Source organism: Kitasatospora sp. MMS16-BH015, assembly GCF_002943525.1.
Classification (GTDB): domain Bacteria; phylum Actinomycetota; class Actinomycetes; order Streptomycetales; family Streptomycetaceae; genus Kitasatospora.
Window position 1 is genome coordinate 6669733 of sequence record NZ_CP025394.1, and the last position, 57671, is coordinate 6727403.

Here is a 57671-nt window from a genome sequence, read left to right on the forward strand (position 1 = left end):
GCGCGGGCGGCCGCAGTACTGCTTCGCCACCCACAACGCCAAGCAGCCGATGACGCTGCTGGACGGCACGCCGCTCTCGCCGGCGCTCGGCATCGGGGCCTTCGCCGACAAGACGCTGGTCGCGGCCGGCCAGTGCACCAAGGTCGACCCGGCGGCCTCGCCGGCCGCGGCCGGGCTGCTCGGCTGCGGGGTGATGGCCGGGCTCGGCGCCGCCGTCAACACCGGCGGGGTCGGGCGGGGTGACAGCGTCGCGGTGATCGGCTGCGGCGGGGTCGGCAACGCGGCGGTGCTGGGCTCCCGGCTGGCCGGGGCGGCGAAGATCATCGCGGTGGACATCGACGACCGCAAGCTCGCCACCGCGCAGCGGCTGGGCGCCACCCACACCGTCAACTCGTCCCGGGAGGATGCCGTGGAGGCGATCCGCGCGCTGACCGAGGGCAATGGCGCCGACGTGGTGGTCGAGGCGGTGGGCCGGCCGGAGACGTACAAGCAGGCGTTCTACGCCCGTGACCTGGCGGGTACTGTCGTCCTGGTGGGTGTGCCGACGCCCGAGATGAAGCTGGAGCTGCCGCTGCTCGACGTCTTCGGTCGCGGCGGTGCGCTCAAGTCCTCGTGGTACGGCGACTGCCTGCCCTCGCGGGACTTCCCGATGCTCATCGATCTCTATCTGCAAGGACGGCTCGACTTGGACGCCTTCGTCAGCGAAACCATCGCCCTCGACCAGGTCGAGGAGGCCTTCGCCCGGATGCACGGCGGCGACGTGCTGCGTTCCGTGGTGGTGTTCTGATGCGGCAGCTGCCCCCGGAGCCCGAGATCGAGCAGCTGGTCACGGCCGGCACCTTCTCGCTGGACGGCGGGACGTGGGAGGTGGAGAACAACGTCTGGATCATCGCCAACGAGTACGACGCCGTGGTGATCGACCCGGCGCACGACGCGGAGGCGATCGCTGCCCGAATCGGCGACCGCAACGTGGTGGCGATCATCTGCACCCACGCGCACGACGACCACGTCTCGGCCGCCCCGGCGCTCGCCGCGCTGACCGGCGCGCCGATCCACCTGCACCCCGACGACCTGCCGCTCTGGAAGCAGACCCACCCGGGCGACAGCCCGGACGAGGAGCTGCGGGACGGCCAGCGGATCGTGGTCGGCGGGCTCTACCTGCACATCCGCCACACCCCCGGGCACACCCCGGGCGGCGTGAGCGTCTACGTGCCGGCCCTGGAGGCCGTCTTCACCGGCGACACCCTCTTCCAGGGCGGGCCGGGCGCCACCGACAAGTCCTTCTCGGACTTCCCGACGATCATCCGCTCGATCGAGGAGCGGCTGCTCACCCTCCCGCCGGAGACCGTGGTGCACACCGGGCACGGCCCGACCACGACGATCGGTGCGGAGGCTCCGCAGCTGGGCGAGTGGGTGGCCCGGGGCCACTGAGGTCGCGGGTGCCTGCAGTTGCGGCTGCGGCTGTGGGTGTGGGTGTGGGTGTGGGTGTGGGTGTCTGAGGTTGCGGGTGCCCGGGGTCGCGGGGTGCCTGCTTGCGGCGGCGGGTGGCTTCGTTGCTCGGGCAGCTGCCGGCGGGTGATTGGTGCGGCGGCTCCACCGGCTCCTCCGTGGAGCTTCGGGTGGGGCCGCCGCCCTGCGGTTCCGGGCTCCGTTCCGGCTGCGGCGGGGGAGTGCCGCCGGGTCGTCTAACCTTGGTGTAGTCGCCCCGTGGTCTGCCTTCGGCATGCCCGCCGGCCACCCGCCCACAGAACGCATGCAGAAAGGTTCGCCCCGTGGACACTGCCGACCGAGCCCACGCCCCGGTCGTCGTCGCCATCGACGGACCCTCCGGCTCCGGCAAGTCGACCGTCTCGCGGGCCGTGGCCGCGCGACTCGGTCTGAGCTTCCTGGACACCGGCGCGATGTACCGGGCGATGACCTGGTGGATGCTGGCCAACGAGGTCGACGTCACCGACGCCGAGGCCGTGGCCGTGGCTTGCGGGAAGCCGGTCATCGTCTCCGGCGTGGACGCCGCCGGGCCGACCATCACGGTGGACGGCCAGGACGTCTCCGGGCCGATCCGCGGGCCGGAGGTCACCGCGCAGGTGAGTGCCGTCTCGGCGGTGCCGCAGGTGCGGACGCGGCTGGTCGAGCTGCAGCGCGGCTGCGCGGAGCTCGCCGAGCGCGGGATCGTGGCCGAGGGCCGGGACATGGGCACCGTGGTCTTCCCGACCGCCACCGTCAAGGTCTTCCTGACCGCCTCGCAGAACGCCCGCGCCGAGCGGCGGGCCGCCGAGCTCCGGGCCAAGGGCGTGGACGAGGCGACCATCACCGCGATGGCGGCCGACCTGGCCCGCCGCGACGCCGCCGACTCCTCCCGCGACACCTCGCCGTTGACCCAGGCGGCGGACGCCGTCCTGGTTGACACCAGCGAGCTGACCCTGGAGCAGGTGATCGAGACGATCACCGCCCTGGTCGAGCAGAAGGCCGGCCTGACGGCCGTATGACGGCCGTCAGCCGGGCTGTCTTATGGCCGCCTGACGCAAACTTAGGCTCGTGCGAGTGTTGCCATCGCACGAACTTTGACCCCGTACGAACTTTAGTTCCGCGCGAACTTTAGCCTCGTAGGAACGTTGGCATCGCACTGATTTTGCAGTCATGCGAACTTTGCCATCGTACGAATTTTGACCTGCACCACCCCGCGCTGCCCCTTGTCGGGCAGGTACGCACGGCGCACCCCTGGGAAGGGCTGGGCCGGGAAACGGAACACGCATGAGCAACGAGACCACCGCCGGTACCTACGGCGACCTCGACCCCACCGAGTACGCCGAGTTCATGGCGCTGGCCGCCGAGGAGGGCTTTGACCCCGAGGACCTGGCCGGCCTGGACGCCCCGCAGGGCCCGCTGCCGGTGCTGGCCGTGGTCGGCCGCCCGAACGTCGGCAAGTCGACCCTGGTCAACCGCATCATCGGCCGCCGCGAGGCCGTCGTCGAGGACAAGCCGGGCGTCACCCGCGACCGCGTCCAGTACGAGGCGATGTGGAACGGCCGTCGCTTCAAGCTGCTGGACACCGGCGGCTGGGAGATCGACGTGCTCGGCATCGACGCCATGGTGGCGGCGCAGGCCGAGCTCGGCATCCAGGAAGCCGACGCCGTGCTCTTCGTGGTGGACGCCACCGTCGGCGCCACCGACACCGACGAGGCGCTCATCAAGATCATCCGCCGGGCCGGCAAGCCCGTGGTGCTCTGCGCCAACAAGGTGGACGGCCCGTCCACCGAGGCCGAGGCCGCCTACCTCTGGTCGCTCGGGCTCGGCGAGCCGTACCCCGTCTCGGCCCTGCACGGCCGTGGCTCCGGCGACCTGCTGGACGCCGTGCTGGCCGCGATGCCCGAGGCGCCGCCGCAGACCTTCGGCAACGGCGTCGAGGGCGGCCCGCGCCGCGTCGCGCTGATCGGCCGGCCGAACGTCGGCAAGTCGAGCCTGCTCAACAAGGTGGCCGGCGAGGACCGCGTGGTCGTCAACGAGCTGGCCGGCACCACCCGTGACCCGGTCGACGAGATGATCACGCTCGGCGGCAAGACCTGGAAGTTCGTCGACACCGCCGGCATCCGCCGCCGGGTGCACCTCACCGCCGGCGCCGACTTCTACGCCTCGCTGCGCACCTCCGCCGCCCTGGAGAAGGCCGAGGTCGCCGTCGTCCTGATCGACGCCAGCGAGACCCTGGCCGAGCAGGACACCCGGATCATCAGCATGGCCGTCGAGGCCGGCCGCGCGGTCGTCATCGCGTACAACAAGTGGGACCAGCTGGACGAGGAGCGCCGCTACTACCTGGAGCGCGAGATCGAGCAGGATCTCGTCCAGGTGCAGTGGGCCCCCCGGGTCAACGTCTCCGCGCTGACCGGCCGCCACATGGAGAAGCTCGTCCCGGCGATCGAGACCGCGCTGGCCGGCTGGGAGACCCGCATCACCACCGCCCGCCTGAACGCCTTCCTCGGCGAGCTGGTGGCCTCCCACCCGCACCCCGTCCGCGGTGGCAAGCAGCCGCGCATCCTGTTCGGCACCCAGGCCGGCACCAAGCCGCCGCGCTTCGTGCTGTTCGCCTCCGGCTTCCTCGAGGCGGGCTACCGCCGTTACGTCGAGCGCCGTCTGCGCGAGGAGTTCGGCTTCGTCGGGACGCCGATCTCGATCTCGGTGCGGGTGCGGGAGAAGCGCAGCCGCAAGAAGTGAGCTGAGCCTCTGAGAGGCGTGAGCGCATGAGAGAGGGGCGCGGGGAACTGGGTGGTTTCTAGCGGTCGTTGCAACACGTGGTTGGTTGTCTAGGCCGTGTGGAGTTTATGCAGGCGCTCGGCTGGGGTGTCCCAGTCGAGCGTTTTGCGTGGGCGGCCGTTGAGTTGGGCGGCGACGGCGGCCAGGTGTTCGGGGCTGTGGACGGACAGGTCGGTGCCCTTGGGGAAGTACTGGCGGAGCAGGCCGTTGGTGTTCTCGTTGGAGCCGCGCTGCCAGGGGCTGGCGGGGTCGCAGAAGTAGACCGGGACGTCGGTGGCGATCGTGAAGTCGGCGTGCCGGGCCATCTCGGCGCCCTGGTCCCAGGCCAGGGACCGCCTGAGGTGGGCGGGCAGGGTCTGGACGGTCGCCACGAGGGCGTCGCGGACCTGTTCGGCGCCGCGGCCGGCCGGGAGGTGCAGGAGCATGACGTAGCGGGTGGCGCGCTCGACCAGGGTGCCGATCGCCGAGGCGCCGTCCTTGCCGATGATCAGGTCGCCCTCCCAGTGGCCGGGGACGGCCCGGTCGTCCGCCTCCGCGGGGCGTTCGCTGATCATGACCATGGGGTGGGCGAAGCGGGGGCGGCGGGTGGCGGCCTGCCGGTGCGGGATCCGCCGGGCCCGGCCGGTGCGCAGGGCGGCGGCGACCTCGCGGCGCAACTCGCCCCGGCCCTGGAGGTAGAGGGTCTGGTAGACGGTTTCGACAGCCACGTGCATCTCCGGCCGGTCGGGGAAGGTTTCCCGTAGAGCCTGGCAGATCTGCTCCGGGCTCCACCTCAGGTCCAGGAGGTGCTGGATGAAGTCCCGCAGCTCGGGAGTCTGCCCGATCTTGCGCGGTTTGGGGCGGGGCCGGCGGGCGTTCGCGCGGGCCTGGGCCGCGTGCGGGCGGTAGGCGCCGCTGACCGGGTGGGCGTTGCGGGTGATCTCCCGGCTGACGGTGGACGGGCTGCGGCCGAGTTCCGCGGCGATTGCCCGGACGGTGGCCTTCTCCCGCAGCCGGTCGGCGATGTGGATCCGTTCCGCCTCGGTCAGGAACCGTGACCGCCCTGCCGGCCCGGTCGGCGGCGCCGGCTTCCCGTCGAGGTCGAGGGGAGCCGGCGCCGTGCGCTGGGTGCCGGTCGGCTTGCGCCCGTTACGCCACTTCTGGCCGGTCCTGCGGTCGACGCCGACGATCCGGCATGCCTCGGTGTTGCTCACGCCCTGCTGCACGAGCCGGGAGTATGCCGCCCGCTCCCGCAGCAGCTTCCGCCGACCCTGCGGTCTGCGGTTGCCACGGATCTCGAAGTCCATCGCATCCCCTGAACTGGGGTGTTGCAACGACTCCTAGAACCCAAGCAGTTCCCCGCGCCCCTCTCGCATGTCCGCTCATGTCCGCAGCGGTCAGCGGACCACGTCGTAGACCTGCTTCTGCAGACCGTTGCTGTACACCGCCTGCTCGACCAGCTTGAGGTGCTGGGTGTCCTTGTCCGTGGTGCTGAACAGCCGCTTGCCGGCGCCGAGCAGCAGCGGGAAGACCAGCAGGTGGTACCGGTCGATCAGGCCCGCGTCCGAGAGGCCGTGGTTGAGGGTGGCGCTGCCGTGGACGATGATCGGGCCGCCCTCGGTCCGCTTGAGCGCGGCCACCTCCTCCAGCGAGCGCAGGATGGTGGTCTCGCCCCAGTTGGAGACGAGGTCGCCCTCGGTGAGCGTGGTTGAGACCACGTACTTCGGCAGGGTCTTGTAGTGGCCGAACTCGGCCATGTCCGGCCAGACCTGGCTGAACGCCTGGTAGCTGGTGCGGCCGAGCAGCATGGCGGTGGACTCCTCCTGCTCCCGTCCCTTGAGCTCGAACGCCTCGGGGACGAACTCGATGTCCTTGAAGGTCCAGCCGGCGTTGCGGTAGCCGGCCTCGCCGCCGGGGGCCTCCACGACGCCGTCGAGCGAGACGAACGCGGTGCTGATCAGAGTGCGCATGGTGGGTTCCTCGGGTGGGGGCGGGAGTGGTCAGGAGCTGAGGAGGTCCGCGAGCCAGCGCTGCCACGCGGACTCGGGCGAGGCTTCGGGTGACGCCTCGGCAGCGGCCTCGGCGGGGCCGTACAGGTGGTGGAAGAGCAGAGCGACGCCCGGGCCGTGGTGGAAGGTGTAGAGGCCGTCGGCGGTGCGGACCGCGAACCGCTCCTGGTCGGCCCAGATCACCGTGCCGTCCAGCGGCGGCAGCCCGGCCGGGGTGCCCTGGGCGCGGTCGCCGACGGCCACCGGGGAGGGCAGGGCCAGCGCGCCGGCCAGTGCGGCCCGGGTCTCGCGTGGTGTCCGGTCCGGGGTGGGGGCGACGGCGAAGACCGGGACGGCCGGGCGGCCGGCGAAGTGGGCCAGGTACTCGCGCAGCGTGTGCAGGTGGAAGGGCCAGCCCCGGCGCAGCGCGTCGTACTCGTCCTGCCAGTCGTCGCCCAGCAGTCCGCTGTGGACCACGCGGAGCACGGTGCTGCCGCCCTCGCGCCCCTCGATCAGGTACTCGAAGGCCATGAACCGCCCGTCCGGCCCGGGGCTGGTGCGAGTGGCGAAATGCTTGCCGGGCTCGTAGGCGGTGATCACCGCCTCCTCCCGGTGCCCGCCGGTCTCCATCGCGGCGGTGCCGCCCTCCCGCGGTTCGACCGTGTTGCGGCCCATGAACCAGGCGTCGATGCCCGGGCCGGTGGCGATGGCCTCCCAGACCTGCGCCGGACTGGCCGGAAGCACGATCTCCTGCTCGATCTCGAAGGGGTGCGTCATCGCTGGGGCTCCTCGGCGGAGTGGGCAGGGGCAGGGGCGGAGGGGGCGGCAGAGCCAGGGGAGGCGGCGGCCGGGATCTGGTGCAGGCCGATCACCAGGCGGTGGCTGCGGCCCGCCGGGGCGGCCTCGTCGTGGTAGCGGCCGATCAGGGCGGTGACGGCCTGGGTCAGCTCCTCGGCGAAGGCGGCCCGGTCGGCGGCCGAGGCGAACCGGATCTCGGTGTCGAGACCGAAGGTGGCCACCCGGCGGCCGGCCCGGGCGGCGCCCGTGAGCAGCGCCCCGACCTCCTGCACCAGCCGGGCGCCCAGCGCCAGCAGCCATTGAGCGGAGAGCTGGTCGGGGGAGCGGTCCGGATCCGGGCCGACGGCCGCCAGGGCGGCCGGGGAGATCACGTAGGAGGCGGCGGTGGCGCGGTAGACCCGCTCGGTCACATTGCCCTTGCGGCGCTCCTCGGCGAGTTCGACCAGACCGTGCCGCTCCAGCTCCTTCAGGTGGTAGTTGACCTTCTGCCGGGGCAGGTCGAGCCGCCCGGCCAGCATCGCGGCCGAGCCCGGCTCGGCCAGCGCGGCGAGGATCCGGGACCGGATCGGGTCCAGCGCCGCCTCCGCCGCAGCGGCCTCTTCGATCACGGCAACGTCGAGCACGGTGCACCGTCCTTCCTGGTTCCTGACGCGTTCCAGTCTCGTACCGACAGGAAAAGTTGTCAAGGAAAGGAAAGTGTTCGGAGAGCGGTGGGGCGGCGTCAGCCCTGGGTGGCGGAGCGGCCGGCCGGGAGGGAGAGCATGCCGCCCCGGTGACGGCCGGCGGTCGGGGCCGGGTGGGTGGCCGGGGCGAGGTAGCCGGTGGCGACCCAGCCCTGACCGTTGGCGGGCTGGCCGTTGGCGGGCTGGCCGTGCACCGGCTGGGGCATCGGGGCGGCGGGCTGCGGCGCGGGGCCGGCCTGCTGCTGGGTCGGCATGAACTGCGGGGTGCCGTGAGCGTGGCCCGGATAGGTGTGGAAGGCCTGGTGCTGCGGGTAGCCCGCGGCGGCCGGTTGGTCCCGGGTCAGGTACGGCTCGGGGGCGGGCGCGAAGGCAGCCGGGAAGCCGCCGCCGAAACCGCCGTTGCCGAGGCTGCCGTTGCCGGGGCCGCTGCCGGTGAAGGCGTGGCCGCCGAACGTGCCGCCCTGGGGGGAGTGCGCGCCGCTGAACGCCTCGCGCGGGGCGTACTGCTCCAGCGCGTACGGCGGCTCTTGGGGCTCGCGCGCCTCGCGTGGCTCGCGGTGCGGCTCTCGATGGGCCTCGCGGTGATGGTCGCGGTGGTGCTCGCGGACGGCGAAGCCGGTGAAGCGGAGGTCCTCCTCGCCGGTGCGGTCGCCGGGGAGGGCGCGGAAGAGGCGGCGGTACTCGGAGTACAGGTTGTCGTAGATCGGGGTCGGCGAGGAGGGGTGCTCCGCGTCGTACGACGGGCGCATGCCGGGGATGGCCCGGCTGATGGCGGACGGGCGGTGGGCTGCGGCGACGTCGTAGCTGTACACGTAGGAGCCAACGAGCGAGACGGGCCGGGGATGCGGGCCCGGGGCGGGGCGGCCTATGCCGCTTTCGGAAGCCGCCCCGGGGCGCGGAGCTGCGGTTTCGCGCCCTTCGGTGTGGGCGCGCGCCGGGCTCGCACCGGCTCGGGCACCCGGTCGGGCACCCGGTCGGAGTCGGGTGCGACCGGCTCGGCTCAGGTGCCCGCGAGGGGGAGGGCGGCGGCGACCAGCAGGCCCTGGTGGGCGGCCCGGTCCAGGGCGGCGCGGAGCAGGTCCTCCCGGGGTTGGCGGCCGATGGTGCCGGCCGGCGCCGCGTAGACCATCACCGCGTTGTGCTGCCGGGCGGTGGAGCGCCAGTTGTCGGTCACCTGGAGCGGCTGGTGCGCCTGCCACCAGGCCGCGCTGCCGCCCTTGGCGCCCGGGTGCAGGATCGCGTGCAGCTGGCCCATCGCGAGCAGCACCGACCAGCCGGGCATGGCGGCCGGGTCGGCGTCCACCGAGGGCACGGGCTGGAAGCCGTGGTCGCCCAGCAAGGAGAGGAACTGGTCCTCGCCGGAGAGGTCGCCCGGGCGCCCGACCGGGCCGGTCGGCTCGACCACCAGGGCGGCGTACTGCGCGCCCTCCCGCAGCACCAGGCCGCAGGTGATGCCCAGGATCGCGGGCTGCCCGGCCGCCGGGGCGGCGGCCGGAGCGGTCTCGGCGGCCGGGGCGGCGGCGGGCGCGGGGACCGCCGGGGCGGTGGGGGCCGGGGCGGTCTGGGACTGGCTGATCGAGCGGACGGCACCCTGGAGCTGCTCCTCCGAGACCGGCACCACCTGGGAGGGGATGCAGCGCGCGTGGGCGAAGGCCAGCACTGCGGTCTCGTCGCCCACGAAGAGCACCGTGCTGGTGGCCTCCCGGGTGGAGTCGCCGCTCGTGCGGCAGGAGGTGCAGTCGTAGGTGTCGGGCGCGTGGGCGCCGGCGAGCAGGGCGTCGGCCTCGTCGTCGCCGATCTCGTTGCGGACCTCGTCGCTCACGTCGAGCATGCGCGGCACGGGTACTCCTCGGGTCGTCTGGTTGTGGCAGGGGCACGCCTGGCCGCCACTACCAACGGGCCGCTGTGGCTGGGGTCACGGGTGGGCTCGGCCAAGTCGGGAATTGCCGCAAATCCGACTGCTATCCGTGAGCGACTGATCGCGATCTGTCGACACTGTGCCCGAGCTCACAGGCCCGTGAAAGTGACCCAGGTCATATCTGTATAAGGTTTGATCATGGAAATAGGTCTCAAATCGGACATTTAACCCGGTTTTACTTGATCGATACCGTCGGTAACGGCGTTCTGACCTGGGAGATTCTCAAACTGTTTGGCGCTGGGTTTCTCGGCTCGTAGCTTCGTAACCAGTGCAACGAGCACTACCCGGGTTCACCCCCAGGAGCGCAGCCCACCGGTCCGCCGGTGCGGCGGGCGCCCACCGCCTGCGGCTCTCACGAGCGGCACGGGCGGCGGCGGGTGGCCGGGGCGGCGCGGCACGTCGGACACGTGCACGGCCGCCTTGCGGACGCGGTGAGCGAGATCGGGCCCTTTCGGGTCTGGTTCCGCCTGCCCGCCCGGGGCTGTCGAGAGGAACCTCATGACCTTCCGTAACGAGACCGCCGCTGCCACCTCCACCACCTCCGCCAAGCGCAACCGCGTGCGGATGGCCGTCATGGGCGGCGCCATCGCCGTCCTGCCGGTGGCCGGCCTCGTCACGGCCACTTCGGCCTCCGCCGCCTCCGTCTCCACCTGGGACGCCGTCGCCCAGTGCGAGAGCACCGGCGACTGGAGCATCAACACCGGCAACGGCTTCTACGGCGGCCTGCAGTTCACCTCCAGCACCTGGGCCGCCTACGGTGGCACCCAGTACGCCGCGCAGGCGAACCAGGCCACCAAGGCCCAGCAGATCGCCGTCGCCGAGAAGGTGCTGGCCTCCCAGGGTCCCGGCGCCTGGCCGGTCTGCTCCGTCAAGGCGGGCCTGACCGCGGGTGGCGCTGCCGCCCAGGTCGACACCTCCGGCAGCTCGGACTCCTCCACCAAGGCCGCGCCGAAGAGCGACAACTCGGCCGCCTCGCGTGGCACCGAGCGCCAGACCCTCAGCACCCCGAAGGCCGCCGCCCCCAAGGCCGCCGCCCCGAAGGCCGCCGAGACCCCGGCCCAGAAGCCCGCCAAGAAGGCTCCGGCTGCCCCGGCCGCCCCGGCCCAGAAGAGCAACGGTGGCACCTACACCGTCAAGAGCGGCGACACCCTGAGCTCCATCGCCGCCTCCAAGGGCACGGACTGGAAGTCCCTGTACAACAACAACACCGGCGTCGTCGGTGGCAACCCGGACCTGATCTTCCCGGGCCAGGTCCTCTCCGTCTGAGCGCTCTGACGCTCTGCGGCACCCGCGGCACCGCCGTCGCTCCCACCTCGGGTGGGGGTGGCGGCGGTGCCGCGTTCGCGTTCCCGGATGCCGGGTGGGCGGGCGTGTGCCTTCATGGGGTCATGCGACCGTCACTCATAGTCTCCCTGCCCGCGCTGGCGTTCTTCGCCCTCGCCCCCTCGCCCCCGGTGTCGGCGGCCCCCGACGCGGTCTGGCAGCAGTTGGCGGAGTGCGAGAGCGACGGCGACTGGCACGCCGACACCGGCAACGGCTACTACGGCGGGCTCCAGATCTGGCCGCCGACCTGGCGGGAGGCGGGCGGCCTGCGCTACGCGGACCGGCCGGACCGGGCTCCCCGGCGGCAGCAGATCGCCGTGGCGGAGGAGATCCGGCGGAAGCAGGGGTGGGGGGCGTGGGCCGCCTGCGCGCGGGAGATCGGGGTGCTCAAGCCGTAGCCCGGCGGGCCGGTCGGCAGGCCCGGTCCCGGATCAGTTCGAGTAGAGGTGGTCGCGCTCGATCTCCCTGATCCTCCGGTAGTCGGCGAGGAGTTGGTCCGCGTCCTCGGAGATGAGGATCACGTACCCCGGCTGGGTGTCGACGTCGACCGTCCGGGAGAGCGGGGTGCCGCCGGGGAAGGCGGTCACGGCGTGGGCGTAGGAGGGGAGGGCCCGGATGAGGGCCATCGCCTCCTCGGACGGCGCCACGCCCTGCTCGTACGGGTTGATCAGGTGCACGTAGCGCAGGCGCTGCAGCAACCGGTAGACGGTGGTGGGCAGTTGGCCGAATCCCTCGGGATCGGCCACGGCCAGGGCGATGAGGTCGATCTGGCTCGTGCCCAGGCAGCGGTTGGCGATGTCCGGGGCCTGGCCGCCGCCGGGACGCGCGGCGCACTCGACCAGCACCGGCCCCGCGGCGGTCATCATGACCTCGGTGTGGCCGGCCGAGTTCCGGACCTCCAGGGCGTCGAGCACCCGGTGGGTGTAGGACTCCAGCGTCCGGGCGTCGGGGTGGTCCGGTGGCACCGGCTCGTTGTAGTCGTAGATGATGTTGCCGCCGGGGAGCCGGGTCTTGTGGTAGCGCCAGATCTCGGCGGTGCGGTGCCGGCCGTCCCGGCTGACGGTGTTGAGGAAGTACTCGGCGCCGTCCAGGAACTCCTGTGCCAGCACGGTGGTGTTGGGCAGGCCGTGGTTGTCGGCGCTGCTCATGATCTTCCGGTGGACGGCCCGGATCTGGTCCGCCGAGGAGCACGCCACGACGTTGTCGGTGCCGGAGCTGGCGACCGGCTTCAGCACGACGGGGTAGCCCGCGGTCCGCTCGGCCCACTCGACCACCTCCTCGGCGTCGGCGGAGACGATGGTGGCCGCGTGTTCCACTCCGGCGGCCCGCAGGGCCTGGACCATCTCGTACTTGTCGCGCCGGGCGGTCGGCCGGCTCATCCCGTTGCCGGGGGTGCCCAGTGCGGCGCAGAGCCGGTCCGCCAGCTCGACGCCCGACTCCGCGGCGGCGATCACCCAGTCGACCTCGTGGTCGCGCAGCGCCGAGACGGTGGCCGCGAGGTCGCCGTCGTGCCGGAGCGTGGCCACGAAGCCCTCGAAGAGCGGCAGTCGGGCCTGTACGACGTCGGGGTGCGCCGACCGGAGGTGCACGCATTCGATGCCGAGTCGGTGCAGCACCGGCAGCAGGTGGCGTGCCTGTGAGAAAGCGTCCACGAGCGCCACTCGCCTCGGCTGCACGGAGGAATCGCTTGGCAGCATGGTTCAGCTACTTCCCTCTGGGAGGCGGAGAGTTCGCGCCTGGTCGAGCTTTCGCACTTGGTCGAGCCGGTGAGCGCACTCCACCAAGGAGCGTCGCCCCGCCGACGATAGACCGAGCGGACGGCTTCGGCATCCACGGCAGGCGCAGGTGCGGTGAAGCCCCACGTTGACCCGGTTGACCTGCGGCTAAGCGGCCCGCTGAGCCCGGCCCGGTCCGTACTCGAACCGTGCGCTTTCCGGACTGCGGAGTAAGCCCCCGGTTTACCCCGGCCCGCCCCCGGCCCGTGCCACGCTTGCCAGGGGCTGTCTGACAATTCCCGCCGGGGCCGGCCCTCCCCCAGCCTTCGGCCGGGGGGACCCCCTTGGCACGCACTCTCGCCGCACGGCCGAAACGCCCAAGTAGCTCCGCTACGAGGGCGTCCCGGTCGCACGCCGATAGCACGCACCGAACGACCCGGCCTGATCCGACGCGAATTGTCAGACAGCCCCTGGTGCTCAGCGGTTTGACGCCAATTCTGACAATTTCGACCTGGAGGCACTGTCAGCGTGAAGTCCGTACTCATCCTCTCCAAGTGGAATGCCGGTGGCGTGGCCGGTGCGGTCGAACGGCTGCGAGCGCGAGACCTGCGGCCGGTCCTGGTCACCGAACTTCCCGACAGCCGCCATCGCTCCATCTGCGACGATCACGTCGTCGTGGACTGGGACACCGAGGACCTCGCCGCGCTCGTCGCCCGATTGGATGAGCGCGGCATCGTCCCGACCGCCATCATCAACATGGTCGAGGTGCTGATCCCCTGGCAGACCGGGCTGGCCGTGCACTACGACCTGCCGGGGGCCAGTGCCGCCCGTGACGTGCTGGCCAGCAAGACCTCGGTCCGCGAGCGGATGCGGGCCCTGGGCGTCTCCACGGTGGCCTTCTCCAGTGACCCGGCGCAGGTGGACTTCTACCCGGCGATCGCCAAGCCCGCCCGGGAGTCCTCGGGCTCCTGGCTGGTGCGCCGGGTCAACGGGCCGGAGGAACTCCAGGCCTACCAGCGGCACTTGGCCGAGATCGGCTGCGCCGACACCGAGCTGATCATCGAGGAGTTCCTGGAGGGCACCGAGTTCACGGCGGACGGCCCGGTGGTCGGCGGCCGGTTCCACCCGGTCCTGGCGGTCGAGCGGCCCGAGCACGACGACATCAGGCACCACAACGCGGGGCTCCAGGTCTACCCGCCCCAGTCGGACCACGTGATCAACGGGGTGCAGGCCCTGCGGGCGAAGATCGACGCGCTCTGCGCGGACCTCGGCATCGAGCAGGGCTGGCTGCACATCGAGGCCCGCGCCGACGAGGCCGGCCGGACGGAGCTCATCGAGATCAACCCCCGGCCGGCCGGCGGCATGTACGACGCGGTGATCCGCGAGGTCAGCGGGATCGACCCGGTCGAGGCCTTCGTCGCCATCACCCTCGGGGAGTTCGCCTTCTCACCGGAGGCCGAGCGGCCGGCGCCGGCGCCCGACCGGGCGTTCATCGGCATGTACGACGTGGAGGCCGAGGAGCTCGGCACGGTGCGGACCGGCATCACCGCGGACGAGATGCGGGCCCTGCCCGGCGTCCTCGACGCGGAGGTCACCGACGGCTACGAGATCACCACCCTGGACAAGGAGAACTTCTTCATCCGGTTCGCCTTCACCGCCGAATCCCTGAGCGCGTTGCGGGCCCGGATGACGAGCCTCCTGGCCGAGATCGACGGCTACCGGGTCGGCTGAGCACGAGCTCCCCCCCCGGAGCGGGGCCGGCCTCGGCATGCGAGGCCGGCCCGGACCAAGCCACCGTCACCTCACCGCGGGCGGCCCCGGCACCGGGGAGCACGCCCGCGAGAATTGCGAGCCCATCATGTCGCCCACCCCCGAGAAGAACCCCTTCGTGGCGGTCGCGCGTGACAAGGCCATGCGCGCCCCGCTGCTCTGGAGCGTGCTCGGCCGGCTCCCGCTCTACCTGATGACCGTCTCCATCGTGGTCTTCTCCACCTCCCGGGGCCTCAGCTACTTCCAGGCCGGTCTGCTGCTCTCCGCCTACAGCGTGGGCGCGGCCCTGCTGGCGCCGTTCGTCGCCCGGTTAGTGGATCGGTACGGGCAGCCGCCGGTGCTGCTGATCACCGGGGTGGTCAACCCGCTGGCGCTGCTCGGCTTCGTGCTCGCCGACCCGAAGGCCCTGGCCCTGCAGCTGGCCTGCATGGTGGTGGTCGGCGCGGCGATCCCGCCGATCAGCGGCTGCATCCGCTCGCTCTGGAACGCCTCGGGCAGCATCGAGCGGGCCGGCCTCTCGCTGGAGGCGGTGCTCGGCGAGGCCTTCACCATCGGCGGGCCGCTGCTGTTCAGCCTGGTGCTGATCTGGGGCAGCGCGGGCTCGGCCCTGGTGGTCTGTGCCCTGCTCACCGGCGCGGGGGCGCTCGGCTTCGCGCTGACCCGGGCCTCCCGGGGCCGCAAGGTGACCACCATCACCGGCAAGCGCGACCCGCTGGGCGCCCTCCGCTCCAAGCCGCTGGTCCGGCTGCTGGTGCTGCTGCTCGCCGCCGGTGTCTCCACCGGCGCCTACAGCGTCTCGATGCCGGCCTTCATCGAGGCCCACGGCTCCGCCGACCACGTCGGCCTGGTCTTCGGCATGTGGGGCGTCGGCGGCATCCTGGGCGGGCTCTGGTACGGCAGCCGTACCTTCCGCCGGCCCACCGAGACGGTCTTCGCCTGGGCCCTGCTCGTTCTCGGGGTGGCCTCGGCCCTGGTGCTGGTGGCCTGGGACAACTGGTCGATGAGCGTGGCCCTGGTCGTCCTCGGTGTCATCGAGGCGCCGGTGACCGCGCTCGCCTACGAGCTCATCTCGCGCACCGCCCGCGAGGGCTACATCACCGAGGCGCACACCTGGGCGATCACGATCAACGTGGCCGGCTCGGCGATCGGCTCCCAGCTCGGCGGCCTCGCCCTCGGCGCATACGGCACCTGGGCCCCCTTCCTCGGCGTGGTCGCCGGGATGCTGGTCGCCGCAGCCCTGGCCTTCGGCGCCCGCCGGCTGTTCGCGGAGGCGGCCGAAGCCGACGCCGCTCCGCTCGCTGTGCCCGCCGGGTGAGGGCTGTCTCCTGACTGCGGGCTCAGGGCCGGGGACCGGACCTCAGGGCTGGGGGATCGGGGTGGACGGGCGGGTGCTCGGGGGGACGGGCATGGCGGCCTTGGTACCGAGTTCGGCGGCGAGCAGCAGGCCGGCCTCCGGGTAGCGGGCCCGGAGGTGGGCGGTGGCGGTGGCCGGGTCGGGGGAGCTGCCGATGTCGGTCTCGAAGGCGCGCAGGTAGTCGCGGGTGAAGTCGACGGCGGTGAGGTCGGTGGGGGCGTCCGGGGTGCGGTGACCGGCGATCACCACGGCCGGGTCGAGGGCCGCCATGCCGTCCAACAGGTCGATCCAGGCGGCGCGTTGGGCCGGCTCCGGGGTGTCGGCCGTCCAGACGTGCAGGCCCTGGAAGAGCAGCACCCCGCCGAGCAGCACCCGTTGCCGGTGCTCCCAGAGGTAGTGCCGGTCGGGCAGGTGGAAGTCGGTGCCGCGCAGCTCGAAGCGGTGGCCCTCGAACTCGAACGCGTCGCCGTCCAGCGGCTCCGGCCGCACCAGCCGGGTCGGGAGTTCGGCGCCGAGCCCGGCCCAGGTGGCGAGCTTCTCCTCGTAGGTCTCCTCGATGTGCCGCACCGTGCTCGCCGCCGCCAGCACCCGGGCCGCCGGGAAGACCTCCTTGACGCTCTCCAGCCCGAAGTAGAAGTCCGGGTCGCCGTGGCTGACGAAGACGGTGGTCAGCGGCCGTCCGGCAGCCTTGGCCGCCGCGGCCAGCCGCCGGCCCTCGGAGCGGGTGAACCCGGCGTCGACCAGCAGGGTCTCCTCGGGCCCGACGACCAGCACGGCGGTCTTGTGGAGCGCGGCGGCGGGGGAGTCGACGATCTCGTACGTCAGGGGCTTCACGGGGTCTCCTGGTGGGGCTCCGGGCGGGGTCGGCTCGTTCGTGCGCGGGGGCGGGGTCGGCTGGTTCGTGCGCGGGGGTGGGTCGGCTGGTGCGTGCGCGGGGGGCGGGTCGGCTGGTGCGTGCGCGGTGGTGGGTCGGCTGGTTCATGCGTGGCTGGTCCCAGCCTGGTGCGGCCGGAGGCCGGGTGCACCCGGTGCCCGCCCGGCCCTGAGCCGAACGGGCGGGGGCATGATGGGGGCATGGACGGACTGTTTCCGCCGCCCGGGCTCTTCCCGCTGCCCGGGCGGACGCGGGTGGAGCCGGCGCCCGGGGTGGTGCTGCTGCCGGAATGGTTGGGGGCGGCCGAGCAGCGGGAGCTGGTGGCGGCCTGCCGGGAGTGGGCCAGGCCGCCGGCCGGGATGCGGCAGGTGCGGATGCCGACCGGCGGGCTGATGTCGGTGCGGACGGTCTGCCTGGGCTGGCACTGGTACCCGTACGGCTACGCGCGGACCGTGGTGGACGGGGACGGCGCCCCGGTCAAGCCCTTCCCGGCCGAGCTCGGGGCGCTGGCCCGGCGGGCGGTGGCCGAGGCATACGGGCCGGCGGCGGCAGAGGTGGCCGGGGCGGTCGGGTACGAACCCGACGTGGCGCTGGTCAACCACTACCCGCACGGCGCCAAGATGGGCCTGCACCGCGACAAGGAGGAGCGGACCGACGCGCCGGTGGTCTCGCTCTCGCTCGGCGACGGCTGCGTCTTCCGGCTGGGCAACACCGAGACCCGGACCAAGCCCTGGCAGGACCTGGAGCTGCACAGCGGCGACCTGCTGGTCTTCGGCGGCCCGGCCCGGTTCGCGTACCACGGCGTGGTGCGGACCCTGCCGGGCACGGCAGACCCGGCGCTCGGCCTGGTGGGGCGGCTCAACCTGACCGTCCGGCAGTCGGGCCTGCCGGGGTCCTGAATCCTCCCTCGCCGTGGTGTGGTGTCGTCGCGCGAATCGGGGGTAGCCGAACTCCGTTCCCTGCGAGGAGGGTTGGAGAAATGGGTATCGGAGGCTGTGTCCTGCTGTTCGCCCTCGGGGCGGTGTTCGCCTTCGGCGTCGACTGGCACCTGTCCGGGGTCAATCTGCACGCCGTGGGTTGGATCATGATGTTCGCCGCCCTGTTGGGCCTGGTCACCTACGTGAGCGTCTTCCGGCGCCGGCGCTTCCTGGGCCGTCCGGGTGGCGAGGAGATCGTCGAGGAGCGCCGCTACTACGACGCGCCCTGACGGCCGGAGGTTGTCCCACGAGGGGAGGAGGTGACAGCGTCGGATGGGGCTCGGCGGGAATTCCGGTGCGACGATCAGACTTCTGGTTAAACAAGGCTGAGAGGGGCCGCACCATGGGTACTCCCGTCGACCAGCTCGTCGACCTCCTGGACCTGGAGCAGATCGAGCTCAACATCTTCCGGGGCCGCAGCCCCGAGGAGTCGCTCCAGCGGACCTTCGGCGGCCAGGTCGCCGGCCAGGCGCTGGTCGCGGCCGGGCGTACGGTCGACGAGGAGCGCCCGGTGCACTCGCTGCACTCCTACTTCCTGCGCCCCGGCATCCCCGGGGTGCCGATCGTCTACCAGGTGGACCGGATCCGGGACGGCCGCTCCTTCACCACCCGCCGGGTGCTCGGCATCCAGCAGGGCCGGAGCATCTTCGCCCTCACCGCCGACTTCCACCTGCCCGAGCAGGGCGGCATCGAGCACCAGGACCCGATGCCCGACGTGCCGGCCCCCGAGGACCTGCCGAGCGCGCTGGACGAGGTCGGCTCCAAGCTCGGCGAGCTGCCGCCGTTCATCAGCCGCCGGCAGCCCTTCGACATCCGCTACGTGGACCGGCTCAAGTGGAGCAAGGAGGAGCTGGTCGGGGTCGAGCCGCGCAGCGGCGTCTGGCTGCGGACCAACGGCGCACTGCCGGACGACCCGCTGATCCACGTCTGCGCGCTCACCTACGCGAGCGACATGACCCTGCTGGACTCCGTCCGCGCCCCGGTCGAACCGCTCTGGGGCGAGCGGAACTTCGACATGGCCTCGCTCGACCACGCGATGTGGTTCCACCGCCCGTTCCGCGCCGACGACTGGCTGCTCTACCACCAGGCCTCGCCGATCGCGCACTCCGCGCGCGGCCTGGCCCGGGGCGAGATCTACGACCGCAGCGGGCAGCTGGTCGTGTCGGTGGTCCAGGAGGGTCTGTTCCGTCCGTTGGCGAAGTGACAGGCTGGTGACGTGGTGGGTCGGACACGTCCGACCCACGGCAGTGGCGAACCGAGCTGGGCTGCCCTGGGCCGGGCTGGTCCGAGCTGGGCCGAGTTGAACCGAGCTGGTCCGGGTTGGGCCGAGTTGAACCGAGCTGGGCCGGGTTGGGCCGGACGATTGGGAGTGTGCGGGTGATGAGTGCGGCTGAGGAGTGGCAGCACTGGACGGAGGGCCGGACGGCCCGGGCGAGTGCCCCGCACGGGCCGCTCGCGCTGATCGGCACGTACTGGCTGGAGCCCGAACCGGGCAAGGTTCCCGGCCTGCCCGGCGAGTGGTGGGCGGCAGACGGGCGGGTGCGGGTGCGGGCCTCGGCGGCGGACGGGCTGCGGGTGCGCGGCGCCGAGGGCGGGCCGGTGGACGGCGAGCGGGCGCTGCGCCCCGACACCGACGGCGCGCCGGAGCTGGCCGAGTACGGCGAGGTGCTGCTGGTCCCGATCGACCGTGAGGGCGAGCTGGCGCTTCGCGTCTTCGACCCGGCCGCGCCGGGCCGGGCGGCCTTCGCGGGCATCACCGTCTACCCGTACGCGCCGGAGTGGGCCGTGCCGGCCGTCTTCACCCCGTTCGAGCGGGCGCAGGAGCTGCTGGTCCCCAACGCCGACGGGCGCGAGCGCCCGCTGGTCCTGGCCGGCCGGCTCGCCTTCTCGATCGCGGGCGAGCCGCACACCCTGGCCGTCAGCAGCTCCGGGGCCGGCCTGAGCGGCGTGATCGCCGACGCCACCAGCGGCCGGGAGACCTACCGCTTCCGCTTCGTCGGCGTGCCCGAGCCCGACGCCGAGGGCCGCACGGTGCTCGACTTCAACCGGGCCTACCTGCCGCCCTGCGCCTTCGCCGACCACTTCGTCTGCCCCTTCCCGCCGCCGGGCAACCGGCTGGGCATCGCGGTGGAGGCGGGGGAGAAGCAGGTGCTGTCGCGGTAGCCCGGTGTGGCTCGGGTGTGGCCCGGATCCGGCTCGGGTGTGGCCTGGATCCGGCTCGGGTGCGGCTTGGGCGTTGCTCGGGTGCGGCTTGGGCGTTGCTCGGGTGTGGCTTGGGCGTTGCTCGGGCGCGGCCTTGGCGGTGATGACCTGGCGAAGTAGCGGCGGGAGGGCCGACCCGGTGTGAGGGGGGCGAGGTGGCTCGTCGAGCATGGACTCTCGTGTCGACCAACGAGGTGTCCAGTGAGGTGTCCGGTGCGTCCGATCAGGTGGAGGGTGCGGCTCCCACCGACCCGGGTGGGGGGTGGCGGCGGGCGGTCCGCGGGGCGTTCGCGGACCTGAGCCCGCTGCGGGAGATACCCGACTACCGGCGGGTCTGGTTCGGGTCCACCGTCTCCTCGATCGGCCAGCAGATGACCGCCGTGGCGGTCTCGGTGCAGGTGTACGCCCTCACCGGGTCCAGCTTCGCGACCGGCCTGGTGGGCCTCTTCTCGCTCTTCCCGCTGATCGCCTTCGGGCTGTACGGCGGCGCGGTCGCCGACCGGGTCGACCGGCGACTGCTCGGGCTGATCGGTTCGGCCGGCCTGGCCGTGGTCTCGGCCGTGCTGGCCGTCCAGGCCCTGACCGGCTTCGACTCGGTGGCCCTGCTGTACGCGGCGGTGGCCGTCCAGGCCGCCTTCTTCGCGATGAGCTCGCCCGCCCGGTCCTCGATGATCCCCCGGCTGGTGCCGAGCCGTCAGCTGCCCGCCGCCAACGCCCTCAACACCGTCAGCATGAACCTCGGCATGACGGTGGGCCCGATGCTCGGCGGTGCCCTCATCGCCGCGTACGGCGCGCAGAGCGCCTACCTGGTGGACATGGTCGCGTTCGGGGCGACCATCTACGCGATGTGGCGGCTGCCGGCCATGAAGCCCGGTTCTGCTGGTGGTGGGGCCGGGGCCGGTGCCGGGGCCGGGAAGCCGCGGGCTTCCGTCCTGGACGGGCTGCGCTTCCTGCGGGAGCAGCCGAACCTGCGGACCAGCTTCCTTGCCGACCTCGCCGCGATGATCTTCGGGCTGCCCCGGGCGCTCTTCCCGGCCATCGCGGTCGGCTTCTACGGCGGCGGGCCGGGCACGGTCGGGTTGCTGGTCGCCGCGCCGGCCGTCGGGGCGCTGGTGGGGGCGCTGTTCTCGGGGTGGGTGTCGCGGGTGCGGCGGCACGGCCTGGCCATCCTCGGATCGGTGATCGGCTGGGGCCTCTCGATCGCCGCCTTCGGGCTGGTCCGCGAGCTCTGGCTGGGGCTGCTCATGCTGGCGGCGGCCGGCTGCGCCGACACCATCAGCATGATCTTCCGGAACACGATGATGCAGGTGGCCGCCCCGGACGAGATGCGCGGCCGCCTCCAGGGCATCTTCATCGTCGTCGTCGCGGGCGGCCCGCGCCTCGGCGACTTCGAGTCCGGCACCGTCGCCGCCCTCACCTCCCCGGCCGTCTCCGTGGTCACCGGCGGCCTGGCCTGCGTCGCCGCCATCCTCCTCCTCGCCGCCCGCCGCCCCGCCTTCCTCCGCTACGACGCGCGCCACCCCACACCCTGACCTGCCCCTTCCCCACCCCCACGCCGAAACCTGGCAGCGAGCACCCCTCCGCGTGCTGTATTGTTTTCCACGTCGCCGAGAGATCGGGGACAAGGTCGAGAAGCCGAAGCAACCGAAGCCCCCCAGGCTGAGAGTCGCCAAGGCCCTTCGAGACTACGGGACGTGGCGCAGCTTGGTAGCGCACTTGACTGGGGGTCAAGGGGTCGCAGGTTCAAATCCTGTCGTCCCGACAGTGATGTCGGAGTTCAAAGGCGGTCTACTCGTAGAGAGTAGGCCGCCTTTTTCGTGGTCCGCGGACAGCACGATGCGGGCATTGCTGGTGTGGCGGACAGCGCTGCGGCTACTGGTGCCGCCTTGGGGTTCCTGGATCGCCGAGCCCCGAGCCGGCTCGGCGATCCAGGAACCTCAGTTCAGTGGCCGGGCCCGCCGCCGGTCGGACCGGCGGCGGCCGGGGTGGCCGGGGTGGCCGGGCTTCCCGAGGTGTTCGGGTCGGGACTGGGGGAGGCGGAGGGGTTCTGCTGGGGGGCGGCCGGCAGGCTGATGTGGGGGAACGAGGTGGCGGGGACGTCGTCCAGGGCGCCGCTCATCGCGGCGCGCCAGAACGGGCCGGCGACCTGGGCACCGAATGCCTGGGTGATGCGGGAGCCGCCGAGCCGCTGGCCCTGCAGTGCCTCCTGGGTGCCCATGTCGCTGACCACGGTGGCGCCCACCAGGTCGGGGGTGTAGCCGACGAACCAGACCTGCCTGCCCTCGTTGGTGGTACCGGTCTTGCCCGCGTTGTCGCGGTCGTCCAGACCGATGCCCAGTGCGGTGCCGCCGTCCTGCACCACGCCCTTGAGCATCGCGGTGATGGTGTCCGCGGTGGTCGGCGACATCACGGTCGAGCAACTGCTCGGCGGCACCGCCAGGTTCTTGCCGTCGGGGCCGGTCACCGAGGTGATCGCCGTCGGCGCGCAGTAGGTGCCGTGGGAGGCGAAGGCGGCGTAGGCCGCGGCCATGCCCAGCGGGGTCAGCGAGTTGACGCCGAGCACCATCGCCGGGACGACGTCCAGCGGCTTGCCGCCGGCCTGCTGGGTGATGCCCAGCTTGTTGGCCATCCGGGAGGTGTCGCAGAGACCGACCTCGCCCTCGAGGGTGGCGAAGTAGGTGTTGATCGAGGCGGCCAGCGCGCCGGGCATCGCGAAGTTGCCGGCCTCGCTCTGCGCGTCGTTGTGCACCTGGTCCTTGGAGGCGTTCCGCCTGCCCTGACAGTCCGTCATCGCGGGCCACTTGATGCTGTAAGGAGTGTTGTAGGTCGTGTCGGGGCCGAGGCCGGACTCGAGTGCCGCGGCGGCCACGATCGCCTTGAAGGTGGAGCCGGTCGGGAAGCCCTCGCCACCGCCCATCGCCTTGCCGACGTTCAGGTTGAGGGTGGTCTGGGAGTTGGCGTCCAGCCCGTACGGGCGGCTCTGCCCCATCGCCAGGATCTTGCCGGTGCCGGGCTGCACCATGCTCATCACCGCGACCGGCTTGTCGGTCGGCTTGGCCTTGGTGGTGAGCGCCTTGTTGAGCGCGGTCTGCGCCTTGGGGTCCAGGGTGGTGCGGATCTGCAGCCCGCCGCGGTTCCACAGCGTCTGGCGGTCGGCGGCGGTCGCCCCGAAGACCGGCTGGCTCAGCACGAGCTTCTTCACGTAGTCGCAGAAGAAGCCCTCGCCGTTCCCGGCGGTGATGCAACCCTGCTGCGGGCGGCTGACGTTCAACTGGACGTCGGTCTTGATCGCCGCGTCCGCGTCGGCCCGGCTGATGCTGCCGTACTGGGCCATCTTGTTGAGCACGGTGTCGCGCCGCTCCTTGGCGGCGGCCTTGTGCAGGATCGGGTCGTAGCTGGTCGGCGACTGCTCGATGCCGGCCAGCAGCGCGGCCTGCGGCAGGTCCAACTGGCTCGCGTGGACGCTGAAGTACCGCTCGGAGGCCGCCTCGATCCCGTACGCCTGCTCACCGAAGAAGGTGATGTTCAGGTAGTTGGTGAGGATCTGGTCCTTGGTGAGGGTCTTCTCCACCTCGATCGCGTACCGCATCTCCTGCAGCTTGCGGCCCACCGTCTGGCGCTGCGCCGCCTGGACCTTGGCCTGGTCGTCGCCGGCCTCGTCCACGAAGACGTTCTTCACGTACTGCTGGGTCAGCGTCGAGGCGCCCTGGGTGCCGCCGCCGCCCGCGTTGTTGCCGAGCGCGCGGGCGATGCCCTTGGGGTCGATCGCGCCGTGCTGGTAGAACCGGTTGTCCTCCACGGCCACCAGGGCCTTGCGGACCAGCGGCGAGATCTGGTCGGCCGGCACCACGGTGCGGTCACGGGCGTAGGCCGTGGCTATCAGGTTTCCGGCCGCGTCGTAGATGGCCGATGCCTGGGACAGCGGCGGGGCCTTGAAGTCGTCGGGCAGGTTCTCGAAGCCGTCGGCTGCGGACTTGGCGGCCAGGCCGACTCCTCCGACGTACGGCATCGCCATGCCGGCCAGTAGCAGGCCGGCGGTTCCACTCACCAACAGGAAGCGCAGGCTCAGCGCGCCGAGCGCGAGCGGGCCACGGACTCGGGTCGAATTCTTTGACTCCACGTCAGGAGACTACGGTCCGATCATGTGAGAATCACCCCTGGGCCGCCCCTCATTCGTCACAACATCGACACAGCCTGGCTCCGGTGGCCCCTTCGAAGCGGCTTGTTGACGGCGGCCGGGGCCCAGCGGACGTAGAGCTTGCGGTCGATGGGGTGGACGGCGCATGGTGCGGCCCCTGCCGGAAGATTCCCGGCAGGGGCCGCACCATGCGCCGTCCGTAGTCCGCCCGGCCGGGCGGCGCCGCCCGGGCCGAGAGGTCCGCGATCAGTCCGCCGTGGCGATCAGCGGCTGGAGCAGGACGTCGGGTGCGGCGCGCTGGAAGGCGTTCAGCTGCCATTTGTCGGCGAACAGGGCCAGCAGCACGTCGTCCGAGCGGCGGGTGAGCACCTCGCCGTTGATCAGGCGGGATTTGCCCAGGGTGGCGGCGCCGTCGGCGTCGGTGATCCGGGCCACGCGGTAGGAGAGCTGGTCGAGGGCGATCGGGGAGGAGAACTCGTGCTCCATCCGGTGCAGGATCACGTCGAACTGCATCGGGCCGACCGCGGCCATGACCGGTGCCTGGTCGCCGCGCCGGTCGGAGACCAGCACCTGGATCACGCCCTCCTCGTCGAGCTGGGAGATGCCCTTGCGGAACTGCTTGGACCGGCTGATGTCCTTGGGCCGTGCCACCGCGAAGTACTCGGGGGCGAAGGCGGGCAGCGCGGGGAACTCGGCCTTCTTGCCGGTGAAGAGGGTGTCGCCGACCCGCAGCGCGCTCGCGTTGATCAGGCCGACCACGTCGCCGGGGTACGCGGTGTCGACCACGGTGCGCTCGGCTCCGAAGACGGTGTGCGCGTACTTGGTCGCGAACGAGCGGCCGCTGGCCGCCCGGGTGACGTGCATGCCGCGCTCGAAGACGCCGGAGCAGACCCGGACGAAGGCGATCCGGTCGCGGTGGGCCGGGTCCATGTTCGCCTGGATCTTGAACACCAGGCCGGAGAACTCCTCGCCGACCTCGCGGCTGCCGCCCTTGGCCAGCGGGCGGGGCCCGGGAGCCGGCGCGAGGTCGACCACGGCGTCCAGCAGGAGCTTCACACCGATGTTGGTCAGCGCGGCGCCGAAGAAGACCGGGCTGATCTTGCCGGTCTCGAAGGCCTCCTGGTCGTAGCCGGGGCCGGAGGAGAGCACCAGCTCCAGCTCCTCCAGCGCGGTCGTCCAGTCCTCGCCCTCCTGCTCGGCGGCCTGCTCGGAGGTGAGCTGCTCCTCGAGGGCGGCGTGCGTGCCGGCCGGCACCTTGGTGTAGCGGAGCATCTGCTCGGTGTTCTCGGCTTCGACCAGGCCGCGCAGGTTGCCCGCGTTGCCGACCGGCCAGACGACCGGGACGGGGGTGATCCCGAGGTGCGTCTCGATGTCCTCGAGCAGGGTGAGCGCGTCCTGGCCGCGGCGGTCCCACTTGTTGATGAAGGTGATCACGGGGACGCCGCGGTGGCGGCAGACCGCGAAGAGCTTGCGGGTCTGCTCCTCCAGGCCCTTGGCCGCGTCGACCAGCATGATCGCGCAGTCGACGGCGGCCAGCACCCGGTAGGTGTCCTCGGAGAAGTCGGCGTGGCCGGGGGTGTCGACCAGGTTCATCACGTGGCCGCGGTAGCCGAACTGCAGGGCGGCCGAGGTCACCGAGATGCCGCGCTCGCGTTCCAGCTCCATCCAGTCGCTGGTCACGCCGCGTCGGTCGCCCTTGGCGTGCACCGCACCGGCGGACGTGATCGCCCGGGCGTGCAGCGCCAGTGCCTCGGTGAGGGTGGACTTGCCCGCGTCCGGGTGGCTGATCACGGCGAAGGTCCGTCGGCGGCCGGCCTCGTTGAGGACCTGCAGGACGGGGATTGACTGGACGGTGCTCACGTGATTCCTCGGGTACGCATCGGCAGCAGGCCGGGTGACGTCTCCGTACCTGGTGAGCCGGGGATCAGGTCCGCAGGCTCAGGGAACGATAATAGGCCGTCGGGTGGCGTGGCCCCGAAATCCCCGTCTGGTGGCCGCCGCCCCGGCTCCATCCCGGAAAATGGCCGAACTGTCACGGGTCGAAGCCGTGGCCGAGTCGGTCCAGGGCCTTCAGTCACAGGTCCGTGTCGTCCGGCGAGGCGGAGGGCCGCCCGAGACCCGGGACCGGCCGCCCGCCAGAGCAAGCCGGTCCCGGCCGGGGCGTCACGGACTCGATGGTGTGCCGGTTCAGGGTTTCGGCGGTGCTGTAGGTGGTCCAGGCTTCCTTGGCCGTGGTCTTCGGCGCCTCGGCACTGCTCGCGGCACCGGTCGCGGTGGGGACTGCGGTGGAGGTGGGGCTCGCGGTGGTGGCGCCGGCGGGGGGCGAGTTTCGGAGAGGCTGGGGAAACGGCAGGTCAGGGGGTGCCCGTGCTGGGAGCCGGTCGGCCCAGCGACCCTGGGCGGGGTGAGCCGCCGAGCCGGGGTGCTGGGCCGTTGCCGGGTGGTGTTCGTCAGGGCCGGGCGGTGTCGGTGAGGAGGGCGGTGGCGTGGGTGAGGGCGGCGGTCACCGAGTCGGGGGTGATGCCGGGGACGATGCAGCCGAGGAGGAGGACTCGGGTGGTGGTGGCGGTGATGGATTGGTGGACGCCGTCGCGGTGGGCGAAGAGGGAGAGGACTCGGGCCTGGTCGGCGAGTACCAGTCGGCCCGGGTCCAGGGCTGCGGGGTGGTCGGCGCCGAGGGGGAGGAAGGGCTCGCCGCCCTGGGTGACGGTCAGGCGGACTTCGCCGGTAATCCGGTCCGCGTCGAAGGCGCCCAGGGCCACCAGGTCGGCGACCGCCACCGCGTTGACCGCGTCCACCACCGGGTTGATCCGGGGCCAGGCGCCGGCGGGCTTGCCGCGCAGGCCGCGGTCGATCAGGGCCTGGATGGAGGGCGGCTGCTTGTCCGGGTCGGTGCCGATGAGCTTGGCCAGGGCGCGGTAGGCGGCCACTCGGGGGTGGTTGCGGATGGTGCCCCGGGTGGAGCCGTGCCACTGTGCGTGCTGGGTCAGCCAGAGTCGGTCGGCGGCCTCGGCCAGGCCTTCGGGTGTCACCTCGACGGCGGTGGCCAGCACCTCCACGCCGGGGAAGGCGATGGCAGCGGAGGCGTCCACCGCGATCGAGGCAGTCAGGGTGTCGGTCATGCGGGGGACTCCTTGAGGACGAGCCGGTCGCCCACCGCGAGGTCCAGGTCCTCGGCGGTGAGCAGCCGGTCGGCGTGGATCAGGATGTTGTAGTGGTTCGGGTGGTGGCACTCGTCGAAACCGACGACCGTCCCGACCAGCCTCTCACCGAACCAGAGTTGATCGCCCGCACCGATCACCGTGCCGGATTCGAACTCGGCGAACCCGAGGAAGCCGACCGCGTCCACCCGGTCTCCGGCGAGCCGCGGCAGCTCGGTGGTGGTGACCAACTCGTGCAGCTCGCCGGCCCGGACGCACCGGGTGGACCACGGCGAGAGCGTCATCCCCCGGTCCTGTCGCCGGTGGAAGAGCAGCTTGACCAGCCGCGCCGAGGCGTCCGCCTTGGCCGGCATCCGCAGCCGCCGCTCCTTGCTCCGCCCGATCCGGTACGCCTGCTCGACCAGGTCGACCACCACCGGGCCGTCGTCCACCCGGGTCGGGCCGGCCGCGACGGCGGCGCGGAAGTCGGCCATGATGCCCTGGTACTCGTGGTCCAGCGAGGACTTGAAGCCGTGGTAGCCGGCCAGCATGTCGGCCGTCACGGTGGTGCCGTCCTTGAGGTGCACCACGATGTCCTTGATCTCGCCGCCGGGCAGCGCCCAGTCGAGCTGCACCTCGACCGGGATGCCGTCCTCGGTCCGCAGCTCGAGCTCGGCGTAGAACTCCACCCCGGCCCGCACGTCGCCCAAGGTCGCGTCGGTGAGGGTGAGTTCGCCGACCACCTGGCGTAGCGCGTCCAGTGCGTTCGGCCCGTTGTCGATGACGCAGCCGCCGCCGCACCTGTCCCGGTCCAGGTACCAGCGGTCGTCGCCGGTGTGCTCCTCGATCTTCTCGTGGTAGCGGCCGACCACCTTCTCGATCTGCTCGCGCGGCGGCAACTCCGCTGCCAGCCGCCGGACATGGCTGTTGTACCGGCGGTGGAAGGCGGTGAACAGGGTGGAGCCGGCCTGGGTGGCGACGGCGGCCAGCTCGCGGGCCTCGCTGCTGTGTACGGTGAGCGGCTTCTCGCAGGTGACGTGCACCCCGGCGGCGAGGGCGGCGGTGACCACGGGGGCGTGCAGGTGGTTCGGCAGCGTGATCACCACGCCGTCCACCAGGCCGGAGCCGAGCAGCTCCAGGTAGTCGGTGAAGTGCGGTACGCCCGGGGTGAGTTCGGCCAGCTTGGCGGTGTCCAGATCGCAGGCGGCGGTCAGCGTCAACTCGCCGTCCTGGTCGATCGCCCGAAGGAAGTAGGGCGCGATCACGCCCAGGCCGATGATCCCGATCCTCATGCCGACACCGCCTCGGGGCGCAGGACCTCGGGGCGCAGCGCCGCCGGCACGGACAGGTCCAACTGATCGGCCATCAGCACCAGTTGCGCGGCCACCGGGCCGGGCAGCAGCACCCCGTCGCGGCGCGACTCGGCGGAGCGGGCCGCCTCCGGGGCGCCCGGGTAGGTGACGTACCCGTCGGGGCGGGCCGGCGGGCAGGCGGCCACCGTGTCCAGCAGGGTGCGGGCGCCCGCGCCGAAGGACTCGGCGGCGCCGAAGGCGGCCGGGTCGATCGCGATCACCACATGGCCGATGTCGGTGTCCGGCCGCTCCTCGCCGTTCTCCAGCAAGTCCGGGGTGGGGCCGAAGGAGGCTCCGGCCAGCGGGCCGCAGAGCAGGTCGACCAGCAGCGCCAGACCGTAGCCCTTGGCGCCACCGGTGACGGCGGAGCCGCCGAGCCAGGTGACGTCCGCCTTGCCGTCGAAGTAGGCGTCCGGGTCGGTCACGGTCTCGCCGTGGTGGTCGACCAGCCAGCCCCCGGGCACCTGCCGGCCCTCGCGCTGGGCGGCCCGGATCTTGCCGGTGGCGACCGTGGTGGCGCTCATGTCCAGGACGAACGGCGCACCGCCGGGCGCGGGCGCGGCCACCGCGAGCGGGTTGGTGCCGAGCATCCGGATGGTGCCGCCGAGCGGCGGGGCGACGCCCTGGGCACCGCAGTTGGTCATCGCGATGGCGATCAGGCCGGCCTCGGTGGCCCGGTGCGCGTAGTACCCGGCGCTGCCGAAGTGGCTGCTGTTGCGGACCGCCACCATGGCGATGCCGCTCTGCCGCGCCTTCTCGACCGCCAGGTCGGTGGCCATGGTGGTGGTGACCAGGCCCAGACCGCCGTCCCCGTCGATCACCGCCGCGGACACGGTGTCGGCCACGATGCGCGGCTCGGCGGCGGCGTTGATCCGGCCGTCCCGCAGTCGGGGCGAGTAGATCCCGGCCAGCGCGTTGGTGCCGTGCGTGGTGAATCCGTGCTCGTCGGCGTAGACGATCACCTCGGCGGCGGTGGCCGCGTCCGCCTCGCTCAGGCCGGAGCGGGTCAGCGCCTCGTGGGCGAAGCCGCGCAGGGTCTCCAGCGGTATCCGGACGGTCATCGGTCGTTCTCCTCTGACAGGTCGTTTGTGTGCCGCCCGAAGGCGACCACCAGGTCCTTGATCTTCCGTGCGTAGCGGGCGAGTTCGGTGAGCTCCACGAATTCGTCCGGGGTGTGCGCGCCGTTGGTGTCCAGCGAGCCGGGGCCGCAGACCGCGACGTACCGGCCGGGGCCGCCGGCCCAGATCGCGTCGCAGGTGAAGGCGGAGCCGTCGGCCAGACCGTCGTGCCGGGGGAAGCCGGCTCCGGCGAGCAGCGCCTCCAGCGCCGGGTCGCGGTTGTCCAGCACCGGCAGCCCCCGCTTGAGCCAGTCGAACCGGACCACCTGGTCCCAACCCGCCACCAGCCGCGCGGTGAACGGGTTGCCGGCGTGCGCGGCGGCGAACTCGGCCCGCGCCTCGGGCAGCAGCCGCTCCAACTCCCCTTCCAGCAGCGACGCTTGGGTGGTGCTGGTGTACGCGATGTTCATTCGCAGCTCGCCGCTGCCGTACACCCGGTTGTGCGAGTCGCCGGTGTGCAGCCCGGCCACGCAGAGCTTGGCGCCGGCCGCATGGGCGCGCGGGCCGAGGCGGCGGGACAGGAAGTCGGCCAGGAAGCCGAGCGCCACGGTGGCGTTGTGGCCGCCGGCCGGGTGGTCGTCGGTGGAGTCGGTGCCGTGCACGCTCAGGCGGGGGGTCATCGCGGCGGTGCAGGCGTCCATCACCCGGCCGCCGGTCGGCTCGGCGAAGAGCATCAGCCGGCCGGTGTGGCCCTGCTCGACCAGCCAGCGGGTGCCGAAGACGCCCATCGCCCCGCCCTCCTCGCCGGGCACCGAGGCCAGCTGCACCTCGATCTGCTCGGCCAGCCACGGCTCGGCGGCGAAGGCGGCCGCGATCCCGGCCGCGGCCGCGATGCCCGGGCCCTTGTCGTCCACGGCGCCGCGCCCGTGCAGCACGCCGCCGACCAGCCGGGGGTCGAGGTGCGGACCGACGGTGTCCACATGGAAGTTGACGACCATCCGCCGCGCGGGGGCGGCCGGGCGGCCCATCCGGACCACCGCGCTCGGCTGGTCCGCGAGGAAGCCCGGATCGACCGCGCGCAGCGGCGCGGGCACGTCGGGGCGGTCGAGCACCGAGCGGTCGGGAGCGGCGAACAGCACCTGCTCGAAGCCGAGTTCGGTGGCCCCGGCCAGGAAGACCTGCTGCGCGTCCACGGTGTGCGCGGCCTTGCCGCCCTCGAACGGCGAGACCGACGGGACGGACAGCAGTTCGAGCAGCCAGTCGAGGTCGTCCGGCCCGAACGGGCCGTCGGACCAGTCCGGTTCACTCACTCTCGATCGTCTCCCAGATCGTGCGGAAGGCTCGCGTGCAGGCCCGGTACCCCGCCGCCAGCTCCTCGGCTCCGGCGGTGGCCGCCAGGTGCGGGATGTGCGTGACGTGCGGCTCCAGGCTGTACCGGCCCCGGTACCCGCTGCTCTCCAGCAGCCGGACGCAGCCGGCCACGTCCGCCTGGCCCTGCCCGGGGACGGTGAACACCGCCCCCTCGGCCGTCCGGTGGCCGTCCTTCACATGCACGTGGCTCACCCAGGGCAGCACCTTGGCCAGGTACTCCACCGCCTCGTAGCCGTAGGCCAGCCCGTTGCCGAGGTCGAAGACCAGCCGCAGGGCCGGGCTGCTCACGTGGTCGAGCAGCCGCAGTGTCTGCTCCGGGCCCTGCCCGGCCCAGCCGTGGCAGTTCTCGTGCAGCAGCAGGACGCCGAGCCGCTCGGCCTCCGCCGCCAACCGCGCCATCCGGCGCAGCGACTCGGCGGCCCATTCCGGCTCCGGGCGACCGTCGTTGGGGTAGGACATCACCCGCAGCCAGGAGGTGCCCAGCGCGTGTGCGGCCCGGGCCGAGTCGGCCAGGATCGCCAGCTCCTGGCCGAGGTCGGTGGCCACCGTGGTGGACCAGGAGCCGATCGGGGTGTCCACGGCGGCGACGGCCAGGCCCGAGTCGGCCACCTGGGCGGCTGCCGCGGCGAGTGCGGCCGGGCTCAGCTGGTGCAGCCCGAGCCCGTCCACCGTGCGCAACTCGATGGCACCCAGGCCGAGTTCGGCATGGATGGCGAGCTGCTGCGCCAGCCCGGGGGCGGCCTCGTCGCCGATCCCGCAGGACCGGCCGCGCCAGCCGCTCACCGGCCCGCTCCCCGGTAGAAGCGCTCGATCGCCGCGGCGACCCGGGCCACGTCGCCCGGGCGCATGTCCGGGTGGAGCGGCAGGGCCAGCGCCTCCTCGGCGAGGCGCTCGGCGACCGGGAAGTCGCCCTTGGCGTGGCCGAGGTAGGCGAAGGCGGGCTGCAGGTGCAGCGGCCTGGGGTAGTAGACCACCGCCTCGATGCCCTCGGCGGCCAGGTGCGCACGCAGCGCGTCCCGCCGCCGGGCCCGTACCACGTAGGTGTAGACGGCCCGGTGGTCGTACCCGTCGGGCGGGGTGAGCAGCTCGGGCGCCAGCGGGGCGAGGCGCTCCTGGTACTCCTCGGCGATCCGCCGGCGGGCACCCAGGAACTCGTCCAGCCGCGGCAGCCGGTGGAGCAGGAAGGCCGCGCTGATCTCGTCCATCCGGCAGTTGTAGCCGACCTTGTGGTGCAGGAAGCGCACCCCGAGGTCCTGCCCGTGGTTGCGCAGCATCCTCACCTCGCGGGCGAGTTCGTCGTCGTCGGTGACGACCATCCCCGCGTCGCCCGCCCCGCCGATCGGCTTGGCGGGGAAGAAGGAGAACACCCCGGCGGTGCCGAACCGGCCGGCCGGGCGGCCGTCCACCGTCGCGCCGAGCGCGACCGCGCTGTCCTCGATCAGCGCCACCCCGCGCTCCTGGGCCAGCGCGGCGAGCCCGGTCATGTCGGGGTGGGTGGAGAACAGGTAGGCGGGCAGCAGTGCCTTGGTCCGCGAGGTCATCGCAGCCCGGGCGGCGGCCAGGTCGAGGCAGGCGGTGTCGTGGTCGACGTCGGCGAAGACCGGCTTCGCGCCGCGCAGGGCGACCGTGCTGGCGGTGGAGATGAACGAGAAGGCGGGAGTCACCACCTCGTCGCCTTCGCCGAGGCCGAGCGCCGCGAGCAGCACGGTGAGCCCGCCGGTGGCGTTGGCCACCGCGATGGCGTGCTTGGCCCCCGTCCGCTCGGCGACCTGCGCCTCCAGCGCGGCCACCCGGGACTTCAGGATGAACTCGTCCGAGTCGGCCACCGCGCGGACGGCGTCGAGCACTTGCTCGGTCCAGTCCTGGTAGCGGTTCTCCCAGTCGTGGTAGGGCACGGTGGTGGTCACGGGGTCTCCTTGTGGAACCGCTGGATCAACTCGCAGACCTGGTCGACCTGTTCGTCGGTCAGGTCCGGGTACATCGGCAGGCCCACCGCCCGGCGGGAGGCGGCGATCGCGACCGGCACCGGGTGCTGGGCGCCGGGGAGCTCGGCCAGGGCGGGCTGCTCGGTGAGCGCGCGCGGGTAGTAGACCTCGGTGCCCACGCCGTGCTCGGTGAGGTGGGCCACCAGCTCGTCGCGGCGGTCGCTCTCGATCAGGTACACGTAGTAGACCGGGTCGCCCGGCTCCGCCGTGGGCGCGAACCACGGGACGGTCACCGCCGGTGCCAGCGCGGCCAGCCCCGCGTCGTACCGGGCGGCGATCTCGGCCCGGCGCTCGATCTCGGCGCTCAGCGTCTCCAGCCGGGTCAGCAGCACGGCGGACTGGATCTCGTCCAGCCGGCTGTTGTACCCGAGCTCCAGGTACTCGTAGGAGCCGTCCACCTGCTGGCCATGGCTGCGCAACCGCCGTGCCGTGGTCGCCAGTTCGTCGTCATCGGTCAGCACCATCCCGGCGTCGCCGAGCGAGCCGAGGGTCTTGGTCGGGAAGAACGAGAGCACCCCGCCCTTGCCCCACAGACCCGCGTGCACCCCGCCCTGCACCATGTCGATGCCCTCGGCGCTGTCCTCCAGAAGCAGCAGGCCGTGCTCGTCGGCCAGGTCGCGCAGGGTGCGCATGTCGGCCATCTGGGAGAACAGGTGCACCGGCATGATTGCCTTGGTCCGCCCGGTGATCGCCGCCTCGGCCGCCGCCGGGTCCATCGCGTACGAGCCCGGCAGCACGTCCACCAGCACCGGCTCGGCGCCGACGTGCAGCACCGCGGAGGCGGTGGCGAAGAAGGTGTACGCCGGGACGATCACCTCGTCGCCCGGGCCGATCCCGGCCGCGCGGAGCAGGATGATCAGGGCGTCGGTGCCGTTGCCGACGGCGACGGCGTGCTTGGCGCCGGTGCGCTCGGCGATCGCCCGCTCCAGCTCCTGGCCCTGCGGGCCGAAGGTGAACCGGCCGGATTCGGCCACCGTGCGCAGCCGCTGCTCGAGCCGGGGCCAGGCGGCCCGGATCGTCGCGGCGCCGGTGAAGAAGCTGATGCTCATCGGCAGGCCGCCTTCAGCTCACCGATCAGGCTGCTCGCCGCGTGGATGCGCCCCGCCGGGGTGTCGGCCCCGCCGATCGCCGTCAGCAGCGCGCTGCCGACGATCACCCCGGCCGCCTTGCCGCGCAGCGCGCGCACGTGCTCGGGGCGGGAGAGGCCGAAGCCGACGCAGACCGGCAGCGCGCCGGCCGCCTCGCGCACCCGGGCGAGGTAGTCGTCGATCCCCGGGCTCAGCTCGTCCCGGACGCCGGTGACGCCGTTGGCGGCCAGCGCGTAGAGGAAGCCCCGGGAGCGCTCGGCCGTGGCCCGCAGCCGCTCGGGGCTGCTGCCCGGCGCGGAGAAGAACACCTGCGCCAGGTCCTGGCTCTGCGCCGCCGTCAGCCAGCCGTCGGCCTCGTGCGCGGGCAGGTCGGGCACGATGAAGCCGTCCGCACCGGCGGCGCCGGCGTCGGCGTACAGCTGGTCCAGGCCGTAGCGCAGGAAGGGGTTGCAGTAGCCCATCAGCATGATCGGCACCTCCACCCCGTTCTCCCTGGCACCGGCGACGATGTCCAGCACCGCGGCCGCGGTGGCACCGCGATCGAGCGCGGCCTGCGTGGTGGCCTGGATCACCGGCCCGTCGCCGAGCGGGTCGGAGAACGGCACGCCCAATTCGATGACATCGGCGCCCGCCGCGCAGACCGCCTCGATCAGCGGGCCGGTCTCCGCCAGGCTCGGGTAGCCCCCCGTCAGGTAGGCGACCAGTGCGGTCTCGCCCTTCTCCGCGAGGCGGGCGAAGGTCTTCTCAAGCCGCTCCATCGTGCTGCTCCTTCCGCTGGGCGATCGCGGCCATGGCCGAGGTCAGGTCCTTGTCGCCGCGGCCGGACAGGTTGATCAGCACCTGGCTGCCGGGGGCGAAGGTGGGGGCGATCCGCAGCGCGGCGGCCACCGCGTGCGAGGACTCCAGCGCGGGCACGATGCCCTCGCTGCGGGCGAGTTGCTGGAAGGCCGCCAGTGCCTCCTCGTCCGAGGCGGTCAGGTACTCGACCCGGCCGGCGTCCTTGAGGTGGCTGTGCTCCGGGCCCGCGCCCGGGTAGTCCAGGCCGGGGGCGATGCTGTGGGTGAGCAGCACCTGGCCGTCGTCGTCCTGCAGCAGGTAGGTCCGCATGCCCTGGAGCACACCCGGGTCGCCGTACAGCAGCGGCGCCGCGTGGTGGCCGAGCCGGCCGCTGCCGTCGCCGGCCGCCTGCACCCCGATCAGCCGGACCTCGTCCTCGAGGAAGCCGCTGAACACGCCGATCGAGTTCGAGCCGCCGCCGACGCAGGCGATCACCGCGTCGGGCAGCCGGCCCGCCGCCGCGAGGAACTGCTCGCGCGCCTCGGTGCCGATCACCGACTGGAACTCCCGCACGATGGACGGGAAGGGGTGCGGCCCGACCACCGAGCCGAGCAGGTAGTGGGTGTCGTCGGGGTGGGTGATCCAGTCCCGGATCGCCTCGTTGACCGCGTCCTTGAGGGTCGCGGTGCCCTGGGTGACCAGCCGGACCTCGGCGCCCAGCAGTTCCATCCGCTGGAGGTTGGGCTGCTGCCGCTCGGCGTCCACCCGGCCCATGTAGATGGTGGCGTCCAGGCCGAGGTACGCGCAGGCCGCCGCGACGGCCACGCCGTGCTGGCCGGCGCCGGTCTCCGCGATGATCCGGCGCTTGCCGAGCCGGTGCGCGAGCAGGGCCTGCCCGATGGCATTGTTGATCTTGTGGGCGCCGGTGTGGGTGAGGTCCTCGCGCTTGAGCCAGAACGTCACCCCGTGCTCGGTGCCGAGCCGCCGCATCCGGGTCAGCGGGGTGGGGCGACCGACGAAGGTGGCCAGCAGCTCGGCCAATTCGCGCTCGAACTCGGGGTCCTGACGTGCCTTCAGATAGGTTTCCCAGACGTCCTCCAGCGGGCCCACCAAGGTCTCGGCCACGAACTGGCCGCCGTACTCTCCGAATCGTCCGGCCGTGGTCACAGCGCCGCCTCCTTGATCTGGACGCCCAGCAGCGCGCCGAGCGCCGCGGCGGTGTCCTCCGCTCCGAGCAGGTTCTCGCCGATCAGCGCGGCGTCGAAGCCGTGGCCGCCCACCGTGGTCAGGTCGGCCCGACCGCCGATGCCGCTCTCGCTGACCGTCAGCACCCCGGCCGGGATGCGCGTGCGCAGCCGGGCCGAGTTCTCCAGGTCCACCGCGAAGGTCTGCAGGTCACGGTTGTTGATGCCGACGATGCTCGCCCCGGCGGCCAGCGCCCGGTCGATCTCCTCGGCGGTGAAGGTCTCCACCAGGGCGTCCAGGCCGAGCCCCTCGGCCGTCTGGACCAGGTCCCGCAGCAGCGCGTCGTCCACTGCGCGGACGATCAGCAGCACCGCGTCCGCCCCGGTGGTGTGGGCGAGTTCGACCTGCCGGGTGTCCACCAGGAAGTCCTTGTAGAGCACCGGCACGGTGACCTCGGCGTCGGTGGCGATCTCGCCGACCAGCTCCGGCGAGCCGCCGAAGAACGGCGTGTCGGCCAGCACCGAGACGGCTGCGGCACCGGCCGCCGCGTAGCTGCGGGCCTGCGCCACCGCCCGCTCCAGGGGCAGCAGTTGCCCCTTGGACGGGGACTTGGGCTTGACCTCCGCGATCACCGACACCTCGGCGCCGCGCAGTGCGGCCGCGAAGGTGCCGGGCACCGCGGGGGCGGGGCGCTCGCGCCCCAGGGAGGGGACACCGGCGATCCGGGCCCAGTCCGCGCGCTTTCGCGCGACGATCTCGTCGAGGTGCACGGGTACAGCTCTCCTTCGGGTCGTGGTGGTACGGGGTCCGGGCGGCGCGGGGCCGGGCAGCCGGGGTTCAGGCCAACGGGGTTCAGCGACCGGTGCTTCGGGGGCCGGTGCGGGCCAGGGCGTCGAGCAGTGCGGTGGCGGCGCCGTCGGCCACCGTGCGGCGGGCCAGGTCGAGCGCCTTCGGCAGGTCCGGCGCCTGGTCGGCCAGGTGCAGTACGACGGCCGCGTTGTACAGGCAGGTGTCCAGCAGCGGTGCGGGGGCGGCGCCGGCCAGGACCGCCCGGGCGGCCCTGGCGTTGACGGCGGTGTCCCCGCCGCGCAGGTCCTCCGCTGTGGCCGGGCACAGCTCCAGCTCGGCCGGGTCGAGCACGGTCTCGGTGACGGTGCCGCCGTCGACCACCAGCACCCGGTTGGGCCCGCTGGTGGTCAACTCGTCCAGCCCGCCGTGGCCGTGCGCGATCCAGGTCCGGTCGTACCCGAGCTCGGCGGCGGCCTCGGCCATCACCTCCTGGTCGCCCCGGTCGGCCGCGCCGATCAGGCGGCCGGTCAGGCCGACCGGGTTGGCCAGCGGCCCGGCCAGGTTGAACAGGGTGCGGAAGCCCAGCCGCCGGCGGACGGGCGCCAGCCGGCCGATCACCGGGTGCACAGCGGGTGAGAACAGGAAGGCGAAGCGGTGCTCGGCCAGCAACTCCGGTACCAGGTCGATCGATTCGACCGGCACTCCGAGCTCCTCCAGCACATCGGCGCTGCCGCAGCGGCTGGTGGCGGCCCGGTTGCCCGCCTTGGCCACGGTGGCCCCGGCAGCGGCCGCCAGCAGGGCGGCCACCGTGGAGACGTTCACCGAGTCGCTGCCGTCGCCGCCGGTGCCGACCACGTCCACCGCCGGGCCGTGCCAGGGCACCGGACGCGCGGCGGCCAGGATCACCCGCACGGTGGCGGCGAGTTCGGCCGCCGTCGCCCGCTTGGCCGACATCGCGGTCAGGAAGGCGGTCACCTCCACCGGCTCGGCCTGCTCGGTCAGCAGTGCCGAGACGGCGTCGAAGGCGTGCTCGGTGCTGAGGGCCCGACCGTGCACCAACTCCCGGGTGGCGCGGGTCAGTACGGCGGCCGAGGCCATCACAGCACCTCGACGTTGCCGGCCGGGGCCAGCTCGTTGCGGGTGTCCAGCACCAGCGGCGCGACGGCCCAGAGCGGGTCGGCCGCGATCCGGCCGTGCGCGGTGACCAGCACCACGCAGTCCTGCGCGGCCAGCGTCTCGCCGGTCCAGCTCGCGACCGGCACGGGGGCGCCGTCCACGGCCAGCTCCGGCACCATCGGGTCGAGGTAGCTGACCTCGGCGCCCTGCTCGCGCAGGATGCGGATGACGTCGAGCGCCGGGGCGTTGCGCAGGTCGGCCACCCCCGGCTTGTAACTGGCGCCCACCAGCAGCACCTTGGCCCCGGCGAGCTCCCCGCCGCGCTGCGCCAGCAGCTCGGCGACCCGGCCGACCACCTGGCCCGGGCGGTCGGAGATCTTCCGGTGCGCCCGCTCCACCAGCTCCAGCGCGACGCCCTCGGCGCGGGCCTGTTGGGCCAGGAACAGCGGGTCCACCGGGATGCACTCGCCGCCCACCCCGGGGCCGGGGTAGTGCGGCAGGAAGCCGAACGGCTTGGTCGCGGCGGCGTCGATCACCTCGCGCACCGGCAGGTCCAACTCCCGGCACAGGTCGGAGAACTCGAGCGAGAGCGCGATGTTGACCAGCCGGAAGGTGTTCTCGTACACCTTGGAGAGCTCGGCCACCGCCGGGCTGGAGACCGGCACCACGGTGCGGCAGATCTGCTCGAAGAGCAGCACCGCCCGCCGGGTGCACTCGGCGCTCACGCCGCCGACCAGCTTCGGGGTGTTCAGCAGGGTCCAGCCGTTGGTGTTGGCCGGGTCGACCCGCTCGGGGGCCATCGCCAGGTGCAGGTCGCGGCCGGGCACCAGCCCGGTGCGCTCCTCGATCACCCGGGCCAGGCCCGCGGTGGTGCCGGTGGGCACGGTGGACTGGAGCACCACCAGGCTGCCCGCCCGCAGGTGCGGCAGCAGGCTCTCCAGCGCGGCGTCCACGTAGCCGAGGTCGGCCGCCTGGTCCTCCGTCACCGGAGTCGGCACGCAGATCACCACGGCGTCGGCGTCGCGCAGCGAGGCCGGATCGGTCACCGCGGTCAACTGCTGCGCGACGTCCTGGAGTTCGACATCCGTCAGGTCGGGCAGATAGGACTCGCCGCAGTTCACGGCGGTCACCTTCGCGGCGTCCACGTCCACCCCGGTCACCCGGAAGCCGGCGGTGGCGAAGCCCAGTGCCAGCGGGAGGCCGGTATACCCCAGCCCGATGATGCCGACCTTCAGGGTGCGCGCGGCGACCCGCGCGGTGAAGTCCGAAGCGGCGACCGGGGCAGCCCCGTCGGCCGCCGTCCTCGCGTCGGCGAGAGCGTGATCGGACAAGATCGTCATGTCTTCCATCCCTCAGACCAGTTGATGGATCGGTTGCGGTGGACCCAGTCGACCACCGCGACCTGACACACACCCAGACCATTCGCCCGCCCTCGGAGCGGACCAGCCGCCGAGACACTTCCGCCGCCCGAGTGACGGGTGTGGCAGACTGCGAGCGGAAGCCCAGGGGGAGGACATTGGTATGACCTGGCACATCTCGATCGAAGTCGACCGGGCCTCGAGCGATTCGTTAACCAAGCAGATTCAAGAGGCCATCCGGTGCCGGATAGCGGAAGGCATCCTGCACGCCGGCACTCGGCTCCCGTCGACCCGGCAACTCGCCAGTGACCTGGGTGTTTCCCGCAGTGTCGCGGTCGAGGCGTACGAGCAACTGACTGCCGAGGGATATCTCACCTGTCTCCAGGGCTCCGGCACCCGGGTGGCCGATCGAGCCAATGGTGAGATTTCAACAAATGCCGACCCGCTGCGTGAGGCCGAGCCCGCCGTGCCGGTTCATTGGGATCTGCGGACGGGTCGGGCGAATGTCACCAATTTCCCCCGGGTGGAGTGGCTGGCCTGTTATCGCACCGTTCTGGCCGCGGCCGGCCGCGACGAACTGGACTACCCCAAGGTGGCCGGGCTGCCGCTGCTGCGCGACTCGCTGGCCGGCTACCTGGGCCGGGTCCGCGGGGTGCGCAGCAGCGTCGAGACGGTGATGGTCACGGCCGGGTTCGCCCAGGGGCTGTCGCTGCTCTGCGAGGCGCTGCCCCGCTTCGGCATCCGCAAGTTGGCGATCGAGGACCCGGGGCACAACAACCAGCGTCGGTTCATCGAGGAGTGCGGCATGCGCACCGTGCCGGTACCACTGGACGGCGAGGGGGTGGACGTGGACCGCCTCGCCGCCACCGGCGCCCGCGCCGTCCTGGTCACGCCCGCGCACCAGTTCCCGACCGGCATCACCATGTCACCGGCCCGCCGGCAGGCGCTGGTCCGGTGGGCGCAGGACGTGGACGGGCTGATCATCGAGGACGACTACGACGGTGAGTTCTGGTTCGACCAGAGCCACCGCCCCAGCTCCCTTCAGGAGTTGGCGCCGGATCAGGTGATCTACGCGGGCACCGCGAGCAAGGCCCTGGTGCCCGGGCTGCGGCTCGGGTGGCTGGCCGTCCCGCCGCACCTGTCGGCGCTGCTCAGCAAGGTCCGCTCCCGGCACGACCTCGGCTCGGACGGCATCACCCAGCGCGCCTTCTCCGAGCTGATCACCAGCGGCATGCTCGACCGCCATCTGCGCCGGGTCCGCTCCCGGTACCGCTCCCGTCGGGAGGCGTTCACCCAGGCCGTCGAGCTCCACCTGCCCTGCGCGGGGATCGTCGGCTCCTCGGCCGGTCTGCACGCCTACCTCCAACTCCCGGCCGACATCGAGGAATCGCCGCTGGTGGAGGCCGCGTTGCGCCGCTCGGTGCTGGTGCACGGCGGCAAGCGCTACCAGTTCACCCCGGGTGAGCGGCCGCCCGCGCTGGTGGTCGGCTACTCCACCCTGCCGCTGGCCGGCATCGCCGAGTCGATGTTCGCGATCCGGGACGCGGTGGACGAACAGCGGGCCGCGCGCGGCAGGTTCGCCACCGGCGGCCCGGTCGCGCACCGGCGGGCCGGCCAGCGCAAGGCCGTCCACAGCCGGTCCTGAAGGGCCGTCAGGGCGGGCCGGCGTCCCGCCGACCCGCCCTGACCGTGCCCCCGTTCGGGCTCTCCTCCGCCCCTTTCAGGCCTTCGCCCGCGCCACGAACTCGGCGATCAGGGCCGGGTCCTTCACCCCGCGCCGGGCCTCCACTCCGCTGGACACGTCCACGCCCCACGGGCGGGCCGCCGCGATCGCCTCGGCCACGTTCCCCGGGTTCAGGCCGCCGGCCAGCAGCCACCGGCCGGTCGGCGGCTCGGCTCCCAGCTGGGACCAGTCCCACGGCTCGCCGGAGCCCGGCACCGGCGAATCCAGGATCAGCAGGTCCTCGCCGAAGTCACCGCAGGCGCTGCCCGCGGCCACCGAAGCGGCGGTGGCCCGGGCCAACTTCCGTCCCACATCCCGCAGTTCTGCGAAGGCCGCCGGCGGGTGGCTGCCGTGCAGCTGCACCGCCCCCACCCCCGAGGCCAGCACCGCCGACCGGACGTACGCGGCCGGCTCCTCCCGGAACACCCCGACCGAGAGCACCCCCTCGGGCACCTCGGTCAGCAGCTCCCGCACCAGCTCGGGCGCGACCTGCCGGGGGCTCTCCGTGAACACGAAGCCAACCGCGTCGGCCCCGGCCGCCACGGCGGCGGCCACATCGGGCGCGGTCCGCAGACCGCAGATCTTGACGTACACGTCACTCCTGTCTCTTCCCGCTGCTCAACCGGTACCCGGTGAGCTCAGCGGAAGTGGTCCGGTCGACCGGACCTGAAGTGGTCCGGGCGCGAAGCGGCTCGACTGTGCCCTAGTAGTCCGTATGACTCTCGATTCCGCCACCCTGCGCGGCAGTCTCTGCGCAGGCACCGCCATGGTCTCCGTCGGCAGCTCCGCCGCCGTGAGCCCGCTGCTCGTCGACTACCCGCTGCTGGCCGGCCAGGGCTGGCGGTACCTGGTGGCCGGGCTGCTGCTCCTGCTGGCCGGGCGCCGGGCGGCGGCCACCCCGCGACTCACCCCGCGGCAGTGGCTGCGGGTGGGTGCGCTCGCCGCGACCGGCATGGCCGGCTTCAACGTCTTCCTGCTCAAGGCGGTCGAGCACGCCACCCCCTCCACGGTCGGCGCGGTGGTCGGCGCCGCGCCGGTCGTGCTGGCCGTGGCCGGTCCGCTCGGCGCGGGCCGCCGCCCGTCCGGGCGGATCGCGCTCTGTGCCGCGGTCACCACCCTCGGGGTGGCGGTGATCCAGACCTTCGGCACCGGCAGCCCGCTCAGCCTGCTCTACGCGGTCGGCGCCCTCGCCTGCGAGTGCTGTTTCTCGCTGCTCGCCGTCCCGCTGCTGCCCGTGCTCGGCCCGCGCCGGCTCTCCGGCCTGGCCTGCCTGGTGGCCGCCCCGATGCTCGGCCTCTGCGCCGCCCTGGTCGAGGGCCGGGCCGCGCTCCGGCCGCCCACCGGCACGCAGGGCCTGGCGCTGGCCTACCTCACCCTGGTGGTCACCGCGCTCGCCTTCTTCCTCTGGTACGCGGGCATCGGCCTGCTGGGCGTGGACCGGGCCGGGCTGTTCGCGGGCATCATCCCGCTCACCGCCGTGCTGCTCGGCCCGCTGCTGGGCACCGGCACCCTGGCGCCGTCCGCCCTGCTCGGCGCGGTGCTGGTCGGCGGCGCCGTGCTCTACGGCGTCACCGCCCGCACCCCGTCGACTCAGGCCTCGACCGGCTCCCGTGGCCTCGGCACCGACAGCGGCTCGTCCGTCCCGGCCACGGCCAGCCGCACCGTCCGGGAGCCGTAGAAGACCACCGCCCCGGCCAGCAGCCCGGCCACCACGACGGCGAGCGCGGCCCGCGCCCCCAGCCACCCCGCGAGCAGGCCGCCGAGGAACCCGCCGACCGGGATCACCGCGAAGGCGGCGAACCGGAAGGTCGCGCTCACCCGTCCGGTGAGCTCGGTCGCCACCAGCGCCTGCCGCAGCGCCACCGAGTGCACGTTGAACACCGTCATGCCGAAGCCGTTCAGCACGAACCCCGCGGTCAGCACGGCGACCACCTGCCAGGTCGGCCCGCCCGCCAGCGGCAGCAGCACCAGCGCGGCGCTGGCCAGCAGCATCCCGGCGGTCATCGCCCGACCGCTGCCCAGCCGGTCACCGAGCCGCCGGGCCACCAGCGAGCCGCCGAACGCACCGACGCTGCCCGCCGCGATCACCAGCCCCAACCCGGCAGCCCCGAGGTGGAGTTCACGCACGCCGTAGATCGGTACCACCACCAGCACCACGTCCCAGAGCAGGTTGAACCAGGCCGACTCGGCCATCACCACCCGGAGCACCGGCTGCGCCATGGTCACCCGGAAGCCCTCGGCGATCTCCGCCCGGACGCTGCGCCGGGGCGCCGTCCGCACCGGCTCCGGGCTGCGGATCAGGAGCAGCGAGACCACCGAGACCAGGTACCCGGCCGAGTTGACCACGACCGCCACCGGCGCGGTGAGCAGCTGGATCAGCACACCGCTCAGGCCCTGGCCGGCGGTCTGCGCGATCGACTGGCTGGACTGCAGCTTGCTGTTGCCCTCCACCAGCAGCCGGCGCTCGATCAGCGAGGGCAGGTACGCCTGGTACGCCACGTCGAACTGGGCGGTGAACAGGCCGGTGACGAAGGCCACCGTGTATAGCAGGCCCATGGACAGGCCGTCCGTCCAGGCCATCACCGGGATCACGGCCAGCATCAGCGCCCGGCCCAGGTTGGCGGCGATCAGGAGCGGGCGGCGGCGCACCCGGTCGGCCAGCACCCCGGCCAGCAGCGTCACGCAGGCCACCGGCAGGTACTCCAGCGCGTTCAGCAGGCCGAGCTGCCCGGCGGAGGCGTCCAGCAGCTGCATCGCGGTCAACGGCAGAGCCAGCAGCGTCACCTGGGCGCCGAACAGGGCGACGGTCTGGCCCGCCCACAGGCGCAGGAAGTCCCGGTGGCGCCAGAGCGCGCCGCCCTTCGCACCCGTCGCGACCTCAGACACCGGAGGGCTCCAGGGGCGACCAGTCCATCTCGTACAGCTTCACGGCGGTCTCGATCGCCTCCTGCACCCGGGCCGAGCTCGCCGCCCGGAAGCGGAAGGCGCCCGCCGTGTGCACCGCGCCGCCGTTGCCGTCCAGCACCGCGCCGGCCGGCGGCAGCGCCTCGGTGTACAGCTCCGGAATGGCCCCGGTCAGCGAGGCCACCCGGTGCACCACGGCCGGGCGGACGGGCGGCTCGGGCATCATCAGGTAGCCCGCCACCTCGCCGCCGATGTCCGCCCGGGGGTACGCCCGCTCGATGCCGAGCTGCACCTGCACGGAGGCCGCGATCAGGTCGACGCCGTACACCTCCTCCCAGACGAACCGCACCTGGCCGCCACCGGCCCGGGCCCCGATCTCCAGGAAGACGATCTCGTCGGTGCCCGCGGCCCGGAACACCTCCAGGTGGAAGACCTCGTCGGTGAGCCGGAGCGCCTTCAGCACGCCCTCGGTGAACTCGACCACCCGGGCCTCGAATTCGGCGTCGTCGTTGGCCACCGAGCCGAACGGGGTGCCGGTCGCGAAGTCCAGGCAGGAGCCCAGGCAGCGCCAGCTGCGGATGGTGCGCAGCACCCCGCCCGAGACCACCCCGTCCACCTGGTAGAGGTTGCCCTCGATGAACTCCTCGCACTGGAAGGCCGTCAGCTCGACCTGGGCCAGCGCCTGGTCCGTCGCCTCCGGCGTCCGCAGCACGTACACGTCCTGGCTGTCCGCTCCCGCGCGCGGCTTGAGCACGAACGGGTAGCCGTGCTCGGCGGCGAACGCCCGGACCTCGGCCGCCGACCGGACGGGCCGGTTCACCGGCACCCGGAGCCCGGCCTCGGCCACGGCGGCCTTCATCACCACCTTGTCCCGGACCAGTCGGACGTCCTCGACGCCCTTGCCCGGCACGCCGAGCAGTTCGCGCAGCTCGGCGCCCAGCTCCAGGTCGAACTCGGAGAGCCCCAGCACATGGGTGAACTGCCCGTACCTCGCTTGGAGTTCGAGGGCGGCGGCGGACACCTCGGCCCGGTCGGAGAGGTCACGCACCACCCTGATGTGCTCGGCCAGGCCGGCGTCCAGCGGCTGCTGCCCGGCTGCGGTGGTCAGGTAGGCCACCCGGTCCACCGTGTGGTCCAGGTAGCGGTGGTACTCGGCGAACTTGTTGTTCCAGCGGTTCAGGATCAGGACGTGCCGTCCCACGGTGGGCTCCTCAGAGGGGTTCAACGGTTCGAAGGCGATGCCGAGTTCGGCCGCGTCGAGGGCGGCGGTGACCGCCTCCGGGGCCGGCCCGGTGGCGATCACGTACCCGAGCCGGCCGGCCGAGCTGCCCGGCGGCGGCACGGGCTCGCCGGGGGCGATCAGCGCGCCGATCTCCCGGACGGCGGGGTCGGCGGCGACGGCTTCGTCCACCACCATCCGGGCGTACCGGTCGAGTTCGGGGCGCTGGAAGTACCGCACACCGGCGTGGCCGGCCCGCAGCACCGGACGCGGGCCGGGCAGCCCGAGGTGGCAGCGCAGCGTCAGCTCGTACAGGTCGGCGCCGGTGGCCAGCCGGAGCAGGTCGGGGATGCGGTCGCCCGGCAGCCGGGCGGCCACCTCCATCAGCAGCGGACCGCGGTCACCTAGCCGCAACTCGGCGTGGAAAGGCCCGAGTTCGAGCCCGAGCGCGCGGACCGTGGCCCGCGCGTACTCCTCCACCCCGGCCCGCGGCCCGTCGGCCAGTGGCGCCGGGACGAGGTGGCCGGTCTCGACGAACCAGGGCTCCGGCCCGAGGTGCTTCTCGGTCACCGCGAGCACCACGGCCTCGCCCGAGGAGACGTAGCCCTCGACGCTGTACTCCGGCCCGGCCACGTACTCCTCGACCAGCACCAACGGCAGCCCGGTGCGGCCCAGGTAGCCGGAGCCGTACCCGTGGATGCGGCGGAACGCGGCCAGTGCCTGCGCCTCGGTGCCGGCCTTCACCACGTTCAGGCTGCCGGACTGGTCCACCGGCTTCACCACGCACGGCAGGCCCACGGCCCGCACCGAGGCGGCGAGTTGCCCTTCGTCGGAGACCAGGACGTGCCGGGGCTGGTCGATCCCGTGCTCGGCCACCCGGGCCCGCATCACGTGCTTGTGCCGCAGCGCGGTCGCGCTGCGCGCCGATATCCCGGGCAGCCCCAGCTCCGCCGCCGCGGCGGCGGCCACCGGCACGTAGTGCTCGAAGCCCGGCACCACGGCCGCGAACGGATCCTGCGCGTGCAGGGTGCGCAGGCGCGCCCGGACGGCCTCGTCGTCATTGGTGTCCAGCACCACCGTCTGCGCCGCGCCGTCCAAGTGGCGCCGCTGGATCCGCCGTTCGCCCTCGTCGGCGGTCAGCACCACCACCCGGTGGCCGAGCTCCCGGGCCCGGTCGATCAACTGGCAGCCGGAGGAACGGGGTTCGACGATCGCCACCCTCACCATGAGACCGACTCCTCCAACTCGGCCGTGACGGCCTGGTCCTGGGCCTGTTCGAGGAGCTCGATGGTGCGGTGGTGGAGCCTGAGATCGGCGGCCGGGAGCGGGCCCCCGTCCAACAGGTGCGCGTAGGCGGCGGCCAGGAAGCTGGTCAGCGGCGAGTCCTCGATCACCGCCCGCCCCGGTCGACCGGCCACCCTGAGCTGCCCGTACGGATCGTCGGTGGAGACCGGGAAGTCCGCCAGGATCTCCCCCCGGGTGCCGGTCACCCGTAGGTGCCGGCGCCGGGTCGGCGAGGTCAGATCGCTCAGCAGCGTGCTCACCACGCCGTTGCCGTGTTCCAGCCGCAGCACCGCGCCACCCATCGCGGGCACCGACCGGTCCGGCAGCGGCATCGCCCAGACCGGCGAGGAGAGGATGCGGGCCTGGTCTCCCGCCAGGTGCAGGGCCAGCAGCACCTGGTGCGGCAGCTCCACCTCGAAGGCCGACCGGTGCGAGTCCGAGCTGCCGGTCCGGCCGAAGCGGGGCTTGCTCTGCTCCATGTAGAGCGCCACCGGCATCCCGATCGTGCCGTCGGCGATGATCTGCCGCAGCCGCTCGGTCACCTTGCTGTTCGGCCAGACGCTCACCGGCAGGATGGTGGCCTCCAGTGCCAGCGCGCACAGCCGTCGGGTCTCCGCCGAGCTCGGTGCCACCGGCTTCTCCAGCACGATCCGGCGGGCGCCCAGCGCCACCAACTCCTCGACCGCACCCAGGTGGTGGCACGGCGGCGTGGTGACGTGGAACACCATCTCCGCCATCGGCCCGAAGCCGGCCGCCTCCCGCAGCGAGGGCAGCAGGACCGCCCCCGGCGGTGCCTCGGTCAAGGCCGGGTCAACCACCAGCACCTCGAAATCCGGCCCGAACAGCGAACGCAGCGCGCGGTGATGGAGATCCCGCCCCGCCCGCCCGTACCCGACGATCACGGTCGGCGGCCGCTCCCGCCCCCTTCCGTACCAGCTCCTGCTGTACAAGCCTGACACAGGCCCCGCCTCCGGCACTCCCAGGCTCCGCGCACCGCAGTGCCCGGAGCTCGAACGGCTAGGCCTTCAGTCTGCGAATCCGTCAGGTTCCGCTCCAGACCACTCCCACGGAACCCACCCGGACCATTCACACGGCGACCCCCACCCTCCGGTCGGCGGGCGGGGTGATCCGGACGGTCCTGACGGGTGCGGAGAGCGCGGGCCGCGGCCGCCGGTCGGCCGCGGTTCCGGGGTGCCTGCGGCGGCCGCGACCGCCGCCGCCCGGGGGGATGGTGCCCGGTGCGGATGAGGCGGGCCGGGTGGCCCCCTCGCAGGTCAGTGGCTGCTTCCGGTCGCCGGTGACGGGCCGGGTCAGGGCACCGGCCCCAGGTCTTCCAGGCCGGCCAGGCCCACTGGGCGATCGGGGGTTCCGGGGGTCTCGGGCGGGAGTTGTTCGCACCAGATGACCTTGCCCTGCGGGGTGTAGCGGGTGCCCCAGCGGTGGGTGAGCTGGGCGACCAGGAAGATGCCGCGGCCGCCCTCGTCGGTGGTGGCGGCCCAGCGGAGGTGGGGGGCGGTGCTGGAGGCGTCGGTGACCTCGCAGACCAGGGTGGTGTCGTAGAGGAGGCGGACGCGGACCGGGGGCGCGCCGTAGCGGATGGCGTTGGTGATCAGTTCGCTGAGGATGAGTTCGGTGGCGAAGCCCAGCTCCTCCAGGCCCCAGCGGGCCACCTGGTGGGCGCAGGCCGTGCGGACCGGGGCCACCGCGGCCGGGTCCATCGGGACCTCCCACTCGGCCACCCGGTCGGCGGCCAGCAGGCTGGTCCGAGCCACCAGGAGGGCCACGTCGTCGGCCGGGTGGCCGACCAGGACGGTGCGGGTGACCGCCTCGCAGATCTCCTCCGGGGTCCGGTCGGCGTGGGCGGCCAGGGCGCCGCGCAGCCGCGTCAGCCCGACGTCGATGTCGGTGTCGCGGGTCTCCACCAGCCCGTCGGTGAAGAGCACCAGGCGGGAGCCGGTGGGGAGGTGGAGCTCGGTGGTCTCGAACGGGTGACCGCCGACGCCGAGCGGCGGGGAGACCGGGAGCTCCGGGTAGGTCACCGTGCCGTCCGGCGAGATCAGGGCCGGCCGCAGGTGGCCGGCCCCGGCCAGCACGCAGCTGCCGGAGACCGGGTCGTAGACCGCGTACACGCAGGTCGACCCCGCGATCTCCAGCCCCGCCACCTCCTCGTCCAGCTGGGCCACCAGTTCGTCCAGCCGGCCGAGCACCTCCTCCGGCGGCAGGTCCAGCGCGGAGAAGTTGCGGATGGTGGTGCGCAGCCGCCCCATCGCCACCGCCGCGCTGATGCCGTGGCCGACCACGTCGCCGACCACCAGCGCGGTGCGGAACCCCGGCAGGCCGATCACGTCGAACCAGTCCCCGCCGACCCCCGCGTGGGCCGGCAGGTAGCGGTACGCCACCTCCAGGCCGGTGCGCTCCGGCAGGCTGCGCGGCAGCAGGCTGTGCTGCAGGGCCACCGCGAGGCCGTGCTCCCGGGTGAACCGCCGGGCGTTGTCGATCGAGACCGCCGCCCGGGCCGCCAGCTCCTCCGCCAGCACCAGGTCGTCCTGGTCGAACGGCTCCCGCCCGGCCCCGCGCCGGAACTCCACCAGCCCCAGCACCAGCCCGCGCACCAGCAGCGGGGCCACCACCGCGGCCCCGTCCTCCGCCAGCACCGCCCGGGCCGTGGTCAGGCTGCCGCCCTGGGCCGCCCCGTCGCGGGCCGTGACCTCGCTGCCCACCGGGGCGACCCGCGGGTCCTCGGCCCCGCGGACGGCGGTGCGGCGCAGCCGGCGTCCGGCCCGTTCCGGATCCTCTCCCTGGGTCACCTCGTCCAGCAGGTCGACCGCGACGGTGTCGGCGAACCCGTCGACGGCCACCTCGGCGAGCTCCTCGCAGGTGCGGGTCATGTCCAGGGTGCGGCCGATCCGCATGCCCGCCTCGTGCAGCAGCCGGCTGCGCTGGCCGGCGGCGGCCATCCGGGTGCTGAGCTCGTGCAGCTCGGTCGAGTCGCGCAGCGTCACCACGCTGCCGGGCAGGCCGCCGTACGGGGCGGTGGGCCGCTTGTTGACCGCGAGCAGCCGGTCGCCGGCCCGGTGGATCACGTCGGTCACCTCGCCCCCGACACTCGCTCCGCTCTCGCCGGTGAGCAGCGCCGTGGTGGCCGGGTCCAGGCCCAGGTCGACGACCGGGCGCTGTTCGGCGTCGGGCGGCAGGTCGAGCAGCCGGCGGGCCTCGTCGTTGGCGAGCAGCAGCCGTCCGTCGTCGCTGACGATCAGCACGCCCTCGCGCACCGCGTGGAGCACCGCGTTGTGGTGGTCGTACATCCGGGCCAGCTCGGTGGGCCCGAGGCCGTGGGTCTGGCGCAGCAGCCGGCGGGCCGCCAGCGCGGTGGCGATCGCGGCCAGCGCGACGGCGGCGGCGGTGCCGCCGATCAGCACCGGCAGGTGGCTGGTGACCACCGAGTTGACCTTGCCGACGGTGATGTTGACCGCGACGACGCCCTTGCTGTGGCCGTCCGGCCCGAAGACCGGCACCGCGGTGGCGACGGAGCGGTACCCGTGGTCGGAGAGGTCGAAGGTGACCGAGCGGCCGGAGCGCAGCTCGGGCAGCACCTTCTGGGCCACCTCCGCCGGCGGGCTGTACGGCCGACCGAGGTAGTCGGGGTAGGGCGAGGTGAGCTGGACGAAGCTGGTGTCGAAGACCACCACCGAGTCCACCCCGGTGGTCATCCGCACCCGCTCGGCCTGGGGCTGCAGGGCGGCCGTCGGGTCGGCGCTCTCCAGGGCGGCCACCGTGCCGGGCGCGTGGGCGAAGGACTCGGCCACGCTGCTGGTCACCCGGCGGGCCTCGGCGTCGGCGCTGGAGCGGGCCTGCAGCACCATGGCCGCCACGGCCGCGGCCACCAGCAGCAGGACCACCACCAGCTCGCCGAGGAAGAGCCGCCCGGCCAGGCTGTGCACCGACAGCAGCGAGCGCACCCCGGTCACGCCCCGGGACCGCGCCTGCGCGCGATCCCCAGGCGATCCGGGCTGGCGTCGGTGTCCCACACCTCATCCTGGGCGGATGTCCGAGAGACCGGCAAGCCAGCCGCCGGTCGTGCCGAGGGTCGCCTGCTACCGGGAGCCCGGGCGGTCCGGCTGGCGAGCCGGGGCAGGACGACCGATCGGCAGACCGCCTCGTCCGGGTCGGTGGCGGGTCAGTGCTCCTGCGGCGGGACGTCCGCGACCTCCTCGGCGACCTTGGCCAGGGCCGCGATCGCGTCGGGTCGGTGGATGCCCGGCATGGCCACGACGGCGTGCTCGATACCCCAGCCGGCCAGTCTGGTCAGGTGGGCCACCGCGGCCTTCGGGTCGTTGCGCGGGTCGTCCTTCCAGGGGAAGTTGGTGAGCGCGGTCTTCTCGATCGCCTCGTAGGGCCGACCGAGGCGGGCGCAGTGCTCGCGCAGCACGGTGAGCTTGCGCGGCAGGTCCGGGGTGTCGAAGAGATTGCAGGCGTCGCCGTACTGGGCGACCAGCCGCAGGGTCTTCCGTTCGCCGGACCCGCCGATCAGGATCGGGGGGTGCGGGCGGTCGGCGTCGACCCGGCCCACCGGCGGCGGCGAGTTCAAGGGGCGGTCGAGGCGGTAGTGCCGGCCGAGGTGGGGAGTCTGGTCGTCCGAGAACATCTTCAGGATGATCTGCAGCGTCTCCTCCAGTCGCTCGAAGCGTTCGGCGACCGGCGGGAACGGCACGCCCAGCCCGGTGTGCTCCTCCTCGTACCAGGCGGCGCCGATCCCGAGGTACGTCCGCCCCTTGGACAGCACGTCGAGCGAGGTGATCAGCTTCCCGAGCAGGCCGGGGTGCCGGTAGGTCACACCCGTGCAGAGCGTCCCCAGGCTGATCCGCGAGGTGTGGGCAGCCGCGAACGACAGGGCCGTGTACCCGTCGAGCATCGGGTCCTCGGGGCGCCCGTTGTTCCGGGCCTGGAAGAAGTGGTCCATGACCCAGAGACTGGCCAGGCCCGCCTGGTCGGCCGTGCTCGCGATCCGAGCCAGGTGCTCGCCGATCTGGCCGGGGCCACCCGGCCACTTGAACGAGGGGACAGTCAGTCCGATGCGCATGTATGAGGTCCTTCGACGGTTCTTCGGGTGGTCTCAGCGGGAACTGGTGGTCGGGGACACCGGAGCGTCGATCCAGTAGCGCTTGGTGTCGAAGGCGTAGCTGGGGATCGGGGTCCGCCTGGGGGTGCGCCCCTGGTGGAGGGCGGCCCAGTCCACGGTGACCCCGTTGACCCAGAGGCGGGCGAGCGCGTCCCGGGTGGCGCGGGAGTCGTCGGTGGGGTCGGGGCCGACTTCGAGCAGGAGGGCCTCGGGGCGGTCGAGGAGCATCCGCTGGGCCGCTTCGGAGAGCGGTACGGTCGAGCGCAGCTGACCGGCCCAGTGGGCGGGGTCGGTGGCCTGCTCGGCGGAGAGCCACTCGCCGGTCGCCGTCGAGAGGACGGGGAGCTGCGGGGCCCGGAGCTCCAGGGCGCCCACCAGCTGCTCGAACTCGGCCCGCACGGCCTCGGACTCCGGTCGCTGCATGAGTTCGCCGCGCCGGCAGACCAGTCGCATGGCGTCGGGGAGGGTCCAGACGCCGGCGGTGGTGGCGGCGACGATCTCGCCGAGGGAGTGGCCGAGCATGGCGGTGGGGTGGATGCCCCAGGCGCGCCACTGTGCGGTCATGGCGGTCTGGACGGCGAAGAGGGCGGGTTGCTGGATGCGGGTCTGTTCGAGCAGGGCGGCGGCGTGGGGGGTGTCGGAGTCGGGTCCGTAGAGCAGGTCGCAGAGGTCCAGGTCGATATGGTCGCGGGCGAGTTGGGCGCAGTGCTGCATCACGTCGCGGAAGACGGTGTCCTGGGTGTGGAGGTGGCGGCCCATGCCGGGCCACTGGGTGCCGCCGCCGCCGTAGACGAAGGCGACGGTGGTGTCGGGGCGGGCGCGGCCGGTGATCCAGTCGGTGGTGCCGGTGCTGTCCGTGGTGGTGGCGGTGCGGTGTTCGTAGGCGGTGCGGCCGAGTTGGGAGGTGTAGGCGATGTCGGGGAGGTTGGTGGGGTCGGTGTCGGTGAGGAACTGCTCCCAGCGGGTGCGGGCCTGGTCGAGGGAGCGGGTGGTCTTGGCGGAGGCGAGGATCACGTGGTGGCGCGGGGTGTGGTCGTCGGTGTGCTGGTCGGTCTGCTCGGTGGTGGGGGGTTGTTCGAGGATGATGTGGCAGTTGGTGCCGCCGAGGCCGAAGGAGCTGACGCCGGCGCGGCGGGGGGTGGGGCCGGACCATTCGTTCAGTTCGGCGTTGACGTAGAAGGGGCTGTGGGCGAAGTCGATCCGGGGGTTGGGGGTGCGGTAGTGCAGGCTGGGTGGGATGAGGCCGCGCTCCACGCAGAGGACGGCCTTGATGAAGCCCGCGATCCCGGCCGCGTGGCTGAGGTGCCCGACGTTGGTCTTGACCGAGCCGAGGGCGCAGAAGCCGGTCTCGGTGGTGGTCTCGCGGAACGCCTCGGTGAGTGCGGCGACCTCGATCGGGTCGCCCAGGGCGGTGGCCGTTCCGTGGGCTTCGACGTAGCCGATCGAGCCGGCCTCGACGCCGGCGGTCTGCTGGGCCTCGCGGATCACGGCGGCCTGGCCGCTGATGCTGGGTGCGGTGAAGCCGGCCTTGTCCGAGCCGTCGTTGTTGACGGCGGAGCCGCGGATCACGGCCCGGATCGGGTCGCCGTCGCGCAGGGCGTCGGACAGCCGCTTCAGCACCACGATGCCGACCCCGCTGGTGAACACCGTGCCGGCGGCTTCGGCGTCGAAGGCCCGGCAGTGCCCGTCCGGGGAGGTCATCCCCCCGGGCTGGTGCCAGTAGCCGCTGCGCTCGGGGGTGCGGACATGGGCACCGCCGGAGACGGCGAGGTCGGCCTCGCCGGCGAGGAGGCTCCGGCAGGCGTGCGCGACCGCGACCAGCGCGGTCGAGCAGGCCGTGCTCACGCTGACGCTCGGCCCCTGGAGGTTCAGCCGGTAGGAGATCTGGGAGGCGGCGAAGTCCTTGTCGTTGCCCATGCCGGCGTAGGCCAGGTCGAACGTGGGGGAACCCTGGTGGGGGAGCAGGTTGTTGAGGAGGTAGCTGCTGGTGCCGGTACCGACGTAGACGGCGACTCGGCCGTCATGGCGCTGCGCGTCGTAGCCGGCGTCCTCCAGGGCCTCGTGCGAGCACATCAGGAGCATGCGCTGCTGCGGATCCATCAACTCGGCTTCACGGGGCGTCAACCGGAAGAGCGCGGCGTCGAAGAGGTCCACCCCGTCCGGGGCGCCGGCCGCGGCCACGTACTTCCGGTTCCCGAAGGCGGCCTGGCCGGCCGGCACCGAGGTGGGGGTGATCGACTCGACGCCGTCGACCAGGTTGGTCCAGAACGCCTCCACGCTGTCCGCGCCGGGCAGCCGGGCCGCCATGCCGATGACGGCCACCGCGGTCTCGTCCGCCACGCCCGCCGCCGTGCCGCCGGGGCCGGTCGCGGCGGCCGGGCCGGCTTCGGTCGAGGACGGCGCCAGGTGCTCGGCCAGCGCGGCGACGGTCGAGTACTTGAAGAGGTCGGTGACCGTCAGCGCCACCTCCAGGCGCTGCTTGATCTGCCGACTGGCCGCGATCATCAGCAGGGAGTCGGCGCCGAGCTCGAAGAAGTTCGCCTCGCGCTCGATGCCCGACCGCCCGAGCAGGTCCTGCCAGACGGCCAGCAGGATCTCCTCGGTCTCGGCCCGTGACCGCCGGATCGGCCGCGCGGACCGGTCCTCGGCAGCGGCCTGGTCCGCGCCGCCGGCCCGGCGCGCGAACCGGTCGGGCAGGCCGTGGTCGGACACGATCAGCCGGCGTCGGCCGTCCTGGATCGCGCGCTCGAACGCGGCCAGCCCGGAGGCCGCGGTGAGCTTCACCCGCCCGTCCTGCTCCTCCAGTTCGGCGACTGCGGGCGAGCGGCGCTCGGGTGCGGTCATCCCGAGGTCGCGCCAGGCGTCCCAGCCGATGGCGATCGCGCTCGCGGGTGCCTCGGCCGATTCGGCCCAGGCGTCCAGGAACGCGTTCGCGGCGCAGTAGTCGGCTTGGCCGACGCTGCCCAGCAGGGCCGCGCTGGAGGAGAAGACGGCGAAGAGGTCCAGCTCGTGGTGGCGGAAGACCTCGGCCAGCGCCAGTGTCCCGTCCACCTTCGGCGCCAGCACCCCGCTCATGTCCTCGGACCGCAGGAACTGCGCGAGCTTGCCGCCCACGAGACCGGCGGCGTGGACCACGCCGTGGACGGGCCCGAAGCGCTCCTCGGCCCGCTCCACCGCACTGCGCAGCGCCGGGCGGTCGGAGACGTCGAAGGACTCCAGGTGGACCTCCGCCCCCGCCGCTTCGAGGGCGCGCACGGTGGTGACGGCCCGACGGACGGCCGGATCGCCGGCCGGGTCCGCCTCGATCGCCGTCCAGTGCTCGCGGGCGGGGATCACCGTCCGCCCGGTCAGCACCAACCGGGCCTTGAACTTCTCGGCCAGCCGGGTCGCGATCAGCGCACCGATCCCGCCGAGTCCACCGGTGATCAGGTAGACGCCGCGTTCCCGGAGGGGCCGGGCGGGCTCCGCCCCGGCCTCCGGGGTGACCGGGACGAGCCGCTCGACCAGCCGCTCACCGTGGCGGTGGGCCACGAAGGAGTCGGGCAGCCCGGCGTCGAACTCGGCGGCGAGCGCGGCGAAGCCCTCGGCGCTCGCGGTCAGGTCGAGGACCCCGGCGGTCAGCGCGGGGTACTCCAACGGGAGCGTCTTGGCTGCTCCCAGCGCGATCCCGCCGACCGGGGACGCGATCGGGGCCTCGGAAGTCCGGGCGAGGCCCTCGACGACCAGCGCGAGGCGGGTCGGGGTGGTGGGGCGGCGCAGCCCCAGCGCCCGGGCGAGGTGCACCGGCGCGTGCAGCGCGAAGGTCTTGGCCTGCGCCAGGTCCGCCCCGGTGTCGGTGGTCCAGAGGTACAGGACGTTCCAGGTGGCCGACGGGGTGTGCTTCTCGACGGCCTGGACCAGGAGGTCGAAGTCCGCCGGCTCGTCGGGCGAGACCGTGAACGACCTGCTGCCCGTCTCGGCGAAAGTCTCGCCGACCTCGACGGTGGTCACCAGCTCGCCCAGGCCGGCCAGTGCGGGAGCCCAGGCCGCGGCGGTCTTCCCGCCGTTGGTGAACACCAGCCACTGCTGGGCGGCTGCCTCCGCGCGGGGCGCGGGCAGCGCGGCCGGCCGGAAGGCGGCGGTGTAGAAGCGGGTGGCCGTCGTGGTGGCGTCCACCACCTCCCGCTCGACCCAGTAGCGCTTGGTGTCGAAGGCGTAGGTGGGGATCGGGGTCCGCCTGGGGGCGCGCCCCTGGTGGAGGGCGGCCCAGTCCACGGTGACGCCGTTGACCCAGAGGTGGGCCAGTGCGTCCCGGGTGGTGCGGGAGTCGTCGGTGTAGGTACGGCCGTTGCCCATCGAGGAGAGCGCGATCCGGTCGGTGCCGGCCTCGAGTTCGCCGAGCAGCAGCTGGGCGGTGGCGCCGGGGCCGACTTCGAGCAGGAGGGCCTCGGGGCGGTCGAGGAGCATCCGCTGGACCGCCTCGGAGAACCGTACGGTCGAGCGCACCTGGCCGGCCCAGTAGGCGGGGTCGGTGGCCTGCTCGGCGGAGAGCCACTCGCCCGTCACCGTCGAGACGATGGGCAGCTGCGGGGCCTGGAACTCCAGGGTCCGCAGCCGGCGCTCGAATTCGCCGAGCATCGGGTCCATCATCGGCGAGTGCCCCGCGTGCGAGATGGTCAGCCGGCGGCAGCGGATCGCGCGCGCGGTCAGCGCAGCGGCGACCGCGTCCACGGCGTCCGCGTGACCGGTCAGGATGGTGCGGCGCGGGCCGTTGACCGCCGCGACCACGCACCTCGGGGCGGCCGACGGGTCGCTGAGTTCGGCGATGAGCTTGATGGCCTCGGCTTCGGAGACGTCCGCGGCGAGCATGGCGCCGGGGGCCTGCTGCTGCATGAGTTCGCCGCGCCAGCAGACCAGTCGCATGGCGTCGGGGAGGGTCCAGACGCCGGCGGTGGTGGCGGCGACGATCTCGCCGAGGGAGTGGCCGAGCATGGCGGTGGGGTGGATGCCCCAGGCGCGCCACTGTGCGGTCATGGCGGTCTGGACGGCGAAGAGGGCGGGTTGCTGGATGCGGGTCTGTTCGAGCAGGGCGGCGGCGTGGGGGGTGTCGGAGTCGGGTCCGTAGAGCAGGTCGCAGAGGTCCAGGTCGATGTGGTCGCGGGCGAGTTGGGCGCAGTGCTGCATCACGTCGCGGAAGACGGTGTCCTGGGTGTGGAGGTGGCGGCCCATGCCGGGCCACTGGGTGCCGCCGCCGCCGTAGACGAAGGCGACGGTGGTGTCGGGGCGGGCGCGGCCGGTGATCCAGTCGGTGGTGCCGGTGCTGTCCGTGGTGGTGGCGGTGCGGTGTTCGTAGGCGGTGCGGCCGAGTTGGGAGGTGTAGGCGATGTCGGGGAGGTTGGTGGGGTCGGTGTCGGTGAGGAACTGCTCCCAGCGGGTGCGGGCCTGGTCGAGGGAGCGGGTGGTCTTGGCGGAGGCGAGGATCACCTGGTGGCGCGGGGTGTGGTCGTCGGTGTGCCGGTCGGTCTGCTCGGTGGTGGGGGGTTGTTCGAGGATGATGTGGCAGTTGGTGCCGCCGAGGCCGAAGGAGCTGACGCCGGCGCGGCGGGGGGTGGGGCCGGACCATTCGTTCAGTTCGGCGTTGACGTAGAAGGGGCTGTGGGCGAAGTCGATCCGGGGGTTGGGGGTGCGGTAGTGCAGGCTGGGTGGGATGAGGCCGCGCTCCACGCAGAGGACGGCCTTGATGAAGCCCGCGATCCCGGATGCGGTGTCCAGGTGGCCGATGTTGGTCTTGACCGAGCCGAGGGCGCAGAAGCCGGTCTCGGTGGTGGTCTCGCGGAACGCCTCGGTGAGTGCGGCGACCTCGATCGGGTCGCCCAGGGCGGTGGCCGTTCCGTGGGCTTCGACGTAGCCGATCGAGCCGGCCTCGACGCCGGCGGTCTGCTGGGCCTCGAAGATCACGGCGGCCTGGCCGCTGATGCTGGGTGCGGTGAAGCCGACCTTGTCCGAGCCGTCGTTGTTGACGGCGGAGCCGCGGATCACGGCCCGGATCGGGTCGCCGTCGCGCAGGGCGTCGGACAGCCGCTTCAGCACCACCACGCCGACCCCGCTGCCGCCGACCGTCCCGCCGGCTTCGGCGTCGAAGGCCCGGCAGTGCCCGTCCGGGGAGAAGATGTTCCCCTCCTGGTACAGGTAGCCGCCGTTCTGCAGCACGTTGATGCTCGAACCGCCCGCCAGGGCGGTGTCGCACTCGAAGCCCAGCA

At 73.0% G+C, this 57671-nt stretch carries 44 protein-coding genes, 1 tRNA gene and 1 pseudogene (2 of these 46 only partly in view); 17 read left to right on the plus strand and 29 right to left on the minus strand.

The annotated features are described in order from the left end of the window. The 4 genes from CFP65_RS28695 to der form a co-directional block, all read left to right on the plus strand. Positions 1–787 carry the 3' portion of an S-(hydroxymethyl)mycothiol dehydrogenase gene (locus tag CFP65_RS28695; RefSeq protein ID WP_104818899.1) on the plus strand. It extends 299 nt beyond the left edge of the window, so only the last 787 of its 1086 coding nucleotides appear in the window; its start codon lies beyond the left edge, outside the window; its stop codon occupies positions 785–787. Beyond that, positions 787–1431 carry an MBL fold metallo-hydrolase gene (locus tag CFP65_RS28700; RefSeq protein ID WP_104818900.1) on the plus strand — a complete coding sequence of 215 codons (645 nt, stop codon included), beginning with the start codon at positions 787–789 and terminating at the stop codon, positions 1429–1431. Before CFP65_RS28695 ends, CFP65_RS28700 begins: the two co-directional genes overlap by 1 nt. A gap of 341 nt (positions 1432–1772) precedes the next feature. Then, on the plus strand, positions 1773–2486 hold the full coding sequence (gene cmk / locus CFP65_RS28705) for a (d)CMP kinase (RefSeq protein ID WP_104818901.1): 714 nt from the start codon (positions 1773–1775) through the stop codon (positions 2484–2486). 265 nt (positions 2487–2751) lie between these two features. Further along, positions 2752–4206, plus strand: coding sequence for a ribosome biogenesis GTPase Der (der, locus tag CFP65_RS28710; RefSeq protein ID WP_104818902.1), 1455 nt, complete (start codon positions 2752–2754; stop codon positions 4204–4206). Positions 4207–4295: 89 nt separating this feature from the next. Here the strand turns inward: der and CFP65_RS28715 are convergent, their stop codons facing one another. The 6 genes from CFP65_RS28715 to CFP65_RS28740 all read right to left on the minus strand — a co-directional run bounded on the left by CFP65_RS28715 (position 4296) and on the right by CFP65_RS28740 (position 9533). After that, a complete protein-coding gene (locus CFP65_RS28715) occupies positions 4296–5438 on the minus strand; it encodes an IS30 family transposase (RefSeq protein ID WP_371682514.1) in 1143 nt (380 codons plus the stop codon). Between the two features lie 183 nt (positions 5439–5621). Continuing rightward, positions 5622–6194, minus strand: coding sequence for a dihydrofolate reductase family protein (locus tag CFP65_RS28720; RefSeq protein ID WP_104818903.1), 573 nt, complete (start codon positions 6192–6194; stop codon positions 5622–5624). A 30-nt stretch (positions 6195–6224) separates the two neighbouring features. Then, positions 6225–6989, minus strand: coding sequence for an SRPBCC domain-containing protein (locus tag CFP65_RS28725; RefSeq protein ID WP_104818904.1), 765 nt, complete (start codon positions 6987–6989; stop codon positions 6225–6227). Beyond that, on the minus strand, positions 6986–7633 hold the full coding sequence (locus CFP65_RS28730; protein WP_104818905.1) for a helix-turn-helix domain-containing protein: 648 nt from the start codon (positions 7631–7633) through the stop codon (positions 6986–6988). Before CFP65_RS28730 ends, CFP65_RS28725 begins: the two co-directional genes overlap by 4 nt. A gap of 98 nt (positions 7634–7731) precedes the next feature. Continuing rightward, positions 7732–8505, minus strand: a complete 774-nt coding sequence (locus tag CFP65_RS28735) for a hypothetical protein (RefSeq protein ID WP_104818906.1) — start codon at positions 8503–8505, stop codon at positions 7732–7734. 188 nt (positions 8506–8693) lie between these two features. Continuing rightward, on the minus strand, positions 8694–9533 hold the full coding sequence (locus CFP65_RS28740; protein WP_104818907.1) for a hypothetical protein: 840 nt from the start codon (positions 9531–9533) through the stop codon (positions 8694–8696). Between the two features lie 576 nt (positions 9534–10109). On the opposite strand from CFP65_RS28740, the gene CFP65_RS28745 reads away from it, so the two are divergent. Next, positions 10110–10877 carry a transglycosylase family protein gene (locus tag CFP65_RS28745; RefSeq protein ID WP_104818908.1) on the plus strand — a complete coding sequence of 256 codons (768 nt, stop codon included), beginning with the start codon at positions 10110–10112 and terminating at the stop codon, positions 10875–10877. Between the two features lie 122 nt (positions 10878–10999). Beyond that, on the plus strand, positions 11000–11332 hold the full coding sequence (locus CFP65_RS28750; RefSeq protein ID WP_104818909.1) for a transglycosylase family protein: 333 nt from the start codon (positions 11000–11002) through the stop codon (positions 11330–11332). 33 nt (positions 11333–11365) lie between these two features. Here CFP65_RS28750 and CFP65_RS28755 read toward each other — a convergent pair whose 3' ends face one another. Continuing rightward, positions 11366–12631: an ATP-grasp domain-containing protein gene (locus tag CFP65_RS28755; protein ID WP_217368193.1), complete on the minus strand. Its 1266-nt coding sequence runs from the start codon at positions 12629–12631 to the stop codon at positions 11366–11368. Between the two features lie 546 nt (positions 12632–13177). Between CFP65_RS28755 and CFP65_RS28760 the strand changes: the two genes are divergently transcribed. Beyond that, positions 13178–14380, plus strand: coding sequence for an acetyl-CoA carboxylase biotin carboxylase subunit family protein (locus CFP65_RS28760; protein ID WP_104818911.1), 1203 nt, complete (start codon positions 13178–13180; stop codon positions 14378–14380). A gap of 127 nt (positions 14381–14507) precedes the next feature. Then, positions 14508–15734: an MFS transporter gene (locus tag CFP65_RS28765; RefSeq protein WP_217368194.1), complete on the plus strand. Its 1227-nt coding sequence runs from the start codon at positions 14508–14510 to the stop codon at positions 15732–15734. Positions 15735–15776: 42 nt separating this feature from the next. On the opposite strand, the gene CFP65_RS28770 is transcribed toward CFP65_RS28765, so the two are convergent. After that, a complete protein-coding gene (locus tag CFP65_RS28770; RefSeq protein ID WP_104818913.1) occupies positions 15777–16607 on the minus strand; it encodes an MBL fold metallo-hydrolase in 831 nt (276 codons plus the stop codon). Positions 16608–16847: 240 nt separating this feature from the next. Here CFP65_RS28770 and CFP65_RS28775 point away from each other — a divergent pair, with 240 nt between their 5' ends. The 6 genes from CFP65_RS28775 (at position 16848) to CFP65_RS28800 (ending at position 21588) form a co-directional block, all read left to right on the plus strand. Then, positions 16848–17546, plus strand: a complete 699-nt coding sequence (locus CFP65_RS28775) for an alpha-ketoglutarate-dependent dioxygenase AlkB (RefSeq protein ID WP_104818914.1) — start codon at positions 16848–16850, stop codon at positions 17544–17546. Positions 17547–17626: 80 nt separating this feature from the next. Further along, a complete protein-coding gene (locus CFP65_RS28780; RefSeq protein WP_104818915.1) occupies positions 17627–17854 on the plus strand; it encodes a DUF6458 family protein in 228 nt (75 codons plus the stop codon). 113 nt (positions 17855–17967) lie between these two features. Further along, positions 17968–18828 (plus strand): acyl-CoA thioesterase II, encoded by an 861-nt coding sequence (locus tag CFP65_RS28785; protein WP_104818916.1) that lies wholly within the window; start codon positions 17968–17970, stop codon positions 18826–18828. A 176-nt stretch (positions 18829–19004) separates the two neighbouring features. Next, on the plus strand, positions 19005–19787 hold the full coding sequence (locus tag CFP65_RS28790; protein WP_104818917.1) for a DUF1684 domain-containing protein: 783 nt from the start codon (positions 19005–19007) through the stop codon (positions 19785–19787). A 266-nt stretch (positions 19788–20053) separates the two neighbouring features. After that, entirely contained in the window at positions 20054–21358 is a 1305-nt protein-coding gene (locus CFP65_RS28795) for an MFS transporter (protein ID WP_371682551.1), read from the plus strand. Between the two features lie 156 nt (positions 21359–21514). Next, a tRNA-Pro gene (locus CFP65_RS28800) sits at positions 21515–21588 on the plus strand. A 180-nt stretch (positions 21589–21768) separates the two neighbouring features. On the opposite strand, the gene CFP65_RS28805 is transcribed toward CFP65_RS28800, so the two are convergent. The 14 genes from CFP65_RS28805 to CFP65_RS28870 form a co-directional block, all read right to left on the minus strand. Then, positions 21769–23946 carry a transglycosylase domain-containing protein gene (locus CFP65_RS28805; protein ID WP_158702399.1) on the minus strand — a complete coding sequence of 726 codons (2178 nt, stop codon included), beginning with the start codon at positions 23944–23946 and terminating at the stop codon, positions 21769–21771. A 264-nt stretch (positions 23947–24210) separates the two neighbouring features. Then, the gene (locus CFP65_RS28810) at positions 24211–25824 is read right to left on the minus strand and encodes a peptide chain release factor 3 (RefSeq protein WP_104818919.1); all 1614 of its coding nucleotides are present in this window, start codon (positions 25822–25824) and stop codon (positions 24211–24213) included. A 590-nt stretch (positions 25825–26414) separates the two neighbouring features. Continuing rightward, positions 26415–27086 (minus strand): phenylalanine--tRNA ligase beta subunit-related protein, encoded by a 672-nt coding sequence (locus CFP65_RS28815; protein WP_104818920.1) that lies wholly within the window; start codon positions 27084–27086, stop codon positions 26415–26417. Next, positions 27083–28396 (minus strand): Gfo/Idh/MocA family protein, encoded by a 1314-nt coding sequence (locus CFP65_RS28820; protein WP_104818921.1) that lies wholly within the window; start codon positions 28394–28396, stop codon positions 27083–27085. The genes CFP65_RS28815 and CFP65_RS28820 overlap by 4 nt, the downstream gene beginning before the upstream one ends. Beyond that, positions 28393–29517, minus strand: a complete 1125-nt coding sequence (locus tag CFP65_RS28825) for an Ldh family oxidoreductase (RefSeq protein WP_104818922.1) — start codon at positions 29515–29517, stop codon at positions 28393–28395. Before CFP65_RS28825 ends, CFP65_RS28820 begins: the two co-directional genes overlap by 4 nt. Beyond that, positions 29514–30824 carry a M20/M25/M40 family metallo-hydrolase gene (locus tag CFP65_RS28830; protein WP_104818923.1) on the minus strand — a complete coding sequence of 437 codons (1311 nt, stop codon included), beginning with the start codon at positions 30822–30824 and terminating at the stop codon, positions 29514–29516. Before CFP65_RS28830 ends, CFP65_RS28825 begins: the two co-directional genes overlap by 4 nt. Beyond that, a complete protein-coding gene (locus CFP65_RS28835; protein ID WP_104818924.1) occupies positions 30817–31668 on the minus strand; it encodes a sugar phosphate isomerase/epimerase in 852 nt (283 codons plus the stop codon). Before CFP65_RS28835 ends, CFP65_RS28830 begins: the two co-directional genes overlap by 8 nt. Next, positions 31665–32792, minus strand: coding sequence for a DegT/DnrJ/EryC1/StrS aminotransferase family protein (locus tag CFP65_RS28840; protein ID WP_158702400.1), 1128 nt, complete (start codon positions 32790–32792; stop codon positions 31665–31667). Before CFP65_RS28840 ends, CFP65_RS28835 begins: the two co-directional genes overlap by 4 nt. Beyond that, a complete protein-coding gene (locus CFP65_RS28845; protein WP_104818926.1) occupies positions 32789–33919 on the minus strand; it encodes a DegT/DnrJ/EryC1/StrS aminotransferase family protein in 1131 nt (376 codons plus the stop codon). Before CFP65_RS28845 ends, CFP65_RS28840 begins: the two co-directional genes overlap by 4 nt. Further along, a complete protein-coding gene (trpA, locus tag CFP65_RS28850) occupies positions 33916–34716 on the minus strand; it encodes a tryptophan synthase subunit alpha (RefSeq protein WP_104818927.1) in 801 nt (266 codons plus the stop codon). The genes CFP65_RS28845 and trpA overlap by 4 nt, the downstream gene beginning before the upstream one ends. After that, positions 34703–35902: a tryptophan synthase subunit beta gene (gene trpB / locus CFP65_RS28855; RefSeq protein WP_104818928.1), complete on the minus strand. Its 1200-nt coding sequence runs from the start codon at positions 35900–35902 to the stop codon at positions 34703–34705. The genes trpA and trpB overlap by 14 nt, the downstream gene beginning before the upstream one ends. Next, positions 35899–36690 carry an indole-3-glycerol phosphate synthase TrpC gene (locus CFP65_RS28860; RefSeq protein ID WP_104818929.1) on the minus strand — a complete coding sequence of 264 codons (792 nt, stop codon included), beginning with the start codon at positions 36688–36690 and terminating at the stop codon, positions 35899–35901. Before CFP65_RS28860 ends, trpB begins: the two co-directional genes overlap by 4 nt. 82 nt (positions 36691–36772) lie before the next feature. Beyond that, entirely contained in the window at positions 36773–37807 is a 1035-nt protein-coding gene (trpD, locus tag CFP65_RS28865) for an anthranilate phosphoribosyltransferase (RefSeq protein WP_104818930.1), read from the minus strand. Further along, on the minus strand, positions 37807–39165 hold the full coding sequence (locus CFP65_RS28870; RefSeq protein WP_158702401.1) for a nucleotide sugar dehydrogenase: 1359 nt from the start codon (positions 39163–39165) through the stop codon (positions 37807–37809). Before CFP65_RS28870 ends, trpD begins: the two co-directional genes overlap by 1 nt. Positions 39166–39346: 181 nt before the next feature. Between CFP65_RS28870 and CFP65_RS41300 the strand changes: the two are divergent. Together CFP65_RS41300 and CFP65_RS28875 are read left to right on the plus strand one after the other, a co-directional pair. Beyond that, positions 39347–39574, plus strand: a pseudogene (locus tag CFP65_RS41300) (GntR family transcriptional regulator); the annotation flags it as partial. Positions 39575–39706: 132 nt separating this feature from the next. After that, positions 39707–40828 carry a PLP-dependent aminotransferase family protein gene (locus CFP65_RS28875; RefSeq protein WP_254553135.1) on the plus strand — a complete coding sequence of 374 codons (1122 nt, stop codon included), beginning with the start codon at positions 39707–39709 and terminating at the stop codon, positions 40826–40828. 75 nt (positions 40829–40903) lie between these two features. Here the strand turns inward: CFP65_RS28875 and CFP65_RS28880 are convergent, their stop codons facing one another. Further along, positions 40904–41500, minus strand: coding sequence for a phosphoribosylanthranilate isomerase (locus tag CFP65_RS28880; RefSeq protein WP_104818933.1), 597 nt, complete (start codon positions 41498–41500; stop codon positions 40904–40906). A gap of 121 nt (positions 41501–41621) precedes the next feature. On the opposite strand from CFP65_RS28880, the gene CFP65_RS28885 reads away from it, so the two are divergent. Then, positions 41622–42584 (plus strand): DMT family transporter, encoded by a 963-nt coding sequence (locus CFP65_RS28885; protein ID WP_104818934.1) that lies wholly within the window; start codon positions 41622–41624, stop codon positions 42582–42584. Here the strand turns inward: CFP65_RS28885 and CFP65_RS28890 are convergent. The 6 genes from CFP65_RS28890 to CFP65_RS28915 form a co-directional block, all read right to left on the minus strand. Then, entirely contained in the window at positions 42497–43792 is a 1296-nt protein-coding gene (locus CFP65_RS28890) for an MFS transporter (RefSeq protein WP_104818935.1), read from the minus strand. The genes CFP65_RS28885 and CFP65_RS28890 overlap by 88 nt on opposite strands. Further along, complete coding sequence (locus CFP65_RS28895; RefSeq protein ID WP_104818936.1) at positions 43785–46256, minus strand: ATP-grasp domain-containing protein; 2472 nt, start codon at positions 46254–46256, stop codon at positions 43785–43787. The genes CFP65_RS28890 and CFP65_RS28895 overlap by 8 nt, the downstream gene beginning before the upstream one ends. Further along, positions 46250–47215, minus strand: a complete 966-nt coding sequence (locus tag CFP65_RS28900) for a hypothetical protein (protein WP_104818937.1) — start codon at positions 47213–47215, stop codon at positions 46250–46252. The genes CFP65_RS28895 and CFP65_RS28900 overlap by 7 nt, the downstream gene beginning before the upstream one ends. Positions 47216–47623: 408 nt before the next feature. Then, positions 47624–50281: a SpoIIE family protein phosphatase gene (locus CFP65_RS28905; protein ID WP_104818938.1), complete on the minus strand. Its 2658-nt coding sequence runs from the start codon at positions 50279–50281 to the stop codon at positions 47624–47626. Positions 50282–50490: 209 nt separating this feature from the next. Next, positions 50491–51393, minus strand: a complete 903-nt coding sequence (locus tag CFP65_RS28910) for an LLM class F420-dependent oxidoreductase (protein WP_104818939.1) — start codon at positions 51391–51393, stop codon at positions 50491–50493. A 33-nt stretch (positions 51394–51426) separates the two neighbouring features. Next, a protein-coding gene (locus tag CFP65_RS28915) for a type I polyketide synthase (protein ID WP_158702402.1) crosses the window boundary here: on the minus strand, positions 51427–57671 show its 3' portion. Its footprint extends 565 nt past the window's final position; the window shows 6245 of its 6810 coding nt (coding positions 566–6810); the start codon falls outside the window, past its right edge; it ends in the stop codon at positions 51427–51429.

Excerpts from the sequence above, each read along its gene's own strand:
- CFP65_RS28785 (WP_104818916.1), top strand. The coding sequence starts at position 17,968 with ATGGGTACTCCCGTCGACCAGCTCGTCGACCTCCTGGACCTGGAGCAG.
- CFP65_RS28745 (WP_104818908.1), top strand. The coding sequence starts at position 10,110 with ATGACCTTCCGTAACGAGACCGCCGCTGCCACCTCCACCACCTCCGCC.
- CFP65_RS28780 (WP_104818915.1), top strand. The coding sequence starts at position 17,627 with ATGGGTATCGGAGGCTGTGTCCTGCTGTTCGCCCTCGGGGCGGTGTTC.
- CFP65_RS28725 (WP_104818904.1), bottom strand. The coding sequence starts at position 6,989 with ATGACGCACCCCTTCGAGATCGAGCAGGAGATCGTGCTTCCGGCCAGT.
- CFP65_RS28700 (WP_104818900.1), top strand. The coding sequence starts at position 787 with ATGCGGCAGCTGCCCCCGGAGCCCGAGATCGAGCAGCTGGTCACGGCC.
- CFP65_RS28885 (WP_104818934.1), top strand. The coding sequence starts at position 41,622 with ATGACTCTCGATTCCGCCACCCTGCGCGGCAGTCTCTGCGCAGGCACC.
- CFP65_RS28895 (WP_104818936.1), bottom strand. The coding sequence starts at position 46,256 with ATGGTGAGGGTGGCGATCGTCGAACCCCGTTCCTCCGGCTGCCAGTTG.
- CFP65_RS28825 (WP_104818922.1), bottom strand. The coding sequence starts at position 29,517 with ATGACCGTCCGGATACCGCTGGAGACCCTGCGCGGCTTCGCCCACGAG.
- CFP65_RS28765 (WP_217368194.1), top strand. The coding sequence starts at position 14,508 with ATGTCGCCCACCCCCGAGAAGAACCCCTTCGTGGCGGTCGCGCGTGAC.
- der (WP_104818902.1), top strand. The coding sequence starts at position 2,752 with ATGAGCAACGAGACCACCGCCGGTACCTACGGCGACCTCGACCCCACC.
- CFP65_RS28790 (WP_104818917.1), top strand. The coding sequence starts at position 19,005 with ATGAGTGCGGCTGAGGAGTGGCAGCACTGGACGGAGGGCCGGACGGCC.
- CFP65_RS28870 (WP_158702401.1), bottom strand. The coding sequence starts at position 39,165 with ATGACGATCTTGTCCGATCACGCTCTCGCCGACGCGAGGACGGCGGCC.
- CFP65_RS28775 (WP_104818914.1), top strand. The coding sequence starts at position 16,848 with ATGGACGGACTGTTTCCGCCGCCCGGGCTCTTCCCGCTGCCCGGGCGG.
- CFP65_RS28910 (WP_104818939.1), bottom strand. The coding sequence starts at position 51,393 with ATGCGCATCGGACTGACTGTCCCCTCGTTCAAGTGGCCGGGTGGCCCC.
- CFP65_RS28750 (WP_104818909.1), top strand. The coding sequence starts at position 11,000 with ATGCGACCGTCACTCATAGTCTCCCTGCCCGCGCTGGCGTTCTTCGCC.
- CFP65_RS28845 (WP_104818926.1), bottom strand. The coding sequence starts at position 33,919 with ATGAGCATCAGCTTCTTCACCGGCGCCGCGACGATCCGGGCCGCCTGG.
- trpA (WP_104818927.1), bottom strand. The coding sequence starts at position 34,716 with ATGGAGCGGCTTGAGAAGACCTTCGCCCGCCTCGCGGAGAAGGGCGAG.
- CFP65_RS28755 (WP_217368193.1), bottom strand. The coding sequence starts at position 12,631 with ATGCTGCCAAGCGATTCCTCCGTGCAGCCGAGGCGAGTGGCGCTCGTG.
- trpD (WP_104818930.1), bottom strand. The coding sequence starts at position 37,807 with ATGGCCTCGGCCGCCGTACTGACCCGCGCCACCCGGGAGTTGGTGCAC.
- CFP65_RS28820 (WP_104818921.1), bottom strand. The coding sequence starts at position 28,396 with ATGAGGATCGGGATCATCGGCCTGGGCGTGATCGCGCCCTACTTCCTT.
- CFP65_RS28720 (WP_104818903.1), bottom strand. The coding sequence starts at position 6,194 with ATGCGCACTCTGATCAGCACCGCGTTCGTCTCGCTCGACGGCGTCGTG.
- CFP65_RS28815 (WP_104818920.1), bottom strand. The coding sequence starts at position 27,086 with ATGACCGACACCCTGACTGCCTCGATCGCGGTGGACGCCTCCGCTGCC.